At 63.4% G+C, this 55646-nt stretch carries 56 protein-coding genes and 1 pseudogene (2 of these 57 running past the window's edge); 33 read left to right on the forward strand and 24 right to left on the reverse strand.

Features of this window, described 5'->3' with window-relative positions; all coding sequences use genetic code 11:
• The 4 genes from NCR34_RS20120 to NCR34_RS20135 all read left to right on the forward strand — a co-directional run.
• Window positions 1-915 carry the 3' portion of a DNA-3-methyladenine glycosylase family protein gene (locus tag NCR34_RS20120; RefSeq protein ID WP_248324359.1) on the forward strand. The gene continues 9 nt to the left of window position 1, outside the view, so the window shows 915 of its 924 coding nt (coding positions 10-924); its start codon lies off the left edge, out of view; the stop codon is at window positions 913-915.
• A gap of 153 nt (window positions 916-1068) precedes the next feature.
• Window positions 1069-1506, forward strand: coding sequence for a hypothetical protein (locus tag NCR34_RS20125; RefSeq protein WP_248324360.1), 438 nt, complete (start codon window positions 1069-1071; stop codon window positions 1504-1506).
• Window positions 1507-2042: 536 nt separating this feature from the next.
• Window positions 2043-2930: a hypothetical protein gene (locus NCR34_RS20130; RefSeq protein WP_248324361.1), complete on the forward strand. Its 888-nt coding sequence runs from the start codon at window positions 2043-2045 to the stop codon at window positions 2928-2930.
• Window positions 2931-3067: 137 nt separating this feature from the next.
• Window positions 3068-4423 (forward strand): TAXI family TRAP transporter solute-binding subunit, encoded by a 1356-nt coding sequence (locus tag NCR34_RS20135; protein ID WP_248324362.1) that lies wholly within the window; start codon window positions 3068-3070, stop codon window positions 4421-4423.
• A 36-nt stretch (window positions 4424-4459) separates the two neighbouring features.
• On the opposite strand, the gene NCR34_RS20140 is transcribed toward NCR34_RS20135, so the two are convergent.
• The 4 genes from NCR34_RS20140 to NCR34_RS20155 all read right to left on the reverse strand — a co-directional run bounded on the left by NCR34_RS20140 (window position 4460) and on the right by NCR34_RS20155 (window position 8877).
• Window positions 4460-5437, reverse strand: a complete 978-nt coding sequence (locus NCR34_RS20140; protein WP_248324363.1) for an aldo/keto reductase — start codon at window positions 5435-5437, stop codon at window positions 4460-4462.
• Window positions 5438-5640: 203 nt separating this feature from the next.
• Window positions 5641-6984: an MFS transporter gene (locus NCR34_RS20145; protein ID WP_175946086.1), complete on the reverse strand. Its 1344-nt coding sequence runs from the start codon at window positions 6982-6984 to the stop codon at window positions 5641-5643.
• Between the two features lie 157 nt (window positions 6985-7141).
• On the reverse strand, window positions 7142-8050 hold the full coding sequence (locus tag NCR34_RS20150; protein WP_248324364.1) for an SMP-30/gluconolactonase/LRE family protein: 909 nt from the start codon (window positions 8048-8050) through the stop codon (window positions 7142-7144).
• Window positions 8047-8877, reverse strand: coding sequence for an NAD-dependent epimerase/dehydratase family protein (locus NCR34_RS20155; RefSeq protein ID WP_248324365.1), 831 nt, complete (start codon window positions 8875-8877; stop codon window positions 8047-8049). The genes NCR34_RS20150 and NCR34_RS20155 overlap by 4 nt, the downstream gene beginning before the upstream one ends.
• Window positions 8878-9057: 180 nt before the next feature.
• Here NCR34_RS20155 and NCR34_RS20160 point away from each other — a divergent pair, with 180 nt between their 5' ends.
• Window positions 9058-10065 carry a LacI family DNA-binding transcriptional regulator gene (locus tag NCR34_RS20160; RefSeq protein ID WP_248324366.1) on the forward strand — a complete coding sequence of 336 codons (1008 nt, stop codon included), beginning with the start codon at window positions 9058-9060 and terminating at the stop codon, window positions 10063-10065.
• Between the two features lie 49 nt (window positions 10066-10114).
• Here NCR34_RS20160 and NCR34_RS20165 read toward each other — a convergent pair whose 3' ends face one another.
• A complete protein-coding gene (locus NCR34_RS20165; RefSeq protein WP_248324367.1) occupies window positions 10115-11404 on the reverse strand; it encodes an MFS transporter in 1290 nt (429 codons plus the stop codon).
• Between the two features lie 411 nt (window positions 11405-11815).
• Between NCR34_RS20165 and NCR34_RS20170 the strand changes: the two genes are divergently transcribed.
• The 3 genes from NCR34_RS20170 (at window position 11816) to NCR34_RS20180 (ending at window position 15740) form a co-directional block, all read left to right on the forward strand.
• Complete coding sequence (locus NCR34_RS20170; RefSeq protein WP_248324368.1) at window positions 11816-13747, forward strand: methyl-accepting chemotaxis protein; 1932 nt, start codon at window positions 11816-11818, stop codon at window positions 13745-13747.
• A gap of 580 nt (window positions 13748-14327) precedes the next feature.
• The gene (locus NCR34_RS20175) at window positions 14328-15428 is read left to right on the forward strand and encodes a glycosyltransferase family 2 protein (protein ID WP_248324369.1); all 1101 of its coding nucleotides are present in this window, start codon (window positions 14328-14330) and stop codon (window positions 15426-15428) included.
• 54 nt (window positions 15429-15482) lie between these two features.
• Window positions 15483-15740, forward strand: coding sequence for a hypothetical protein (locus NCR34_RS20180; protein ID WP_248324370.1), 258 nt, complete (start codon window positions 15483-15485; stop codon window positions 15738-15740).
• Between the two features lie 20 nt (window positions 15741-15760).
• Here NCR34_RS20180 and NCR34_RS20185 read toward each other — a convergent pair whose 3' ends face one another.
• From NCR34_RS20185 to NCR34_RS20195, 3 genes are all read right to left on the reverse strand, one after another.
• Window positions 15761-16105, reverse strand: a complete 345-nt coding sequence (locus NCR34_RS20185) for a response regulator (RefSeq protein ID WP_159832771.1) — start codon at window positions 16103-16105, stop codon at window positions 15761-15763.
• Between the two features lie 94 nt (window positions 16106-16199).
• Complete coding sequence (locus NCR34_RS20190) at window positions 16200-16757, reverse strand: M48 family metalloprotease (RefSeq protein ID WP_248324371.1); 558 nt, start codon at window positions 16755-16757, stop codon at window positions 16200-16202.
• 9 nt (window positions 16758-16766) lie between these two features.
• Window positions 16767-17621, reverse strand: coding sequence for an oxidoreductase (locus NCR34_RS20195; protein WP_250501014.1), 855 nt, complete (start codon window positions 17619-17621; stop codon window positions 16767-16769).
• A gap of 296 nt (window positions 17622-17917) precedes the next feature.
• Here NCR34_RS20195 and NCR34_RS20200 point away from each other — a divergent pair, with 296 nt between their 5' ends.
• Both NCR34_RS20200 and NCR34_RS20205 read left to right on the forward strand, forming a co-directional pair.
• Window positions 17918-18121 carry a cold-shock protein gene (locus tag NCR34_RS20200; RefSeq protein ID WP_008347993.1) on the forward strand — a complete coding sequence of 68 codons (204 nt, stop codon included), beginning with the start codon at window positions 17918-17920 and terminating at the stop codon, window positions 18119-18121.
• Window positions 18122-18479: 358 nt separating this feature from the next.
• Window positions 18480-18830 (forward strand): hypothetical protein, encoded by a 351-nt coding sequence (locus tag NCR34_RS20205; protein WP_248324373.1) that lies wholly within the window; start codon window positions 18480-18482, stop codon window positions 18828-18830.
• 130 nt (window positions 18831-18960) lie between these two features.
• Here the strand turns inward: NCR34_RS20205 and NCR34_RS20210 are convergent, their stop codons facing one another.
• Window positions 18961-19728, reverse strand: a complete 768-nt coding sequence (locus tag NCR34_RS20210) for a sulfite exporter TauE/SafE family protein (RefSeq protein ID WP_248324374.1) — start codon at window positions 19726-19728, stop codon at window positions 18961-18963.
• 81 nt (window positions 19729-19809) lie between these two features.
• Here NCR34_RS20210 and NCR34_RS20215 point away from each other — a divergent pair, with 81 nt between their 5' ends.
• The gene (locus NCR34_RS20215) at window positions 19810-20694 is read left to right on the forward strand and encodes a LysR substrate-binding domain-containing protein (RefSeq protein ID WP_248324375.1); all 885 of its coding nucleotides are present in this window, start codon (window positions 19810-19812) and stop codon (window positions 20692-20694) included.
• Here NCR34_RS20215 and ppk2 read toward each other — a convergent pair.
• Both ppk2 and NCR34_RS20225 read right to left on the reverse strand, forming a co-directional pair.
• A complete protein-coding gene (ppk2, locus tag NCR34_RS20220) occupies window positions 20691-21734 on the reverse strand; it encodes a polyphosphate kinase 2 (protein WP_248324376.1) in 1044 nt (347 codons plus the stop codon). The genes NCR34_RS20215 and ppk2 overlap by 4 nt on opposite strands.
• Before the next feature lie 133 nt (window positions 21735-21867).
• Window positions 21868-22089, reverse strand: a complete 222-nt coding sequence (locus NCR34_RS20225) for an HP1242/YdcH family protein (protein WP_248324377.1) — start codon at window positions 22087-22089, stop codon at window positions 21868-21870.
• Between the two features lie 239 nt (window positions 22090-22328).
• Between NCR34_RS20225 and NCR34_RS20230 the strand changes: the two genes are divergently transcribed.
• The 6 genes and pseudogenes from NCR34_RS20230 to NCR34_RS20255 all read left to right on the forward strand — a co-directional run bounded on the left by NCR34_RS20230 (window position 22329) and on the right by NCR34_RS20255 (window position 28583).
• On the forward strand, window positions 22329-22631 hold the full coding sequence (locus tag NCR34_RS20230) for a hypothetical protein (RefSeq protein WP_248324378.1): 303 nt from the start codon (window positions 22329-22331) through the stop codon (window positions 22629-22631).
• A gap of 116 nt (window positions 22632-22747) precedes the next feature.
• Window positions 22748-23641, forward strand: a complete 894-nt coding sequence (locus tag NCR34_RS20235) for a LysR family transcriptional regulator (protein ID WP_248324379.1) — start codon at window positions 22748-22750, stop codon at window positions 23639-23641.
• A gap of 250 nt (window positions 23642-23891) precedes the next feature.
• Window positions 23892-25188: pseudogene (locus NCR34_RS20240) on the forward strand (MFS transporter).
• A 39-nt stretch (window positions 25189-25227) separates the two neighbouring features.
• A complete protein-coding gene (locus tag NCR34_RS20245) occupies window positions 25228-26265 on the forward strand; it encodes an amidohydrolase family protein (protein ID WP_248324380.1) in 1038 nt (345 codons plus the stop codon).
• Window positions 26265-26933, forward strand: a complete 669-nt coding sequence (locus NCR34_RS20250) for an RraA family protein (RefSeq protein WP_248324802.1) — start codon at window positions 26265-26267, stop codon at window positions 26931-26933. The genes NCR34_RS20245 and NCR34_RS20250 overlap by 1 nt, the downstream gene beginning before the upstream one ends.
• A 276-nt stretch (window positions 26934-27209) precedes the next feature.
• The gene (locus NCR34_RS20255; RefSeq protein WP_248324381.1) at window positions 27210-28583 is read left to right on the forward strand and encodes a sigma-54 dependent transcriptional regulator; all 1374 of its coding nucleotides are present in this window, start codon (window positions 27210-27212) and stop codon (window positions 28581-28583) included.
• 22 nt (window positions 28584-28605) lie between these two features.
• On the opposite strand, the gene NCR34_RS20260 is transcribed toward NCR34_RS20255, so the two are convergent.
• Window positions 28606-29703: an alpha/beta fold hydrolase gene (locus tag NCR34_RS20260; RefSeq protein WP_502800115.1), complete on the reverse strand. Its 1098-nt coding sequence runs from the start codon at window positions 29701-29703 to the stop codon at window positions 28606-28608.
• A 192-nt stretch (window positions 29704-29895) separates the two neighbouring features.
• Here NCR34_RS20260 and NCR34_RS20265 point away from each other — a divergent pair, with 192 nt between their 5' ends.
• Both NCR34_RS20265 and NCR34_RS20270 read left to right on the forward strand, forming a co-directional pair.
• The gene (locus tag NCR34_RS20265; RefSeq protein ID WP_248324383.1) at window positions 29896-30777 is read left to right on the forward strand and encodes an isocitrate lyase/PEP mutase family protein; all 882 of its coding nucleotides are present in this window, start codon (window positions 29896-29898) and stop codon (window positions 30775-30777) included.
• Between the two features lie 166 nt (window positions 30778-30943).
• The gene (locus NCR34_RS20270; RefSeq protein WP_248324384.1) at window positions 30944-31237 is read left to right on the forward strand and encodes a DUF1330 domain-containing protein; all 294 of its coding nucleotides are present in this window, start codon (window positions 30944-30946) and stop codon (window positions 31235-31237) included.
• A gap of 53 nt (window positions 31238-31290) precedes the next feature.
• On the opposite strand, the gene treA is transcribed toward NCR34_RS20270, so the two are convergent.
• Together treA and NCR34_RS20280 are read right to left on the reverse strand one after the other, a co-directional pair.
• Window positions 31291-32931, reverse strand: a complete 1641-nt coding sequence (treA, locus tag NCR34_RS20275) for an alpha,alpha-trehalase TreA (protein ID WP_250501015.1) — start codon at window positions 32929-32931, stop codon at window positions 31291-31293.
• Window positions 32932-33069: 138 nt separating this feature from the next.
• On the reverse strand, window positions 33070-34212 hold the full coding sequence (locus NCR34_RS20280; protein ID WP_248324386.1) for an aldose epimerase family protein: 1143 nt from the start codon (window positions 34210-34212) through the stop codon (window positions 33070-33072).
• A gap of 139 nt (window positions 34213-34351) precedes the next feature.
• On the opposite strand from NCR34_RS20280, the gene NCR34_RS20285 reads away from it, so the two are divergent.
• From NCR34_RS20285 to NCR34_RS20305, 5 genes are all read left to right on the forward strand, one after another.
• Complete coding sequence (locus NCR34_RS20285) at window positions 34352-34525, forward strand: hypothetical protein (protein WP_248324387.1); 174 nt, start codon at window positions 34352-34354, stop codon at window positions 34523-34525.
• A gap of 148 nt (window positions 34526-34673) precedes the next feature.
• Entirely contained in the window at window positions 34674-37310 is a 2637-nt protein-coding gene (locus tag NCR34_RS20290; RefSeq protein WP_248324388.1) for a hybrid sensor histidine kinase/response regulator, read from the forward strand.
• A 40-nt stretch (window positions 37311-37350) separates the two neighbouring features.
• Window positions 37351-37563 (forward strand): YjzC family protein, encoded by a 213-nt coding sequence (locus tag NCR34_RS20295; RefSeq protein WP_248324389.1) that lies wholly within the window; start codon window positions 37351-37353, stop codon window positions 37561-37563.
• 62 nt (window positions 37564-37625) lie between these two features.
• Window positions 37626-37883, forward strand: a complete 258-nt coding sequence (locus tag NCR34_RS20300) for a hypothetical protein (RefSeq protein ID WP_206470568.1) — start codon at window positions 37626-37628, stop codon at window positions 37881-37883.
• Window positions 37884-37940: 57 nt separating this feature from the next.
• On the forward strand, window positions 37941-38405 hold the full coding sequence (locus tag NCR34_RS20305) for a YaiI/YqxD family protein (RefSeq protein WP_248324390.1): 465 nt from the start codon (window positions 37941-37943) through the stop codon (window positions 38403-38405).
• Window positions 38406-38408: 3 nt separating this feature from the next.
• Here NCR34_RS20305 and NCR34_RS20310 read toward each other — a convergent pair whose 3' ends face one another.
• Window positions 38409-38720: a hypothetical protein gene (locus NCR34_RS20310; RefSeq protein WP_206470570.1), complete on the reverse strand. Its 312-nt coding sequence runs from the start codon at window positions 38718-38720 to the stop codon at window positions 38409-38411.
• 110 nt (window positions 38721-38830) lie between these two features.
• Between NCR34_RS20310 and NCR34_RS20315 the strand changes: the two genes are divergently transcribed.
• The 8 genes from NCR34_RS20315 (at window position 38831) to NCR34_RS20345 (ending at window position 44506) form a co-directional block, all read left to right on the forward strand.
• Window positions 38831-39097: a DUF6566 family protein gene (locus tag NCR34_RS20315; RefSeq protein WP_248324391.1), complete on the forward strand. Its 267-nt coding sequence runs from the start codon at window positions 38831-38833 to the stop codon at window positions 39095-39097.
• Between the two features lie 58 nt (window positions 39098-39155).
• Window positions 39156-39284, forward strand: coding sequence for a hypothetical protein (locus tag NCR34_RS28050; protein ID WP_255751465.1), 129 nt, complete (start codon window positions 39156-39158; stop codon window positions 39282-39284).
• Window positions 39285-39376: 92 nt separating this feature from the next.
• Window positions 39377-39700, forward strand: coding sequence for a hypothetical protein (locus NCR34_RS20320; protein WP_250501016.1), 324 nt, complete (start codon window positions 39377-39379; stop codon window positions 39698-39700).
• A gap of 66 nt (window positions 39701-39766) precedes the next feature.
• Entirely contained in the window at window positions 39767-40348 is a 582-nt protein-coding gene (locus NCR34_RS20325) for a peroxidase-related enzyme (RefSeq protein ID WP_248324393.1), read from the forward strand.
• A 113-nt stretch (window positions 40349-40461) separates the two neighbouring features.
• Window positions 40462-41211 carry an SDR family NAD(P)-dependent oxidoreductase gene (locus NCR34_RS20330; RefSeq protein ID WP_206470572.1) on the forward strand — a complete coding sequence of 250 codons (750 nt, stop codon included), beginning with the start codon at window positions 40462-40464 and terminating at the stop codon, window positions 41209-41211.
• Window positions 41212-41295: 84 nt separating this feature from the next.
• A complete protein-coding gene (locus tag NCR34_RS20335; protein WP_175946014.1) occupies window positions 41296-42624 on the forward strand; it encodes an MFS transporter in 1329 nt (442 codons plus the stop codon).
• 32 nt (window positions 42625-42656) lie between these two features.
• A complete protein-coding gene (locus tag NCR34_RS20340) occupies window positions 42657-43493 on the forward strand; it encodes a transketolase (protein WP_250501017.1) in 837 nt (278 codons plus the stop codon).
• 14 nt (window positions 43494-43507) lie between these two features.
• On the forward strand, window positions 43508-44506 hold the full coding sequence (locus NCR34_RS20345) for a transketolase family protein (RefSeq protein WP_248324395.1): 999 nt from the start codon (window positions 43508-43510) through the stop codon (window positions 44504-44506).
• Here the strand turns inward: NCR34_RS20345 and NCR34_RS20350 are convergent.
• From NCR34_RS20350 to NCR34_RS20390, 9 genes are all read right to left on the reverse strand, one after another.
• Window positions 44503-45084, reverse strand: coding sequence for a DUF2894 domain-containing protein (locus NCR34_RS20350; RefSeq protein WP_371747501.1), 582 nt, complete (start codon window positions 45082-45084; stop codon window positions 44503-44505). The two genes, NCR34_RS20345 and NCR34_RS20350, sit on opposite strands and share 4 nt — an antisense overlap.
• Window positions 45077-45724, reverse strand: a complete 648-nt coding sequence (locus NCR34_RS20355) for an OmpA family protein (RefSeq protein WP_175946010.1) — start codon at window positions 45722-45724, stop codon at window positions 45077-45079. Before NCR34_RS20355 ends, NCR34_RS20350 begins: the two co-directional genes overlap by 8 nt.
• Window positions 45721-48153, reverse strand: coding sequence for a DUF802 domain-containing protein (locus tag NCR34_RS20360; protein WP_250501018.1), 2433 nt, complete (start codon window positions 48151-48153; stop codon window positions 45721-45723). Before NCR34_RS20360 ends, NCR34_RS20355 begins: the two co-directional genes overlap by 4 nt.
• 5 nt (window positions 48154-48158) lie before the next feature.
• Entirely contained in the window at window positions 48159-48863 is a 705-nt protein-coding gene (locus NCR34_RS20365) for a DUF3348 domain-containing protein (RefSeq protein ID WP_250501037.1), read from the reverse strand.
• Window positions 48864-48971: 108 nt separating this feature from the next.
• Window positions 48972-49970: an L-arabinose ABC transporter permease AraH gene (gene araH / locus NCR34_RS20370; RefSeq protein WP_175946006.1), complete on the reverse strand. Its 999-nt coding sequence runs from the start codon at window positions 49968-49970 to the stop codon at window positions 48972-48974.
• A 52-nt stretch (window positions 49971-50022) separates the two neighbouring features.
• Entirely contained in the window at window positions 50023-51558 is a 1536-nt protein-coding gene (gene araG / locus NCR34_RS20375) for an L-arabinose ABC transporter ATP-binding protein AraG (RefSeq protein WP_244140265.1), read from the reverse strand.
• Between the two features lie 6 nt (window positions 51559-51564).
• Window positions 51565-52569 (reverse strand): arabinose ABC transporter substrate-binding protein, encoded by a 1005-nt coding sequence (locus NCR34_RS20380; RefSeq protein ID WP_206470578.1) that lies wholly within the window; start codon window positions 52567-52569, stop codon window positions 51565-51567.
• Between the two features lie 45 nt (window positions 52570-52614).
• Window positions 52615-53553: a Gfo/Idh/MocA family protein gene (locus NCR34_RS20385; protein WP_248324397.1), complete on the reverse strand. Its 939-nt coding sequence runs from the start codon at window positions 53551-53553 to the stop codon at window positions 52615-52617.
• Window positions 53554-53567: 14 nt separating this feature from the next.
• Complete coding sequence (locus NCR34_RS20390) at window positions 53568-55301, reverse strand: IlvD/Edd family dehydratase (protein ID WP_248324398.1); 1734 nt, start codon at window positions 55299-55301, stop codon at window positions 53568-53570.
• 119 nt (window positions 55302-55420) lie between these two features.
• Here NCR34_RS20390 and NCR34_RS20395 point away from each other — a divergent pair, with 119 nt between their 5' ends.
• Window positions 55421-55646: the 5' end (the start) of a LysR substrate-binding domain-containing protein gene (locus tag NCR34_RS20395; protein ID WP_175945997.1), read on the forward strand. The gene runs 731 nt beyond the window's last position; 226 of the gene's 957 nt are visible here — the first part of the coding sequence; it begins with the start codon at window positions 55421-55423; its stop codon lies off the right edge, out of view.

A 55646-nucleotide genomic window follows, 5' to 3' on the forward strand; every position in this document is an offset into this window, starting at 1 on the left:
ACCCAAAGCGCCGCTGCCACTGTCATCGAACTACCTATCATCCGGCCTTTCGACTGGACTCGCTTGTGCGCCTTCATCGGCGGACGAGCATCGGCAGGCGTGGAGACGGTCGAGGGCGGCGTGTATCGTCGCGCGATCGAATGGCGCGGCGACGATGGAATCGTCGAGGTGAGGCCGCATGAGCGTAAGCATCGTCTGGTGGTAACGGTCCAGGGCGATGTTCATCGGCACGCCGACGAACTCGCGGAGCCGCTGTCGCGCATGTTCGACGTCGCCGCTGATCCGCGCGCTATCGGTCGGTCGCTCGCGCGCGATCCGCTGCTCGCGCCGCTCGTCGAAGCCGCGCCCGGCTTGCGTGTTCCGGGCGCCTGGTCGGGCTTCGAGCTCGTCGTACGAACCATCGTCGGCCAGCAGGTGAGCGTGAAAGGCGCATCGACGATCATGGCGCGGATTGTTCAGCGCGCCGGGCGGCGTATCGACGGTCATGCGCATGAAGGCACGGCCTGGCGGTTCCCGACGCCGGCGGAACTCGCGGCCGCCGAGCTCGGCCAGATCGGCATGCCGGGCAAACGCGTCGAGACCGTGCAGCGGTTTGCGCAAGCCGTGGCGACGGGCGCACTACCCATCGACACGCCGGGAATCGATCGCGAGCAACTGAAACGCGATCTGCTCGCGATGCCCGGCATCGGACCGTGGACGGTCGGCTATGTTGCCATGCGGGCGCTACGCGATCCCGACGCGTGGCCCGATGCCGACCTCGTGCTCATGCAGGCGATCGCGCGGCACGAGCCGTCGCTCACGACATCGGTTCAACAAAGAGCCTTCACCGATCGCTGGCGCCCGTGGCGTGCCTACGCCGCGATGCATCTATGGAACGGCGTTGCCATGCAAGCCGGGCGCGCCAAGGGCGGGTGATTTTGCGTGAAGTCTTTTGAATGCCGCATGCCGGACGCTTGCATACCGCATGCAACTCACCGTAGAGCGACGACAGCCACGTTCGGCCGCTCGTCGGCGAACCGGAACGCTATGCAGGCGTATAGTCTGCTTGACGCGCGACAGGAGAAGCCCATGAACGACGAAACGTGGCAGTACCAGGTGCGCATTCGCCTCAGCCCGTACTACGCGCAACTGGTGCGCAAAGAACCAGAAGACGCTGCGCTGTCGGCGCTGAATGCGCTGCTGAATAAGCACGACGCGGTGTTGAAGTGCCAATTCGACGCCTTCGCCGATTACGTCGCAGAAGCCGAACGCGAAGGCACGCAGCACTATCCGCTCTATCGATGGACGCGCGAAACGATCGAGAATCCCGCTAAAAAAGCGAAGTATCTCGAAGCCTTTACACTCTACGTGCATGGCGACGAGATATACGACAAAGCGCTAGCCGATTCGCTGGAGGCCGATCTCTTGCGGCTCAAAGCAGAATTCAGCGACGCCATCATCGACGTTACCAAACTGGATACGAATCCGGCCCACAATCCGCAGCCGCCGTCCTACGGCAAAGATTGACGAAACCTGCGGTTGATGCGCCGAGCATGTTGAGGGTTGCCGTATGTGCTAACCGACATCCATGAACGCTGGGCGCATGCCGCCGCCACGCCACGAGAAGCACCATTTCGAACGGCCGCGCGTCGAACTGGTGTCTCCTGCGTTGTCCCTCGTACGCGGCGCCATAAACAGTTAGGACGACGCGCTGACACTCCCCCGCGCATATGTGCGCAGATGCCGACCTACTCTCCTGCAGATAAATTCGCCAGGCGCTGATGTCATCGGGAGCGTCACGTCAACGCCCGCATCTGCGAGAGAACCCCCTACGCTGCATTCTGTATGCGTTCCTCGTGCGATAGCCGCGCGCATTAAACGGGTTGTCGCAGGACTTGCCGTAAGCCACCCTGCGCCAGCATGCAAACGGCCTCCGCATTGACCGTAGCAACGGATGACATCGCATGAAACAAGTTTGCGCGGGACATTGCCCGGGCGTTTTCCTATAGTCACCACGTCGCCACACGCAACGTCAAGTGGCCGACTCATCGAGGAGAACTACCGTGAACGAAAAATTCAATCTCGCTGGCTCACTCTCTTCGAAGGCGGGCTTGCGCCGGCTGCTGATCGCCGTCGCGACGACAGCGCTCGCGCTCTCGAGCGGTTCGGCGTTCGCGGGCTGGGCGCGCGGCGGCACGGCATATACCGGCCGCGGCGCCTATAGCGGGGCGCACGTGGGCGCGTGCGGCGGTGGAAGCTGTTCCCATGCGGGCGGCGTCATGAACCCGTGGGGCAACGTCGCGACGAATTCCGGCACGGTGACGCGCACGGCCCCCGGCCAGTTCTCGAACTCGGGCACGGCCTACGGCCCCTATGGACGGTCCATGCAACACGCTGGCGACACCACGTGCGCGGGCGGTTCATGCTCGCATACCGGCAACGTGACCGGCCCGAACGGCAAAACCGCAACGACCGCGGATACGGTGACGCGTAGCGCGCCGGGCCAGTACTCGTCTTCGGGCGCGATAACGGGACCGAACGGGAACACATCCACGCACAGCGCATCGACGACTTGCGCCGGCTACACATGCAACCGCTCGGGCACGATCGACACATCGAACGGCGGCACGGTCACTCATGCGGGCAGCGCGACGAGCGTCGCGCAGGGCGTCGTTGTCACGTCGAGCACCGTCACCGCCACCACGGGCACGCACAGCGCGACGGTCGTGTCAGGCGGCACCGTCACCGGCGGCACGACGGTCGTCGCGGTGCCGCCGCCCTCGTCCACGGTGGTGGTCGCTCCGCCTCCTTCGCCCGCGACGGTCGTTGTCGCTGCGCCCCCGCCGCCGCCCCAGCCGGTCGCGGTGTATGCCGCGCCCGCGCCGCGTCCCGCCGTCTGGGTTCCGGGCCACTGGGTCGGGACCGTGTGGATTCCGGCGCACTGGGCCTGAACGCAAAATGCAATCGCAAGCAAGCCACTGCCGTCGCGGGCGCGCCTGGCGGTACACTGCGAGTCAACGCAGCTTTCGAACGGACTCGACATGCGTGAAGGCTTCCGCGGTATGCAAAATGCAAAGGCGGTCCGCCGATGACGCGGCCTCGCATGCCACGCTCGCACTTCGCGCGCGATCATGCGAGGCGAGTCCTCCACGACCTCACCTGGTCAGTCGGGCCGCTGGTCCTCGCATCCGCTCTCGCCATTGCGCTAGTCGTGTGGCTCGTCAATCCCGCGCCACCGCGATCCATCACCATCACGGCGGGGCCGCCCGATAGTTCGCTGTATCAGATCGCCGGGGAGTACGCGAAGCTGTTGGCACGTAACGGCGTCGCGCTGAAGGTGCTGCCGTCCGACGGCTCGGTGCAGAACGTCGAACGCCTGCTCGATCCGAAGGCTCACGTCGATCTCGGACTCGTGCAAGGGGGCATCGCCACGCCGGAACAAGCGTCGTCGCTGATGTCGCTCGGAAGCGTGGCTTACGTGCCCTTGGTCGTGTTCTATCGCGGCAAGGGCCTGACGCTGCTCTCGCAACTCGAAGGCAAGCGTGTGGCTATCGGACGCGAAGGCAGCGGCACGCGGACGTTGTCGCTGAAATTGCTCGAAGCGAACGGCATCACGCCCGGTGGCAGCACGCAATTGCTATCGACCGATGGACTTCAGGCTGCCACGCAGCTCGTCAGCAAAGAGGCCGACGCAGTGTTTCTGAGCGGCGATTCCGCGACGCGCACGTTGATGCTGCGCCTCTTCAAAGTGCCCGGCATCTCGTTGATGGACTTCAACGAAGCGGACGCCTATACCCGCCTCTTTCCCTATCTCAACCAGATCGAATTGCCGCCCGGCGTCCTCGATCTCGGCCGGCGCATTCCGCCGCAAGCCGTGCATCTGATCAGCCCAACCGTCGAACTGGTGGCTCGCACGAGCCTGCATCCGGCGCTGTCCGACTTGTTGATCGAAGCGGCGCAGGAAGTGCACGGCAAGGCGGGACTATTGCAGCGCGCGGGTCAGTTTCCGAGCCCGGTCGCGCACGAGTTTCCGATCAGTGAGGACGCGAGCCGCTATTACCGCTCCGGCAAGAGCTTCCTCTATCGCGCGCTGCCGTTCTGGCTGGCGAACGTGGCCGATCGCGCGCTCGTGTTGCTGCTGCCCGTGGCCGTGTTGATTTTTCCAGCGCTTCGGATCGTGCCGGCGTTGTATCGGTGGCGCGTGCGATCGCGCATCTATCGCTATTACGGCGCACTCATCGCAGTGGAACGCGGCGCGATGCATCTTTCGAGCGATGACGAACGGCGCGCGCTGCTTGTGGAACTGGACGACATCGAAGCTTCACTCGATACGCTGAAGTTGCCGCTCGCCTATACGGATGCGCTCTATGTGCTTCGCGAGCACATCGGCTTCGTGCGCTCGCGGTTGAGTACTGCGGGCAGACGAGACAAGCAGACCGTCTGACGCTGGCCGCGCATCGCCTGAGCCGCGATCAACGCATCACTTGAAGCCCGCCACCGCGTGCGGCACATACGGTGCTTCCAATTGCGCGATCTCTTCGGGCGTCAAGTTCAGCGACAACGCTGCGACCGCATCGCTCACATGATGAGGCTTCGAGGCGCCGATGATCGGCGCGGTCACCGGCGCTTTCTGCGCTACCCAGGCCAGCGCGACCTGAGCGCGCGGAACATTGCGTGCCTTAGCGACGGCTGCCACTGCCTCGACCACCGCGCGATCTGCATCATGCGTTTGATAAAGCGTGCTGCCGAACGTATCCGTTTGCTGACGCTCTGAGGTCGCATCCCAATCGCGCGTGAGACGTCCTCGTGCAAGCGGACTCCACGGCAGCACACCGATGCCCTGATCCGCGCATAGCGGCAACATCTCGCGTTCCTCCTCGCGATAGAGAAGGTTCAAATGATTCTGCATGGTCTTGAACTCAGTCCAGCCATTGGCACGCGACGTATAGAGTGCTTTGCTGAACTGCCACGCATACATGGACGATGCGCCGATATAGCGCGCCTTGCCCGCCTTCACGACATCGTGCAATGCTTCGAGCGTCTCTTCGATCGGCGTCGTGTAGTCCCAGCGATGGATCTGATAGAGATCCACGTAATCGGTCCCGAGCCGTCGCAAGCTGTTGTCGATCTCGTTCATGATCGCCTTGCGCGACAGCCCCGCGCCATTGGGGCCCGGCCGCATGCGATTGAATACCTTGGTCGCAATCACGATGTCATCGCGCGTCGTCATTTCGCGCAACGCGCGTCCGACGATTTCTTCCGACGTCCCGTCCGAATAGGTATTCGCAGTGTCGAAGAAATTAATGCCTGCATCGAGCGCTTGCTGGATGATGGGACGGCTTTTCTCTTCATCCAGCGTCCAGGGATGCGTGCCGCGTTCGGGGATACCGAACGTCATGCAGCCAAGGCACAGGCGCGATACTTCCAGACCGGTTGTACCGAGTTTCACATAGTCCATTGAGACATTCTCCTTGCAGTCGAATGAGTTTCGAAAGATGGCGTCATCGCGTGTGAGGCCAAGACAATGACATTAGCGCAGGTTGCAATGCGCTGCTGGCCGCGACCTTGTCGTCCACGCAAAGGAGTGAGTCATTCGCACAAGGAAAAGTGCCCGCGCGGTGGCGGGCACTCGGAACTACGCAGATTAGAAACGGTATTGAATCAGGACCTCACCGGCTCCCCTTCTTCCATGTCCTGCGGGCCCGATATGGTTTCGAGCGCCGTATCGTGATGCAGCAGCAACACCGCCGCCACACCGATCAGCCCCGCTCCCGACAGACACAGCAGGCCCGCGCCGAAGCCGCCCGTGCTGTCCTTGATCCAGCCCATCACATACGGACCGAAAAAGCCCGCCAGATTGCCGAGTGAATTGATGGCCGCGATGCCGCCCGCAGCCGCCGCGCCGGAAAGAAACGCGGCAGGCAAGGTCCAGATGACCGGCAGGCAGCCGAAGATGCCGAAGCCCGCGATCGACAACGCAATCATCTTCAGCACCGGGTTATCGAGTCCGGCCGACGCTGCAATGCCTCCTGCGGCGACCAGGAGCGCGATCGCGACGTGCCAGCGTCTTTCGAGCTTGCGGTCCGAATGACGTCCCCACAGCACCATGCTGATGACGCCGACTGCATACGGCAGCGATGTCACGAAGCCGGTCTGTACGTTGCTCAAACCGAATGCCTTGACGATTTGCGGCAGGAAGAAGCTCAAACCATAGTTGGTTGCATTGGCGCCGAAATAGATCAACGCAATGGCCAGCACGCGACGGTTGAAGAGCGCCTCTTTGACGCTGAACGAATGCACTGCCTCGCGATGCGCGCGCTCGTGCGCCTGCCGGTCCACGAGCCACTGACGCTCGTCGTCGGCGAGCCAGTGCGCATCCGCAGGCTTGTCCGTCAAATAGAAGTACACGACGAACGCGAGCAGCAGCGCGGGCAAGGCCTCGATCAGATAGAGCCACTGCCAGCCCGCCATGCCATGGAGACCGTCCAGTTGCAGAAGCGCCCCGGAAATCGGTCCGCCGATCACCGTGGAGAGCGGAATCGCAGCCATGAAGTATCCCACCACGCGTCCGCGATACTTCGCCGGGAACCACAGCGTGAGCAAGAAGATGATGCCGGGGAAGAAGCCAGCCTCGGCGACGCCCAGCAGAATGCGCAAGCCATAAAACACGTACGCATTGGACAAGCCGGTCGCTTGCGCGATGTGCGGGATATACGCCATCGCCGCCGCCAGAATGCCCCATGTGAACATGATGCGGGCGATCCACCGCCGCGCGCCGAAGCGTTCGAGCAAGAGATTGGACGGGACTTCGAAAAAGAAGTAAGCGATGAAGAAGATGCCCGCGCCGAAGCCGAAGGCGCTCGCCGAGAAGCCGAGCGCCTTGTTCATCTGCAATGCAGCGAAGCCGACGTTGACGCGATCCAGATAGGCAACGAAGTAACACACGATCAGGAACGGAACGAGCCGTACCATCACGTGCTTCATGGTGCGAGTTTCAAGGTCCATCAAGTTCTCCTCCGAATGGGCAAGCGGATGGTCGTTGATTTAGGTTACGACTTGCCAGCCTACTCTTTACGGAGGAAGTACAGAACTGGTGTTTAGCCTGTGCTGCGGTAAGCGACCACACGCTTCGCGGGGGTCGATTGCCGCGTTTTCATGGCATTTATGCGACCGGTAACATACCGGCGTACTCCGGTTCCGGTAATCCTTGCACACCGGGGCGCAAAGCGAAGAGGCAACCGTCGTCGTCGGTCGCGTTGACGGATGGGCGAATCGACGTGACGTAGAGGGTCCCGAGATCGCCGCCGCCGAATGCGCACATCGCCGGCTTGACCGCGGGCAATGCGATCGAACGGTCCAGCTTGCCCTCTGGCGTGAAGCGCAGCAGGCGGCCCGCATCGTTGGCGCACGTCCAGTAACAGCCGTCTGCGTCGAGAGCGGCGCCGTCGGGACGCCCCGCGTGGTGATGCAGATCGGCGAACACCCGGCGATTGCGCGGCGTGCCGGTGGCGACGTCGTACTCGAATGCCCAGATCAGGCGCCGCGTCGGGTGGGAGTCGGACAGGTACATCGTGGCGCCGTCCGGCGAGAACGCGAGGCCGTTCTGCGTGACGAGACCATCGACGACCGGCTCGGACAACACGCCGTCAGCGCCATAGCGATAGAGCGCGCCCGCCGGACTGGCGAGCGACATGTCCTGCACCATCGTGCCCGCCCAGAAACGCCCTTGCCGGTCGCAACGCCCATCGTTGAAACGCATGCCAGGCGCGGCGAAACGGGGCGCGGCAAGGCGCGCAACCCGAGCTTCGCCTGCATGCTCCAGCGCCACCGCGTGCAGCCCGCTTTCCATGCCGGCGACGATCGCGCCCGCGGCATTGAATGCAAAACACGCGATCTGCTCGGGAAGCGTCCAGTCGGCGCGCCGCCCGCTGTCGACGTGCAGCCGCACGATGCGCCGGTCCGGGATGTCTACAAAATACAACGCGCTGTCTTTTGCATGCCAGACCGGACACTCCCCGACCGTCGCGCGCCCAGCCGCCTCCAGCCGCTCGACGCGCGGCGCAGCGCTCATTGGCTGCGCTCCATCGGCTCGCCGAGAACGAACGCGCCGCCCTGAAACTGCTGCGCGGGATCGTCACGCTCGGCTGTCGGCGCGGTGACCGGGAAGCGGTCATTGAACTCGGCCGAACTGTCTTGCGGATTGAACCCGAGGAAAGCCGCCTTCGTGTTGTCCCACCACTTCAGCGGATTGTTGGATGCGCCATACACGATGGTGTGTCCGACGCGATTGGTGAATAGCGAACAACGCACCAGTTCGATGAAATCCCGATAACTGAGGTACGTGACCAGCATGCGCGGATTCTTGGGTTCCTCGAACGAAGAGCCGATGCGCAGGCACACCGTCTCGATGCCGAAGCGGTCGAAGTAATAACGCGACAGCGACTCGCCGAAGCACTTCGTCACGCCATAGAGGCTGTCGGGGCGCTGCGGCGCGTCGGCGTCGAGCACTTCCGTCACCGGATGGAAGCCGATCGCGTGATTCGAGCTTGCGAATACGACGCGCTTTACGCCATGACGGCGCGCGGCTTCATAGATGTTATACGTGCCGCGAATGTTCGCCTCGATCAGGTCGTCGAAAGGCGCTTCGACCGATATGCCGCCGAGATGCACGATCGCATCCACGCCTTCCACGAGGCGCATGACCGCGTCGCGGTCCGCGAGATCGACCGAGCTGACTTCTTCATGCGCTGCGGCATCGTCGAGCGGGGCGATATCGGATGCGCGCACGACGTCGGCCCACTGTGCAAGCGCGCCCCGCATCTGACGGCCGAGATTGCCGGCAGCACCGGTCAGCAGCAGACGCCTGAAGGGTTTCCCCGTTGCGTTGGTGTTGTTCATCGAAACTCCTCTACTAAGATTGAATGCAATGCGGTAAAACGTTTTTCGGCCCCGTTGCGCCGGGCAAGCGCCCGTCCGCGCTCAGCCGGCGTGTTGCATGCGGTATTCAAAACACCATTCTACGTTCGAGTTTTCTGCGACAATCCGGAAACTTGGAAAACGCACGAAAACGTTACCCACATGAAGAAGACCTCTCCGACCATTCGCGATGTTGCCGCCGCAGCGGGCGTGTCGGTCGCGACGGTATCCAAATACATGAACGGCGCGCAGCGCTTCTCCGCGCCCGTGGAAGCGCGGCTCAGAGCCGCGATCGACTCGCTCGGCTACCGGTCCAACCCGCTCGCGCGCTCGATGATCACCGGCCGCACGCGCACCATCGGTCTCACCATCCTCGACATCAGCAATCCGCATTTCACGAACGTCGTCAAAGGCGCGAATCGCATTGCGCTGAGACACGACTACACGCTGCTGCTCGTCGATATCGACGAAAGCCAGGCGCGCGAGCGTCCGCTCATCGAGGCGTTGTCGCAGCGCGTGGACGGCCTGATCGTCAGCTCGCGCCTCTCCGACGAAGACGCGCGCTGGATGCTCGATCTCGACAAGCCGGTCGTGCTCCTGCGCAATGCCGAGGCCTTGCCCATTCCGAGCGTCGGCATCGACAACCGCCTCGCCTCGCATATGCTCGCGCGGCATCTGCTCAATCTCGGGCATCGGCATATTGCATACCTCGGCTTCGGCCAGGCGCGCATCAACGATGAACGGATTCGCGGCGTGCGCGAGTGTCTTCAAGAGGCAGGACTCGAACTCGATGTCCACGACGCCCACGCTCCGACCTCGCTTGCCGGCGAACACGCCTGCTCGCGCGTCATGCTCGGGCCGAAACGCCCCCAAGCGGTCATCTGCTACAACGACCTGATCGCGCTCGGCTTCATGAAGGAAGCCGCGACGCTCGGCATTCGCGTGCCTCAGGACGTCTCGGTCACGGGCATCGATAACGTGCCGTACGGCGCATACGCCGCGCCCGGACTTACCACCGTCGATATCCAGAGCGAGAAGATGGGCGAACTCGCGATGCAGAAGCTGATCGACGCGCTCGCCGGCCATCCGGACCCCGGCAACTCCATGTTCGAGCCGCGCTTGATCGTGCGCGAATCGACGGCTCCGGCCGCGGCCACGACGACCGAGTGACACGCGACGCATCGTGGCGATGTCGTTCACGATGCGTCGCACGATGCGCTCAGGCGTCGAGTCTGGCGGGCGCCATCTTCGGCGTCAGTACATGCATGACGGCGAACGCGACGAGGTAAGCCAGCGCGCCGATCGCAAAGAGCGCCCAGTACTGACCGGTGCGCTGCAATACCTGACCGATCACTTCCGAGAACAACACGCCGCCGATCGACCCTGCCATGCCGCCGATACCGACCACGGCCCCCACCGCGCGACGCGGGAACAAGTCCGAAGCCGTCGTGAAGAGATTCGCCGACCATCCCTGATGCGCCGCCGCCGCGAGTCCGACGATCGCCACCGCGAGCCACAGATCGTGCACCTGCGAAACGAATGCAATCGGCAGTACACAGCATGCACAAATCAACATGGCGGTTTTGCGTGCTGCATTCACGCTCCAGCCCGCGCGCAGCAGCGCCGATGAGATCCAGCCGCCGCCGATACTGCCCACCGTGGTGATCGCATAGATGATGACGAGCGGCAGGCCGATGTGCTGCATGTCCATGCCGCGCGATTCGTTGAGCCACTTCGGCAGCCAGAACAGGTAGAACCACCACACCGGGTCCGTCAGGAACTTGCCGATGAGGAACGCCCACGTTTCGCGCTTGCGGATCAGCACCTTGAAGCCGGGCGCGCCCGCCTTCGCATGGCCTGCGTCCGCCGCTTCCGCTTCGTCCTTTTCGTGCGAAAGGTCGTCGTCGTGCGTGCGGCTATCCGGCTGGCGATACATGAAGAACCAGACCACGAGCCATACGAGGCCGATGGCGCCGACGATCACGAATGCCGCGCGCCAGCCCATCGCCACCGCGAGCGCCGGAATGATGGCGGGCGCGAACACCGCGCCGATATTCGCGCCTGAATTAAAAATGCCAGTGGCGAGCGCGCGCTCGTGGCGCGGAAACCATTCGGCCGTCGTCTTGATCGCTGCCGGGAAGTTGCCGCCCTCGCCGATGCCGAGCAGCGCGCGAACCATCGCGAATCCCATCACCGAACCGACCGCCGCATGCAGCATCGCGGCCAGACTCCAGACGAACATCGCCAGCGCGTACGACAGGCGAGTGCCCAGCCAGTCGACGATACGCCCGAAGCACAACAGCCCGACCGCGTAGAACGCCGAGAACGCGATGACGATGCGTCCGTACTGTATCTGCGTCCAGCCGATGTCATGCTGAAGCAGAGGCGCGAGCAGACCCAGGATCTGCCGGTCCATGTAGTTGATCACGGTCGCGAAGAAGAGCAATGCGCACACGATCCACCGATACCTGCTGGCAGTGCGTGCGACGCCGACGACGGCTGTTTGCATGAATGTCTCCGGTACGCGGCGGCGCTCGTCGTGCCGCGTGTCAGTTCGTGAAGGCGACGGGCGCCGTTTGCATGCGTCGGCGAGACTGCCGCGCTGCGCTTTCTTGGAAAACGTTTTTCGAAGGATATAGCGATCGCACGGGTAACGCCTACCCCGGGACTTACCCTAACCAGTCCCGTACGCGGTCGGACGTGGGGCCGCTACGACAAGTCTCTGTTAATCGTTTTTCTCGCGGACGCGGCTCACTGGTGTTTTGCGCGCCGCATGCCGCATGCAAGATGCCGGCGGAAGAGCGCGGACGGCGATGGAAGAAAAAACCCGATTCGCTAAAGAAACGTCCAGTTTTTGCCGATAAACACCGGACACCTTCCCAAGATCTAGGCACCTATGCTCTTCCAACGTCTCGCCCGCATGAACGCCGGGACCCAGTTCGCCGTCCTCGCGTGCACGCTCGCCGCTATCGTCGTCGCCTGTTTCACGCTTGCCGTCACGCGTTCCGCGGGCGAGCAAGTCGACGCCCACGCGCTCGCCCGCGTGGAAAGCGACAATCGCTCGATCGTGACGATGATCCGCCTGTACGACGCGGCAGTGAGCGCGGAAGTCACGCGCTTCATGACCATCTTTTCGCATCGTCTGCCTAACGAATTCACGCTCGACGACACGCATACGGTCGAGGTCGCCGGCACAGCGACGCCGCTCCTGAGCGCGGGCGACAAGCCCTTGAACGGCGACTTCTCCCTGCCTGATGCATTTCTGGATGAAAGCGGCGCAATCGCGACGATCTTCGCCCGCACGGGAGACGACTTCGTCCGCGTGACCACGTCGCTCAAGAAGCAGGACGGATCGCGCGCCGTGGGCACGATGCTCGACCGCAAGGGCCCCGCTTACGGCCCGGTGCTGGCCGGGAAAAGCTATATCGGCATGGCTACGCTCTTCGGCAAGCAATACATCACCGAATACAAGCCCGTGAAGGATGCGACAGGCCGCGTGATCGGCGCGCTTTTCGTGGGCGTCGACGTGACGGCAGAAATGACCGCGCTCCAGAACGACATCCGCAAGTTGACGGTTGGCGAGAGCGGCTATCACTTCGTCGTCGATGCGTCGAACGGGCCGAACCGCGGCAAGCTGCTCGTGCATCCCGGCAACGAAGGACAAGTCGCGGATGAGCGCGTCGCACCGTTCGCGCACATGCTCGAAACCCGCGAAGGCCAGCTCGCGTTCGATGCCGCCGACATCCCCGGCGCCGACGCGCATGTTCACGGCGGCGCCAAGGAGATCGTCTTCACGACGGTGCCGGAATGGAACTGGATGATCGGCGGCATCGCTTATCGCGATGAATTGCTCTCCGGCATTCGCGCAAGCCGCAATCGCTTCCTGTTGCTGGGCCTCGTCGTGATCGCCGCGCTCGTCGCCGCGCTGCTCTATGCCGTCTCCAGGCTCGTTGGCGCGCCTATCGACGAAGTGACGCGCGCTTCCGAACGCATCGCCGCGGGCGATCTCACCGTGCGCATCGACACGGCGCGCCAGGACGACATCGGGCGTCTGATGCGCGCGATCGACGGCGTATCGCAAGGGCTCGCGGGCATCGTCGCGCAAGTGCGCAGCGCATCCGCCGATATGACGGACGGCACCGCGCGCATCGCGTCCGGCAGCAGCGACATCGCATCGCGCATCGCGACGCAGGCATCGAGCGTCGAGGAGACCGCGGCGAGCATGGAACAGATCACATCGACCGTTCAGCAGAACGCAGCGAACACCGAGCAGGCGGGCACGCTGGTGGCATCCGCATCCGACGCGGCACGCGCGGGCGGCGAGGCCGTGGCGCGCGTCGTCGAGACGATGAGCGAGATCGATGCATCCTCGCGACGCATCGCCGACATCACCGCGACGATCGAAAGCATCGCATTCCAGACGAACATTCTTGCGCTCAACGCAGCCGTCGAGGCGGCGCGTGCGGGCGAACACGGCAAGGGCTTCGCGGTCGTCGCATCGGAAGTGCGCGCGCTGGCTCAACGCAGTGCGGGCGCGGTCAAGGAAATCGAAGCGTTGATCTCGGAGTCCGCGACCAAGGTTTCGCACGGCTTCAGGATTGCGGAGGAAGCGAGCGGCACCATGCGCGGCATCGTCGATCAGGTGGCGCGCGTGAATGCGATCGTCGGCGAGATCGGTGTCGCCTCGCGCGAGCAGGCTAGCGGTATCGAGCAGGTGAACACGGCCGTGATGCAGATCGGCGAGGCGACGCAGCAGAACGCGTCGCTCGTCGGCGAAGCGGAACATTCGACCGCCGAGCTGCGCGAGCACGCCGAGCGGCTGGCACACGCAGTCAGCATGTTTCGCGTGTGACGAACGCGTGACTTCGAACCACTGTAAGCAAGCGGCTCACGTCGCTTGTTTAACGCCTTCGCAGGCCAGTGTTTAGAGCGTCCCCGCGCCTCCGTCTTCTGCCCCCCCGCCTTGGCACTGTCCTTGCTCCCTCGTCCTCGAGCCATACCCGGCGCGAACTTGACCTGCGGGAGGCAACCTAGTATTTAAACGACGACCGCGCATCCTTCTTTTAGAACGGCTAGGATGCTAGGAGCCAGTGAATCGACGCATCGGCGTGATCTCGGGCTCATTCGGGGAACCCACCGCAGCGAAGGTGCTCTATTGCGTGGCGCGGTTGACATGATGTGCATCACATCGGGGCATGCGCTTCGATGCAAAGGCATCCACCCGGTCGACCACTGCCTCGACATGCGGCCGGGCCCGCCAACATGTATAACTAGACATCGCAACCAGCAACGTGCCGCTTGTCAGCGGCATGCCACGCCAATGTCTGCGATGCGACCGACCACAAGATTCGTCCGGGGAGCGCGACGTTTCGCGCCACGGCGTCGCCCTTTCGGCGGCGCTTCCTTCAACCCGATTTAGACGGAGCGTCCCTATGTCTTTCGAGCGTGACCCTGGGTCAGACACAAGTCCGCTGCTCACCATCGTGGTTGCAGCCTATAACGTCGAGGGGTACATCGAAGAAGCGCTCGAGTCGCTACTGAGCCAGCCACACATCGACGCGATGCGCATCATCGTCGTCGACGACGGGTCTCATGACGAGACCAACTCCGCAGTCCAACTGATGATCGAGCGCGACGGCGGCGCGCATATCGAGCTCATCCGGCAGCAGAACGCCGGCGTCAGCGCCGCCCGCAATCTGGGTCTCGCCGCGGTGAAGACGCCCTACGTCGGATTCCTGGACGGCGACGACATCTACCTCAAAGGATTCACCGAGGCCATCATTCCGCGCCTCGCGGAAGGTAAGTACGACATGGTCGAGTACAACGTGAGCATCATCGACGACGAGGGGCGCCAGCTGGACGAACTCGTCCTGGTGAGCGACACGGAAGGCGGCGATCATGCGGTGGATCGCGATGCGCGACTGCATTTCGCCGATACCTTCCACACGTTCGTCTGGGCGCGCGTGTATCGCACGGACCTGTTCAAGACCACTCAGTTTCCCGTCGGCCGCCATTACGAAGACATGGCGCTCATGCCGTCCTTGTACCTGCTCGCGAATCGCATTTACCGCATTGCAGAGCCGCTGATCGGCTATCGCAGACGGTTCGGCAGCATCACGCAGAAAGCCACGCTGCACGATATGCGCGATCTGCAGGTGAACGGCGTCGAGGCGCTCGCGCGCTGCGACGGCGGCGAGATGGACGATTTCTGGCTCGCCGTGTTCGACAAGGTCTTCCAGCGCGCCTGCCACGTCTGCGCGCGAGTCGATCGCGCATCGTTTCGCGAGGCGTCGGAAATCCTGTCCGCCATGGCGGCCGATCATCGAAGCACGCGCGCAAGGCTTGCCGAACGCAACGGACGCACAGTGGTCGAACTCAAGCCTTTCGACCTCAACGTGCGCACGGACCGATCGATTCACTTCCTCAAGTCGCTCGTGAAGAAAGTCCTGAGGCGCAGCCTCGATCGTCATCAGCGGGAGCGGCGGCCGCTTCGCAGAGAACGGCTGCGCATCACCGAACGTTCACGCGTTTGAGGTCGCGCGAGGCAGCGCGGGCGAGCTTCCCGCGTTTCGCAGTAAACTGCACGCATGGAAAAGTGCCCCTATTGCGAAAGAATCCGCGACGAATGGGACTGTCACGGACAAACATGCCGCACCGCCATCGCCCGCGCGCTGCGCAGGCAACGCATGGGCTTGCCCATGGTTCCCAAGGTCATACGCAACGAGATTCCGGCGGGCGCATCGACGGGCGAAGTCATTGCCGAGTTGTCGCGGCAACGCCTGCGCGCGCGCCGCGCGAACGAAGAACGCCGCGAGCGCAAGAAGGCCGACGATCTGGACGTCTGAACGTCAGTGTGTTCGCGCGTTCAGCAGGCGTCGAGCACCGCGCGAAAACCGTCGGCGGTGAAAGGCTTCAGGAAATAGCCGTCGAAATGCTCGTGCAGTTCGTTCCTGTGGCGATCGTCGCCGGTGACCGCCACGACGCACGCAAGCTGGCTCGGTCCCGCCGCGCGCAATCGCCGGCACAGGTCGCGGCCGTCCACATCCGGCAAGCCGATGTCGATGAAGATGGTGTCGTAGCGGTTTTCCGCCGCGAGCAGCATCGCCTGATGACCGTCGTAGGCCACATGCGCGACGTGTCCGAGAGACACGGCGAGGTCTCTGAATGCATCGCAAAGACGGGCGTCATCTTCTACAAACAGGACATACATGATCGGTCATCCGGAAGGCGTGGGTTCGCGTCGCGCTTGAGGCCGAGGCGTCAGGCAATGAACGCACGCAAGAACCGAGCCATTTTCTCGGCCTCTATTCAGGCCGTGAGAGTGGAAGCTGATGCTGCAGGGCGTGAAGCCGAGTGGCGTCGATATAGCCGCGGGTGACCATCACATTCAGCGCGTCGAGCGTCGCTTGCGAGCCGCAAAGGCGCGTGGCCTTGGCATCCGCATCTCGTTCCAATCTCGCCGCGCGCGCGTCGGCACGTGCGCGCCTTGCTTTGCGTGACGCTAACACGATCAGCGCGAAGCCTGCACCGGGAACGGACACGCGCCAAAGCTCACCGTCCGGCAACGCCGCGAACAGGACGCATGGCACCGCGAAGATCAAGCTCACGCCGAACAGGGTCGCCACGAAGTCCGCGAGCAACGCGGCGCGTTGCGTCGCGTGCGCGACTTCGTGCGCGAGAACGAGGCGAAGCGCGGGCTCGGGCAACCCGAGCGTGCGTGAATCGATTTCGATGCGATCAAACAAGGCGTCATAGCACGGCCCGCACGACGTCTCCACGAACCGGACGCCGGGCGTCGCGATGCCCAGCGCCTGCGCATACTGCGCGACGAGCCGCGATGCCAGTTGCTGCGCCCGGTCCATGTCGCAATGTCATTCCACTGGGTTGTCGCTCCACGCGCTGCGCGCCTGCCAAGCGTCGAGGTCACGCGCGAGCCGCGTGAGTTTGGTGCGCACGAGCTCCATGCCGGCATTGCCGAGCACCAGATGCGCGGGCGGCTCGGCGGATTGCACCGCTTCGATGATGACTTGCGCGGCGCGGACCGGGTCGCCCGGCTGCTTGCCGCTCGTCTGCGCGATGCCCGCGCGACGACGGCCTGCGACATCGGCGTAATCGTCGATCGGCTTGCGCGTCTGACGCAACGAGCGCCCCGCCCAGTCCGTGCGGAACGGTCCCGGTTCCACTGCCGTGACCTTGATGCCGAGCCCTTCCGTTTCGCGTGCCAGCGCCTCGCCGAGCCCCTCCAGCGCGAACTTCGTCGCGGCGTAATAGCCGCTGCCCGGATTGCCGACGAGACCGCCCACCGACGTGATGTTGACGATATGCCCCGCGCGGCGCACGCGCATGCGTGGCAGGACCGCGCGGATCATCGCCGCCGCGCCGAAGAAGTTCGCTTCGAACATGGCGCGCACTTCGTCGTCCTCGCCTTCTTCCACCGCAGCGAGATAACCGAAGCCGGCGTTGTTCACGAGCACGTCGATATGGCCGAACGATTCATGCGCCGCAGCGACGGCGGCCGCAATGTGGTCCGCGCGGGTCACGTCCAGTTGCACGGGAAGCGCGCGGCCCTGCGCGCGTTCGATCAGATCCTCGACGCTCTTCGGATCGCGCGCGGCGACCACCGCCCGCCATCCGCGATCGATAACGGCCGTGGCAAGCTCGCGGCCGAAGCCCGTCGAGCACCCTGTGATGAACCACACGGGTGAATCGCTGCTTGATGCCGACATTAGCTTCTCCGTGAAAGATAGCGGTATGTCAGTCATTCTGAGCGCAATGCCGTGAACGTGCTCGCGACGCTGCCGCTGTACGGCGTAATGGACACATCTCATGCTTCTCGAACTAAAAGCGGCAAATTAAACCGACGTCTGAGAGAGGCCAAGTAATTTTGTTTATTGTGACGTGCGTAAGTCCACATGCTTAGCAGAAACGCGTATTGGACCAAAAACACGAGTCATGGTAAAAATGTATTCGCTCGACATCACGGGCGCATCTTCAACGAAATTCGTCTCTTAGGGTTGGAAAAATGGCAACAGGTACCGTCAAGTGGTTCAACGATGCAAAGGGTTTTGGTTTCATTACGCCGGATGACGGCGGTGAGGACCTGTTTGCACATTTCTCCGAAATCCAGTCCAAGGGTTTCAAGTCGCTTCAGGAAAACCAGAAGGTGAGCTTCGAAGTCAAGCAAGGCCCGAAGGGCAAGCAAGCTTCGACGATCCAGCCGCTGTAAATCAGTTATAGCAGGCTGCCTCGGCGCACAACGGCCCTTCGGGGCCGTTTGTTATTTTTGCACTGTAGCTTTGCTCTGTAGCTTCTTTCTCTTGGCGATGACGCCGCTTCAACAGCATCGCGGCAAGGGCAATAAGTCAGTAGAATTCACGCATCACATTCAAAGCTGCGAGAAAAAGCAGCGACATTCCTGGATCTTCATTGGCGTGAATCCGCGAAGCAGCCTAGAAAAGCGCCGTGTCTGGCCACGGTACACCGTTCATGCGTTGCTCATCATGCTCTGGTGTGTGTTCGCTAGCGCACACGCGCAATCGTTTGCCCTGAATGCGCGCGCGGCCCGTTTCGTTAGCGCGGTCGTGATGGACGACTTTCATACGGCTCAATCAGGCGGCGGTTATCTGTTCTCCTATGACGCTCACGAGACCGATGCCACGCTCAAGATGAAACTCGCGCACTGGTTTTCCGGCGCCGATCCCGACGCAATCCGTATGGCTCCCGCAGAGAAGCGAACGCTCTTCGGCTTTTATTGGGCAGCGAGCATGATGTCCGAGAAGTCGGCGTGTTTCGACTCCATCGCGCAGGCCGCTTGCAGCGAAGAGCTCGGCGCGTGGATGGCGCGCGAAGCGGCCGACGACCCCCGCTTCGTCCGCGCGTATGAATCGGCGGCGAAGGCGCTTGGCTTGCCGCCTTATGCAAGTCCGCTTCAATGAGCGGCGCGCCCGGCTGATCTGTCTGCGGCGTTTGATCGGCACGGTCGCGCGCCCACGCGATCTTCGCGGCCACGCTCGCGAGCACGGACAGCACGCCAATCGTTTCTAACAGAGCGGCGATCATGATGTTTCATCGATGCGACAGCATCGGCCCATACGTTCGCACGAAGAAGGCGATGGTGATGCCTGCGCTCAGCAGCAGCGTCACGGCCCGAATGGCGCCAGGCGGCGCGCGACGCCCCAGCTGCGCGCCGCTGTATCCGCCCGCGATGGCCGCGACGAGCATCGCAACGGTCTCCGGCCAGCGCACCGCGTGCGCCAGTGCGAACGTCACCACCGCGACCGAGTTCGCTGCGCTGACGAGCAACGTGCGCGGCGCGTTCAGGCTCTTGAGATCGCGCGCGTCGAGCAAGCCCCAGACGGCCATCATCATGATGCCGACCGCGCCGCCAAAATAGCCGCCATAGATGCCGAGCGCCAACTGAATCGCGAGAACCGATGGCGCGCCGATGCGCCACCTTCGCCGCAACGCTTCGCCAAGCGTGCGGCCGAATGCGAGCGCGAGACTCGCGCATAGCATGAGCCACGGCAACAAGAACGAGAACGTGGATGACGACGTGCGGAGCAGCAAGGCCGCGCCGATCAGCCCGCCGATCACGGTGATGACAAGCATCGCGCGAAGCGACACCGGGCCGACCGGGCTCAAGCCGTCGCGGTACGCCCACGCGCTGACCACGCCGCCGGGAAAGAGCGCCACGGTCGACGAAGCGTTCGCCTGAACCGGGGGCAAGCCCGCTGCAATGAGCGCGGGCAGGCTCACGAACGAGCCGCCGCCCGCCAGCGCATTCATCGCGCCCGCGAGGAAACCCGCGCCTGTCACAACGATAAGAGGTTCCATGCGGCAGATCGTAGCGGGCGGCCTGCGCGCTTACGATCTGGCAATTCCAATGCGAGGCTTCGGCGCGACCGAAGGCACGGCATGCGCTTCGACCTTACCGACATGCGGCTTTTTCTGACCGTGCTGGAGCGCGGCAGCATCACGGCCGGCGCGCAGGCCATGCATCTTGCGCTGGCATCGGCGAGTGAACGCATTGCCGGCATGGAAGCGGCGCTCGGCGCGCCGCTTCTCGAACGCAATCGCCGGGGCGTGCAGGCGACCGCCGCGGGCGAAGCGTTCGTGCGGCATGCCCGCGTGATTCTGGCTCAGGTCGAACAGATGCGGGGCGAGCTGCGTCATTACGCAACCGGTCTCAAAGGCCGCATCAAACTGCTGTCGAATACGGCTGCCCTCGCCGCCTTCCTGCCCATGCAACTCGCGCGCTTTCTCGCGGCGCATCCCGATCTCTCCATCGACCTCGATGAACGGCCGAGCGTCGATATCGTGCAGGCACTCGCCGAAGGCCGCGCGGACCTGGGCATCGTGGCCGATATCACCGACCTCGCCAGCTTGCAGACGCATGTGATCGCGCAGGATCAACTCGTTGTGGTCGCGCACTGCTCGCATCGCGTGGCGCAGCAATCCGCCGCGGCATTTGCGGATATCGTGAGCGAAGCGTACGTCGGACTCGCGGATGCCGCGCTGGAGATGCATCTTGCCGAACGCGCGTCGCGGCTCGGCAAGCAACTGGACTACCGCATTCACATGCGCAGCCTCGACAACGTCGGCATGCTGGTCGAAGCGGACATCGGCATCGCGATTCTTTCGGATGTATCGGCGCAGGCGTTGCGGCGGCCCGGTCTCGCGATCGTGCCGCTATCGGAGCCTTGGGCCACGCGCCGCCTGCTGCTCTGCGCGCGCGCTTTCGATGCGCTGACGCCTCATGCGAGTCTGCTCGCGCATCAACTGATCGAGGCTGCGGCCTAGAACGCCCGCCCGACGATCAGCGGATCGACCGGACCGATGGTCCTGATATCGCGATTCGCATACGGCAGCCGATGCAGCACATAGCGCATGGCGTTGAGGCGCGCGCGCTTCTTGCAATCAGAGCGCACGACGGTCCACGGCGTATCGGCTGTGTCGGTATGCGCGAACATGGCTTCCTTCGCGGCGGTGTAGTCGTCCCACTTGTCGAGCGAAGCGAGGTCCACGGGACTGAGCTTCCATTGCTTGAGCGGATGCACTTCGCGCTCCTTGAAACGGCGGCGTTGTTCCGCGCGGCTCACGGAGAACCAGAACTTGATGATATGCACGCCGCTTTGCGTGAGGTGCCGCTCGAATGCCGGCACCTGCTGCATGAAGGCGTCGTACTCCTGATTCGTGCAGAAGCCCATCACGCGCTCGACGCCTGCGCGGTTGTACCACGAACGGTCGAACAGCACGATCTCGCCGGCAGTCGGAAGGTGTTCGACATAGCGCTGGAAATACCATTGCCCTCGTTCGCGTTCCGAAGGCTTCTCCAGCGCCACGACGCGCGCGCCGCGCGGATTCAGATGCTCCATGAAACGTTTGATGGCGCCGCCCTTGCCGGCCGCATCGCGCCCTTCGAACAGGATCACGACGCGTTGACCCGTCTCTTTCACCCACGCCTGCAGCTTCAGTAATTCGACCTGAAGCCGGTACTTCTGCTTCTCGTACGCCTGACGCGACATCAGATGCTTGTACGGATATTCCCCGTGACGCCAGCCCGCCGACAGTTCTTCGTCCTGACGCTGCCTGCGCGATGCCGGCGCTCCCACGAGCGATGTAGCCTCGAACAGATACGCGCGCAAGGTGGCCGCCTCGTCCGGAGACAGGCCGCCTATGATGGCTTTGAGCGTGTCGATGCGCGTTTCGGTGCTTTCGCTGTTCGAGGCGGCATACGCGAGCACGTCCGCCATGCCGCTCGTGATGAGTTCATTGGCCGCATCCACTGCGTCCTGCGTTTCCTGCTTGAGAATAGCCTCGGACGCTTCGGCAACGCTCACGTCGCCGTCCTGTTCGTGGGGTTCGCGTCGAGAAGTCGGGCCTGCGGGCGCCCCGGTTGGTCTTGCGTTTTTCAAAGTCCTTTTCTCCCTAATGCCGCAGCGTATGCGGCGGCGCGTGCGAGAAGCCGTCTCGTCAAGCCGCTTCGGCGGCCTTACGCAATACGACGTACAGCTTGTCTTTCAGCAGCAGCTTCTCTTTCTTCAAGGCTTCGACTGCAAAGGGATCGGCCGGCGTGACGCCGGTCTCCATGTTGCGGATTTCATGATCGAGCGCATTGTGCCGGTCGAAGAGCTTCGCAAAGTGCGCGTCTTCGGTCTTGAGGCGGGATATCAGGTCACGGTATTCGGGAAACATGCTGCGATTCTCCATGCGGTACGGACGAGAACGTCATTCAACACTACGTAGTACATCTTACCGATTGGCGCTGCTGTTTCGCCGCTCGCCGGCCGCTTCCATGCTGCGTAATATCGCCGCATCCCTAATGCGGCAGAGAAAGACCGCATGCGAGCCGTAGGCGAAAACCCTCCTGCCCGCCGACCGATCCGCCGCGCACAATAGTCGTTCGGGACCACGCGTTCCCGCAGGGAGACATCATGAAGACAACCCTTACCTCCGTCGTCGCGTTCGCGATCGGCGCTGGCGGCCTCGTTTTTGCCACCGCTTCGCAGGCAGACAATTCCGCTGCCCACAAGCTCGGACAGATCGGCGTCATCAATCAGACGCTTCAGCCGAAACCGGCGAAATCGGCGCCCGCGTATTCGAATTCCAATTCGACCTCCACCGGAAGCACTTACGGCAACACGGCGAACGGCGTCAACGGCCAGAATCCGTCGAATGCGGCCGCGAACACTGGCGCCGCCGCTCGCGCAGGCGCAGCTGCGGGCAGCGGCAAATAGTACAGACGGCTCCGCTTTGCGCGGAGCCGGTGCGCTTCGTTATCATGTTCCGCCGATCGGGCGGACGCCCCCGGTCGGCTCCGAACGCGAACGTGCCGGCGGCCAGGAGCGCATGAATGAACCTCCGGGGATTGCAGTGCTTTATCGTGCTCGCTGAAGAGCTCAACTTCAGCCGGGCGGCAGAACGCCTCCACATTGCGCAGCCCGCGCTATCACAACAGATCCGTTCGCTCGAAGAACGTCTCGGCAGCCAGTTGGTGGACCGCGGCAGCCGGCCCTTGCGTCTCACGGAAGCGGGCAGCTATTTCTATACGGAAGCACGGCAGATTCTCGAACGCTGCGAGCAGGCGACGCTCGGCGTGCGCGCGATCGACGCCGGCACGCTCGGCTGGCTTGCAATCGGCTTTACCCGTTCGGCCATGTATAGCGTGCTGCCGCCGGCGCTCAAGGCATTTCACGCAGCGTATCCGAAAGTCGAGCTGAAGCTCTTCGAAATGTTGACCGAAGAACAAGCCGATGCCTTCCGCGATGCGCGCATCCATATCGGCATCGGCAGACAGGCGCCGGACCGGCCCGGCTGCGCGACGCGCACGCTGTTGCAGGAACGCGTGATGGCTGTGCTCGCGTCCGATCATCCGCTCGCGAAACGCGACACGGTTCGCATCGACGAGCTCGCGCAGACGCCGCTCATCGTTTATCCGAAGCATCCCGCCGCGCATTTTCCGCGCTTCATCGCTTCGCTGTATCGCGATGCGGGCGCCACGCCCAACGTCGCGCATGAGGCCTACGAAATACAGACCGCCATTGCGCTCGTCGCCGCGGGACTCGGCGTCACGTATGTAGGCGAATCGGTGGCGCTGCACGGCCGCTCCGACGTCGTCTATCGGCATCTCGCGGGACCGGGCGCGGCGCAGGTCACGTCGCTCACGGCGACCTTTCGAAGCACTGACGCCTCGCCGCATGTGCAGGCGTTTCTTGCGTGCCTTCCTCTTGCCGACACGCCACGCTGACCCAACGCGGCAGCGCTTGCGGCCGCTATAAGCAAAAGCCTATGGAAGCATGCGGATTCCGTCTTGGACGGCGGACCTGTCGCGTCCCTATGATGACCGTTCGTGGCCGAAGCGCAGAAGCACTCGCTTCGGATCATCGAACAGTTATCAAACAGCCATCGAACGACGTCGGCCAAGAAGCCGGCGCATGGAGACGACGATGACACGCGCGCCTGCTTCCGAGATCGAGTCCGCGACCGCATCCGCGACGATGCACAAGGTGTACCGCCGCCTCATGCCCTTGCTCTTCGCGATGATGTTCTTCAACTATCTCGATCGCATCAACATCGGCTTCGCAGCGCTCGACATGAATCACGCGCTCAACTTCAGCCCCGCCGTATTCGGCTTCGCGGGCAGCGTGTTCTTCGTGGGCTACATGCTCCTCGAAGTGCCGAGCAATCTGCTCTTGCATCGCGTCGGCGCGCGAAGATGGATCGCGCGCATTCTCATCACGTGGGGCGCGGTCGCGGCGGCGACGGCCTTCGTCTTCAACGACACGAGCTTCTATACCGTGCGCTTTCTGCTCGGCGTCATGGAAGCGGGCTTTCTGCCGGGCGTGGCCGTCTATCTGACGAAGTGGTTTCCCGAGCGCTACCGGGCGCGCGCGGTGGGCGGCTATATCATCGCGGGCTCTTTCTCGGCGGTATTGGGCGGTCCCATCTCGACGGCGCTCATGACCTATGCCAACGGCCTGCTCGGCCTCGCGGGCTGGCAATGGATGTTCATCTGCGAAGGCGTGCCCGCCATCCTGCTCGGTTTCGTCACGCTGAAGGCGATGCAGGAGCGCCCTGCCGATGCCAACTGGCTCACGGCCGAAGAGAAGCAATGGCTCGAAAGCACGCTTCAGGCGGAACGCAAGCAGCGCGGCGGCGACGCGCATGTGTCGATGTGGCGCGTAGCCGGCGATATCCGCGTGTGGAGTCTTGCATGCCTCTTCGGGTGCGCGCTCGTCGGCATCTACGGGCTCTTTCTGTGGCTGCCGCAGATCGTCAAGGGACTCGGCCATCTCACGAACATCGAAGTGGGCTTTCTCTCGGCGGCGCCGCCGCTCTTAGGCGTGCTCGGCACCTTCATCATCAGCCGCAGCTCGGACCGCACGGGTGATTCGCAAGAAGCACCTCGCCTTCGTCTATGGCATGAGCGCGGTGGCGATCGCCGCGAGCGCCTACGCGCCCTCGCCCGTCATCGCCTATGTGCTGCTGTGCGTGACCGGTCTTTTCATCTATGCGGGCAATCCGCTCTTCTGGAGCCTCGCTGCCTCGTTTCGCACCGGCGCGGCCGGCGCCGCGACGATTGCGCTCATCAACACCATCGCGCAGTTCGGCGGGCTCGTGGGACCGTGGAGCATCGGGCTCGTGCGCAACGCGACGGGCAACTTCAAGCTCGCGCTCGTGACCATCGCCGCGTTCCTGGTCGTCGCGACGATCATCGCGCTCGTCATGCGCGTGCGTCCGTCCGACGATGCAGCGCTAGAAGAACGCACCGACGACGCGCGCCGCAGCGCCTGAGCATTCGTTTCGATTCCACGACACTTACACGAGCCATCCATGATTATCGACTGTCACGGTCACTACACCACTTCGCCGCCGGAACACGAGGCGTGGCGAACGCGCCAGATACAGGCGCTCGCCGACGGCACGCCGGTGCCGCCCCGCCCGCGTATCAGCGACGATCAGATCCGCGAGACCATCGGCAATGCGCAGCTCAGAGTGCAACAGGAGCGCGGCATCGACTTGACGATCTTCTCTCCGCGCGCCGCCGGCATGGGCCATCACCTGGGCGATGCAGAGGCCAACGCGGCATGGTCGAGCGAATGCAATGACCTGATTCATCGCGTCGTGTCGTTGTTTCCGCAGCATTTCGTCGGCGTGTGTCAGTTGCCGCAAGCACCGGGCGTCGATCCGAGGAACTGCATTCCCGAATTGCGGCGCTGTGTCGAAGAGCTGGGCTTTATCGGCTGCAATCTCAATCCGGACCCGTCGGGCGGTCACTGGTCCGGTCCGCCGATGACGGACCGTTATTGGTATCCGCTCTACGAAGCGCTCGTGGAACTGGACGTGCCCGCGATGATTCACGTGTCTTCGTCGTGCAACCCGAACTTCCATGCAACGGGCGCGCACTACATCAACGGCGATACGTCCGTCTTCATGCAGCTACTCACCGCAGACTTGTTCGCCGATTTCCCCACGCTCAAGCTCATCATTCCGCACGGCGGCGGCGCGGTGCCGTATCACTGGGGACGCTATCGCGGGCTCGCGCAGGACATGAAGCGCCCGCTTCTGTCCGACTACCTGCTCAACAACGTGTTCTTCGATACCTGCGTCTATCACCAGCCCGGCGCCGAACTGCTCGCGCGCGTGATACCCGCGAAGAACATTCTCTTCGCTTCCGAAACCATCGGCGCGGTGCAAGGCATCGATCCCGAGACGGGCCATCACTTCGACGATACGCGCCGCTATATCGACGGCATTCGCTGGCTCAGCGACGACGACAGACAACGCATCTTCGAAGGCAATGCGCGCGCCGTGTATCCGCGCCTCGCCGCCCGGCTCGAACAGCACACATCCATTCAAGGAGTCGCATGATGAATCGTCCCGGATGGCGGCACAATCCGTCCGCGCCGCAAGCGAGCGCCGAGTTGCTCGACGCGCTCGCGTCGCTTGCCGTATCGCTCCTGTCGGACAACATGGCGCGCGCGTCGGGGACAGTGGGCCTCGCGCCTTACCATCGGCCGCGCGTCATGGCGGGTACGGCGGTGACCGTGCGCACGCGTCCCGGCGACAACCTCGCGATTCATGCCGCTTTCGATTTCTGCCGCCCCGGCGACGTGCTCGTGATCGATGGCGGAGGCGACCTGCATCAGGCGCTCATGGGCGACATCATGGCGAGCTACGCGGAAAGTATCGGCGTGAGAGGTCTCGTGATCGACGGCGCGATACGCGATGTCGCTTCGCTGCGCGCCCGCGACTTTCCGGTGTACGCGCGCGGCGTCACGCATCGCGGGCCGTACAAGAACGGCCCCGGCGAGATCAATGTGTCTGTCACCGTCGGCGGCATGGTGGTGCATCCGGGCGATATCGTCGTCGGCAATGAAGACGGCGTGCTCGCCATCGCCCAAGCCGACGCGCAAGACGTGCTCGAAGGCGCTCGTGCGCAAGGGATCAAGGAAGCGCAGGCGTTGCGTTCCATCTGCGAGGGCGCGTTCGACCGGTCGTGGGTGAACGGCCAGATCGAGCGGGCGATGAAAGTCTAGCCGCGTGATTGCGCATACATATCGGAAGTCAATCAGTAAAAGCGCCCGGTTCGCGAAGCGCCGCCAGCCTTTGTGCGGCGCGCCTCACATCGCAATCGCACGATGGTTCGCAGAAGAGACTGACGTTCACCTTGCAAAATATGCTCAAGCTTTCTTAATCGTTTCACGCGAAGCCATTCAAATAATCAACATCAGGTTATCGTTTGCGCGGCTTTTTCCCTCGGTAGTGTCGAAGGCATACTGTGCCTACATACAAATAAATGCTGAGAGAAAGCTATGTACGGGGAATCGAGAACACTTTACTTCGCAGGACGGGCAGCGTCGGACGATCTGACCGAACGACTTCATGCGCGTGGCTGGGCCATCGAATACGTGACGCCTGCCAAGCCGCCTAAAGCCGCCAAGCACGACAAGCGCGCCGCGGCAGGCATCATCGATCTGACGAGCCGTGGCTATGCCGAGGACACGGCCGCGCTCGTCGGATTACTGTCGAGCCAGCGCATCGGCTGGGTCGCGACCGTCGATCCGGATCATACGGAAAATCCCGATATTTCCCGCCTGATTCGCGATTACTGCTTCGACTATGTGACGATGCCGTCGGCATCGGACCGCATCGTCGATGCGGTGGGCCATGCATACGGCATGGTCTCGCTGCACGACGCCGCCTCGAACGATGCGTACAAGACGGATGGCCAGGAAGTCGGCATGGTCGGCACCTGCGAAGCGATGCAGGGCTTGTATCGCTCCATCCGCAAGGTTGCCATGACGGATGCGCCGGTCTTCATCTCGGGCGAATCGGGCACCGGCAAGGAACTGACGGCGCTTGCCATTCACGCGCGTTCGGCGCGGCGCGACCAGCCGTTCGTTGCCATTAACTGCGGTGCGATTCCGCCGCATCTCTTGCAGTCCGAGCTCTTCGGCTACGAACGCGGCGCGTTCACCGGCGCGAACCAGCGCAAGATCGGCCGCGTCGAAGCGGCGGACGGCGGCACGCTCTTTCTGGATGAAATCGGCGACCTGCCGCTCGAAAGTCAGGCGAGCCTGCTGCGCTTCCTTCAGGAACGCAAGATCGAGCGCCTTGGCGGGCAGACGTCGACGGCGGTGGACGTGCGCATCATTTCGGCCACGCACGTCGACATGCAAACCGCGATGCTCGAAGGACGCTTCCGCGCGGACCTGTATCACCGTCTATGCGTCTTGCAGATCGACGAACCGCCGTTGCGCGTGCGCGGCAAGGACATCGAGCTGCTCGCCAACCATATGCTCGAACGCTTTCGGCGCGATGCGAGCCGCCGCCTGCGCGGATTCTCGCCCTGCGCCATTGCCGCGCTTCACAACTACGCCTGGCCCGGCAACGTGCGCGAGCTCATCAATCGCGTGAGGCGCGCCATCGTCATGAGCGAAGGGCGGCAGATTCTCGCGAGCGATCTCGAACTCGGCGACTATGTGGAAGCCGCGCCGACCACGCTTGCGCAGGCGCGCGAAGCGGCCGAGCGGCAGGCCATCGAGGTGGCGCTCTTGCGGCATCGCGGACGGCTCGGCGAAGCCGCCGACGAGCTCGGCATCTCGCGCGTCACGCTGTATCGCCTGCTTACGGCCTATGGGCTGCGCGCGAAAGAAGAGCGCACGTTGCAGGTATCGAGCGCGTAAAGCCGCACGGCGACGCGCATCTTCAGAAGGGCGGCGGGGCATCCTGCCGCAGGAAGCGGAGAATGCGGCTCACCACGGTTCGCGCCTGCTCCTGCTGCACCCAGTGCCCCGCGCCTTCGATGAAATGCGCCGCGCGGAAATTCGTGCAGGCGTACTGGCGCATGGCTTCGTAATCGCCCGGTCGCTGATAGCAGCCCCAGTCGCTGCTTCCCGCGATGAAACACGCGGGCACGTCGGTCGTGCGCCCTGCCCACAGGCGCAAGCGCGCGCTCTGCGCTGCGTCGTTGCTCGCGCGATACCAGTTCAATCCGCCCTGAAATCCCGTTCGCGCGAATTCGCTCGCATAAACATGCAGTTCGGCGTCGTCGAGCCACGCGCACGATGCGACTTCTTCCGCGGACGGCATGGCTTGCGCGACGGTTTGCGGCATGGTCTTGTCCGCGTCCATCACGTAATAAGCGGGCAGCATAGCGAGTTCTTCGACGACGGGCGCGACGAGCGGATGCGGCCGGTTGCCGGACCAGTCCGCGCTCTTGACATGCCAATACGCGCGCAGGAAATCGGCGAGTCCTTGCGGCGCGTGCCGCATATCGTCGTTGGCCTGCGGCTCCGTGAAGTAGCGTTGATAGTGCTTGCGCGGCGGATCGAGCGAGGCCAGTTCGTTCATAGCATCGGTCATCGTGGGCGAGGCCGGTTCGTCGAACGCGAAGCGAGGCGGTCCTGCAAACGGCGCGCTCATCATGACGACAGAGCGGAATACGTCGGGCCTCGTCAGCGCGCACCAGGCCGCCACGGGCGAGCCGAAATCGTGTCCCACGACAGCCGCAACGGACCGATGCCCCAGCGCGAAAACGAGGCCCAGAGTATCGAGGACGAGGTTCGGCATCGCGTAATCGGCGAGATCGGCGTCGAAGCGCGTGTCCGCCCCGCCGGTTCTGCCATAGCCTCGCTGGTCAGGCGCGATGACGTGATAGCCGGCATCCGCAATCGGCTTCATGACCTTGCGCCAGCTATAGGCCAGTTCGGGAAAGCCGTGCAGCAGCACGATGCACGGCGCCTCCGGCGTCTCATACCCCGCTTCCAGCATATACATCGACAGGCCGTTGCCGTTATCGACCATGCGCGCGCGCACGCCATCGGGCAAGGGCATATCCGGCAGCGTTTCGTTCATGCGCGGCTCCTTTCTGCGTGAGCCCACATGATGCCATTTCCCGCAAGCGCCGACGCGCTGCACGCTTTAACATGGCGAGTGATGAGGCGGCTATCCATGCTCGCCTCAACGCCTGACGTCTACTTCCGGGATTCTTCAGCCATGACAACCTCTACTTCCCGCCGCCGCGCCGCCTTTCGCGAACTCGTGAATGCCCGCCGTGGTCTGCTTCTGCCCGGCGCATTCAACGCGATGAGCGCGAGCCTTATCGCGGACCTCGGCTTCGAGGCGATCTACATCACGGGCGCGGGCGTCACCAACATGTCCCTCGGCATGCCGGACCTCGCATTTATGGGACTCGCGGAGATTGCGGAGCATACGAATCGGATTCGCGATGCGGTGGACTTGCCGCTCGTCGTCGATGCGGACACGGGCTTCGGCAACGCGCTCAACGTGCGCCATACGGTACGCACGCTGGAGCGCGCCGGCGCGGATGCCATTCAACTGGAAGATCAGGTCATGCCCAAGAAATGCGGCCATTTCGCGGGCAAGAGCGTGATCTCGACGAGCGAGATGCTCGGCAAGATTCGCGCCGCCGTGGATGCGCGCGAGGACGAAAATCTGCAGATCATCGCGCGCACGGACGCCTGCGCGGTGCATGGCTTCGATGCCGCGATCGAACGCGCGAACCAGTTCGTCGAGGCCGGCGCCGATATTCTCTTTATCGAAGCGATCGAAACGCAGGAGCAGATCGCATCCTTGACCCGGCTCGTCGCCGCGCCGCAGCTCATCAATATCGTGATCGGCGGCAAGACGCCTGTCACGAGCCGCGACGACTTGCAGAACCTCGGCTTCAGTCTCGTCCTGTATGCGAACGCCGCGTTGCAGAGCGCCGTGCGCGGCATGCAGACCGCGCTGACCGCGCTGAAGCAGCAAGGCAAGCTGGACGAAGATCCGGCTGTGGTCGCGCCGTTCTCCGAGCGTCAACGGCTCGTGAAGAAGCCTCTCTTCGACGAACTCGACCGCAAGTACGCAGCGGAGTAAGTCCTGGCGGATGTGCGCAGATAAAAGGATCGCGACGCCAGCACAAGGCATGAGCGAATCTTTGCTATGCTCGCCTACGCAAGAATGCATGCGTTGCAGACGGGTTGCAGACGCGTTGCATTCGCCTCATGGCGCTTGGCGCTCAACGAAAATCAGGAGATTGCAGATGGCAAAAGGCTATTGGGTCAGCGCATACCGCAAGATTGCGAAGCCCGATCAGGTTGCTGAGTATTCGAAGCTCGCAACGGTCGCGATTCAGGAAGGCGGCGGCCGCCTGCTGGTTCGCGGCGTGGCGTCGACGGTGCACGGCGCGGGCATTGCGGAACGCACGGTGCTCGTCGAATTCGACTCGCTCGATCAGGCGCTCGCCACGTTCAACGGCGAGAAGTATCAGGAAGCGCTGAGAGTGCTCGGCGATGCATGCGAACGCGACTTCCGCGTGGTCGAAGGCATCGCGTAAAACACGGTGAGCCGATGGCGGCGTGCTCGCGCCGCCATCGCATGCTCAAGCGTTCATTGACCCGGCGCGTAAAGATCCAGCAGGCGCAAGGTCACGCCATTGGTCCATCCGAAGCCGTCCTGAAGCGGATATTCGCCGCCTCCGCCACCGCCTGTCCCCGCCCCTTCCACGACATATTTCTCGACGAGCTTCTGCTGTGTCGCATAGACATGGTTCACGTCGGAAAGAAAGCGCGTGCCGATTTGCTGCGCGAGATCGCTGCGGCCATAGCGTCGCAAGCTCTCGACCGCTATCCAGTGCAGCGGCGCCCAGCCGTTCGGGGCATCCCACTGTTGAGTCGTATTGAAGGTCGTGGTCGTCAGGCCGCCCGGCTTCAGCAATAACGTTTCGACCGTGCGCGCCGTGGCGTGCGCGCGCTCGGGCCACGCCGCTCCGGCGAACAACGGGTAAAGCATCGCCGCCGACGGGTTGTTGCGCGGCTGGCAGAGCTGCCAGTCGTAGTCGCCGTAATAGCCGTTGTTATTCCACAGATACCGGTTGATACCGATGGCACGCTTCGCTGCCTTGCCGACGAACTCCGCGACACAACCGAAGTCGCGCGCCTCGCCGCAACCGCGCGCGATGGTCGTTTCCAGATGGAACATCAGGCTGTTCAGATCCACCGGAATGATGGACGTCGTGCGGATGGTGGCAAGCGTCTGATTGTCGCCGAACCATCGCGAACTGAAATCCCAGCCGCTTTCCGCTGCCGCGCGCAGATCGCGATACACCTCGTTCGCGGGACGGTTCGTCACGAGCCGGGCAGTCTGAACGTCTTCCAGATACGACTCGTCGCGCGGCGTGTCGCGTTCGTCCCAATAGCGATTGAGCACCGTACGATCGGGCAGCATCACGACATTGCGCACGGCCTCGCCTGGTTGCAGCGAATGCGCGCCCTTCATCCAGTAGTGATATTCGCGGCGCAGTTGCGGCAAATACTTCTGGTACACGCGTCCGCCTTCCTTATGCGCGGCAAGCTCCACCATGTACGAGAAGAACGGCGGCTGCGAACGGCTCACATAGTACGTGCGATTGCCGTTCGGGATATGGCCGATGGTATCGATCAGATACGCGAAGTTGTCGAGCATGTTATCGACGAGATCTTCGCGGCCTGCTTCCTGAAGGCCCAGCATCGTGAAATAGGTGTCCCAGTAGTAGCCTTCGCGAAAGCGTCCGCCCGGCACGACGTACGGCTTCGGCATCGGAATCAGCGTGCTGTATGGCGGCACGGTCGCGGAGTTGCGCGTGAGTTGCGGCCAGAGCCAATCGATATGCTCGCGCAAGGTCTGGTTAGGCGGCGGCGTGATGACCTGATCGGTCGGCGGCGTGAAATACTGCGCGACGAATGCGGAAAGACTGAAGCCGGGAACCATACGCTGTTGCGCGTAGAGCTGATTGATCTGCGCCGGGTCGATCTTGGGCGTCGCATCGACGAACGTCTTCTGGTCCGGATAAATCTTCTGCGTTTGCACTGCGATAAAGAGTTCGCCATAGAGTTCGCTAGGCGGTGGCGGCACGACATAGCTGCTCTGGGCATCGGCATAAGCGACGCTCGCCGCGCCGAGCAAGGCCCATGCGCCGAACAGGCGGCGCGCGTTCAACGAATGGTGCTGCGACGCGTCAAGCGTCGTGCGATATCGCGACAGTACGATCATGCTCACTCCTTCGAAGGGTGATGAACCGGACTGGTCTCGCTCGTGCCGCTTGTTTTAATCAGAAGCTGCAGCAGGGCGAAGCATCGCATGCACGGCACTGTCGTGGCAACCGGCGGCGCGGTCGAAGTAAAAGCGCGTCTAGCGCACGCCGAATTTCCACACGGTCACTTCGTGATACTCGTCGCCGGGCCTGAGTTCGGTGGACGGGAACGACGGATGGTTGGGCGAATCGGGAAAGTGTTCGGCCTCGAGCGCGAACGCGTCCGTCTGACGATACGCATTGCCCGATACCCCTACAGCGCTGCCGTCCAGCCCGTTGGCGGTGTAAAACTGCAAGCCCGGCTGCGTCGTATAGAGATCGAGCACGCGCCCGCTCACCGGGTCATACGCGCGCGCAGCGAACGAGGGCTCGCCTTCATGCGGGCTGCTCTTGTTCAGCTTGAAGTTGTTGTCATAGCCGCGTGCGTAGCGCAGTTGCGGGAAAGCCGAACGCAGACGCGCGCCGATCGGCGTCAACGCGCGCAGATCGAGCGGCGTGCCTTCCACGGACGCCACTTCGCCCGTTGGAATCGAATCCGCGCGCGTCGGCGTATAGCTCGCGGCCGCGATCATGATGAGTTGATTCTCGACGCTGCCGCTGTCCTCGCCCGCCAGATTGAAATAGCTATGGTTCGTGAGATTCACGACCGTCGGCTTATCTGTTTTGGCGCGATAGTCGATACGCACTTCGTTGTCGTCGGTGAGCGTGTAGGTCACGTCGACCGTGAGCGTGCCGGGAAAACCGTTCTCATTGTCCGGGCTCACGTAACGCAGTTGCACGCCCGCGCCGCTTGCGTTCTGGAACGTGCGCACGACCGTCCAGACCTTCTCATCGAAGCTATGCGGACCGCTGTGCAGGGTGTTCGGTGGATCGTTGATCGGCAACTGATACGTGTGTCCGTCGAGCGTGAAGCGCCCTTGCGCGATGCGGTTTGCATAGCGGCCGATCAGACTGCCGAAGTGGATGTCGCCGTTGTATCGCTCATAGTCGGCGAGCGATGCGAAGCCGAGCACGATGTCCGCGCGCCGCCCGCGTCGGTCCGGAACGTCGATTCGCGTCACGATGCCGCCATAGGTGATGCAGCTCATCGACACGCCGCGCGCATTCGACAGCGTGTACTGAACGACAGGCTGGCCTTGCTGCGTCGCGCCATACGGCGAAGATGTGATGGTCGCCGCGTTCGATATAAACGGCACCGCAGCGGCGCAGAGCGCGGCAACGCTTTGGGAAATCTTCTTCATTGGAATGGATGTCGGGATGGGAGGCAAATGTCCGACGAAGCATCGGCCATACCCGCATGAGTCAATAAACGATAGCGGGCACGTTCGATGCAACCCGTCGGGGATGCACTCACCATTTGAAGACCGAGGAAAACGCACCATGACACAAGAGACCGAACGTTCGACTCCGCCGAAGCAAACGCCCAACGACGCCACCGCCGCGGACCGCCGCCTGAGCGACGAGCAGAAGCGGAACCTGACGAACGAGCCGGCGCCGCCGACAGGCGCGGGCAAGCCGTTGCCCGAACCGAACGACGTCGGCGAGGATGGCTAAGTAATTCGCAGCGCGCAGATGCAGCGCAGCGCTCTGCGCCTGCCTCAGCACATTGGCATTCGTACAATGTTGAAGGCAACGCCACCACCGACCCTGCGCTGCGTCCGGCGATAAGACACGTCGCCGTTCAACCGAAGCAAGGACGCTCATGCACGATCCTGCTCACTTCCTGCCGTCGTTCGTGTGGCGCGCGGCGCGCGACGGGACCATCCAGTATGCGAATCCGTGGGCGTCCCGCTATCTCGGCTTATCGTCCGATGATTTGGCCGGACGGCACTGGAAAGCCTTCATTCATCCGGATGACGAACGCACGGTTCTCGACGCACTCAGGCAAATGCGCGACGGCGTGCTGCTTCGCAATGTCGATGTGCGTCTTCTGCGCTCGGACGGCGCGTTTCGCTGGCATACGCTTCACTTGCAGGCACGCCGCAACGAGGACGGCAAGATCGGGGATACGGTAGGCGTCGCGATCGACATTCACGAGTGCCGTCACGCCTGGGAACTGTACGAGGCAAGCGAGCGGCGTCTGCAAGCGGCCTTCGCGGGCGCGCGCATGGGCGCATGGGAATGGGACATGAAGGAGCGCGTCGTGCGCATGACGGCGCAGCTCGCCGACCTCTATGCGTTTCCGCCCGGCACCGATTCGGTGATGCTCTCGGAGATATGGGACCGCGTGGCCCCGGATTATCGCGAGCCGTTTCAACGCAAGCTCGCCGATGCTTTGCGTTATGGCGGCCCGTTCGAATTCGACTTCATGCTGGACTGCCACCGCAATGGCGACCCTGCCTCGCGACGCTGGCTGCGCATGCGCGGCAATCCGGAGTTCGACGCGCAAGGCGTGTTGACGCGCGTGCACGGCGTGAGCTTCGACATCAGTCAGCAACGCGCCGACATGGAGCGTCTGAGCCTCAGCGAGCGCCGTTATCGCGCGCTCGTGGAATCGACCGGGGCGCTCGTATGGTCCGCCGATGCGAACGGCGAGATCCGGCCTTCGGGCGGCGAATGGGAGATGTTCACCGGCGAGCGGCGCGACCGGCTGTCGCGTTGGGGCTGGCTCGATTTCATTCATCCGGACGACCGCGAGCGCACGCATCGCGCATGGCTGGAAGCGTTGCACGAGGGCGGCCCGCGCACGCTCACCTTCCGCATGTATCGCCGCGATGGCGCGTATCGCATGGTGCAGGCACACGCCGCCCCGCTGTACGACGAGCACGGCAAGCTGCAGGAATGGTTCGGCACGACAACGGATGTCACGGCGCAATACGAAGCGCAAGCGGCGATCGAAGCGCGCAGCCTGCGCCTCACGGTTGCGATGCAGGCGGCGAAGATTCACATCGTCTCGCTGGAACTGGCGAACTGGACCATGCTGTTCGAAACGAGCGTCGAGCATCGGCCGGATCAGGCAGAGACGCTCACCTACGAAGCGGCGCTCGCACGCATTCATCCCGACGATGCCCCCGCTCTCGACCGCTATGTCCGACGCCTCGCATCCGGCGACGATCCTCACGAGCAATTCGAGTTTCGCGTGCAGAACCTGCACGGCGAACAGTGGATGCAAGGCAGCGCGCTGCTTCAGCGCAGCAAGGACGGCAAGCCGCTGCGAATCATAGGCAGCCTGATCGACATCACCGACCGCAAGCAGATGGAGCTGGTCCTGCGTGAATCGGGCCGCCGCAAGGACGAATTTCTGGCCATGCTCGCGCATGAGTTGCGCAATCCGCTCGCGCCGCTGCGCACCGCCATCGCCCTGTTGCAAAAGGACGAGGACTTGTCGTCGCAGACGAACGACCTCGTCGAACTCATGAACAGGCAAGTCGAGCACATGACGCGCATCGTCGATGATCTGCTCGAAGTGTCGCGCATCACGCAGGGCCGCATCGCGTTGCAGCGCGAGCCGGTGCTGGTCGGGACCGCCGTTTATCATGCGGTCGAAGCGATCGCGAACATGGTCGAATCGCGCGGGCAGCACATACAGGTCGATGTCCCCGATGCAACCACGTGGGTATGCGGCGACGTCACGCGGCTCTCGCAAATACTCGTCAATGTGCTCAACAACGCGAGCAAGTACACGCCGGAAGGCGGCGATATCTCGGTGAGGGTGGACGCCGATCAGGACTGGGTATCCATCGTGATCGCCGATACGGGCACCGGAATTTCGGGCGACCTGTTGCCGAAGGTATTCGAGCTTTTCTCGCAAGGCGAACGCACACTGGACCGCTCCAATGGCGGCCTCGGCATCGGGCTGTCGCTCGTCAAGAAGCTCGTGGAAATGCATGACGGGACCATCACGGTTCAAAGCCCCGGGCCGGGGCTCGGCACCACCGTCAACGTGCGCTTGCCGCGTCTGCATCATCATGAGCGTCACTCGGCGCTCGCGCTGTCCGAAAGCAGCGCGCTGGAAACGCATGCCGCGCTGCGCATTCTTGTCGTAGACGATAACCGCGATGCCGCCGATTCTCTCGCGATGCTATGCGAATCCGAAGGACACGTTGCGCGCGTGGCGTATTCATCGGGAGAGGCGCTGTCCGCCACGCCGTTTCAGGCGGACGTGGCGTTGCTCGACATCGGCCTGCCCGATATCGACGGCTACGAACTCGCGCGACGCCTGCGGCGCAAAGGCGAGAGCGCGCCGCTTCTGATCGCCATCACAGGCTATGGACAGACCGACGACCGCTTGCGCGCGCAATCGGCGGGCTTCGACTATCACTTCGTGAAGCCGGTCAATGTGGAAAGCCTCCTCAAGCTGCTGTCGTCGCTCACCGTGACTCGCCGCCCGGAACGCTGATTGCTTGCTAGCACGGCATCGCAACCAGAAGGAGGCACGCATGGCCGAGCAACACAAACCCGGTGACAAAGTACAGACCTCGGGAATCTATCGCGTCGTGAAGGAAGGCGACGGCGGCTCCGCATTCGAGGTGACGTGCGTGGAAGGCGAGCACTTCCCGCCGACGAGAAGCGGCAAGGGCGCGCATTATGAACTCGTGCACGCCGCGACGCACTCGCACAAGCACGGCGAGCTCGGCAGCGCGGACAAGTGACGCTTTAGACGCTATGAAAACGGCGCGCGAGCGTCGTTTCTCACTCTTGCGAGGACAACGCGATGAACCCTGAACCCTCCGATCCGGTCGAGCGCGCGGACAAGCGCCGCGAGGCCATCGGCGAAGGCGAAGTCAAGGAAAAGCCGGACGGCACGATCGAACAGCGCGGACATGGCAGCATGGACCCGACGCTCGTTCCGAAAGGCAAGGACCATCCCGAACAGGGGCCTTATACGCCGGAAAACGATCATATCGACCCCGATGTCGATCCCGCTGCGAGCAGCGATCATCCGCGCAGCAAGCCGGATTCAGAAGCGTAAGCAGCGGCGCGGGCGCATGCAGCATAATGTGCGCTCGCCCATTTGCCCGACCGCATCATGCAGATTCTCGTCGATGCCGACGCTTGTCCCGCTGTCGTGAAAGACATGCTGTTTCGCGCGGGGCCGCGCGCAGCGATCAATGTGACGCTGGTGGCCAACCAGTTCCTTCGCACCCCGCCCTCGCCCTATATCAAGGCTGTTCAGGTGCCTTCGGGTTTCGATGTCGCCGACGCGCGCATCGTCGAGATGGCCGAAGCCGGCGATCTCGTGATTACCGCCGATATACCGCTTGCAGCAGCGGTGCTCGCCAAAGGCGCGCATGCCCTCGACCCGCGCGGCGAATGGTTCAGTCCGGACAATATCGAAGAACGCCTGACCATGCGCTCGATGATGGACCAATTGCGCAGCACCGGCGTCGCGACAGGCGGACCCTCACCTTATAGCCCGCGCGACGGCAAACATTTCGCCGCTCAACTGGACAAATTTCTCGCGCGTCAGCGCGCCGTCAAACCGACGCCGTGACATTCAAGCGCGCGGGCCTTCGTCTGTGCGGTCGGTCGTGCGGCGCTTGTCGGTTCCGTTATTGTTGAAATGATCGGGATACTCGGTGCCGACGAGCGCATCGTAACGGTCCGGCTGCGTCTTCACGATGGCCTGCAGCATCTTGATGAACGCGTTGCCGTCCGGAAGGTTGTCGACGATCACGCGCGCCGTCCTGAGCGAGATGGATTCAGTCAGCGGCGGCGCTGTTCCGTCGTCGAGCTTGAAACGAAACCGGTGAATCTCAGCCGACGAAGCTTGCGGCGGCACTTCGTGCGAGACGATCGTTGCTTTCATATTCTTGGTCTATCTTTCCTTAGCGTGAGAGGTCCAGCAAGAAGCAAACCACGTTGCGACGGCACGTGATCTGCTGAGTTGCCATTCAAGTCAATCAGCACGGAGGACACATGACGAGCGAGAGTTTTTCTTTCAAAGGCTACGACGTTACGGTGACCATTCAGCAGAACGATACGGGCGACTGGGTGCCGCAGATCGCAGCCCTGCGCGATGGCGCGCCTGCCGACTTGCCGGATGTCGAACCGACCGGCTCCAGCTGGGCGACGCGCGAGGAAGCCTTGCGCGCGGGCGTCGAGCGGGCTCATCGTCTGATCGAACGTTATGGCCTCGGCCACGACGATCAACATACCGATGGCGGCATGAAGCGCGAGTACTAGGCTGGAACGCGGTATGCGTGATCGTCAGTCCCTAACCACGTTGCAAAGGAGTGAAGCAATGCCATCGTCCAAGCTCGGAAATTCGAACCCGACCAATCCGCGTAACGACCAAGGGAAGGCGCAAGGCCAACAGCAGCAGAATCAGCAGAAGCAGCCGATGCATCAGGGCGGCCAACGCCAGCCGTGATCGCGTCGAGTGGTGCAAAAGGTCCGCTCGCGCTGGCGTCGTAAAGCAGCGCGAGCGGATCGCATCTAATGCGTTCGCAGGAGACATGACTCATGAAAGCGCGGGCATTGATCGCGGCAATGGCTCTCTCTGTGTCGGGCACCGTGCTGGCTGCCGGGAGCGGCAGCGGAAGCCCGGGCGCCGGACCTTCGGTGAACACGTCGGCCGCAGGCCGCAGCGGCGCTGACCAGGGCCCCGCGTCGGCCATGCGCCCGCCCACGCCGGGTGGCGGCACCGGCGGCGCAGGCGACGGCATGCGTTCGCCCGGACAAGGTTCCGCAGGCGGAATGCAGCCGATCCTGAAGAGCGGCAGCGGCAGCACGACGAACCAGCCCGGCGCGCCATCCACGACGAACGGCGGCGCTCAAGGTCAATAGACCGCCCTTACGTCTGCTGCGGCATACTTCTTCGACGAGCCCGCTCGAGGCTCCAACGGAGACGTCATGCCAACTATGCCCATCAGCCGTTTTCCCGTTCCCAACCCTGACGCGTGGCCCGACGACATTCGCGAGCGCATACGCGAAGTGCAGGACAAGGCGGGCTTCGTTCCCAATGTTTTTCTTGCGCTCGCGCACCGGCCCGACGAGTTCCGCGCGTTCTTTGCCTACCACGACGCGTTGATGCTCAAAGAAGGCGGCCTCACGAAAGGCGAGCGCGAAATGATCGTGGTGGCCACGAGCGGCGTCAACGAATGCCTCTACTGCGTCGTCGCGCACGGCGCAATTTTGCGCATCTATGAAAAGAACGCGCTGCTGGCTGACCAGATCGCGGTGAATCATCGCAAGGCCGACATCACGCCGCGTCAGAAGGCGATGCTCGACTTCGCGCTGAAGGTCTGCCGCGAAGCCGGCGCCGTGGACGATGCCGATTTCGCCGCGCTTCATGCACACGGCTTCAGCGACGAAGACGTGTGGGACATCGCGGCCATTACTGCGTTCTTCGGCTTGTCGAACCGCATGGCGAATGTCACGTCGATGCGGCCCAACGACGAGTTCTACCTCATGGGGCGCGTGCCGAAGGGATAACCCGAGCCGGCGATACCTGAAAATTTCTCAGCATTAGTTGAACCGAACCGCGTTGATCGCTGCGTCGAACGCGACGAAACTGCCTCCACACCGAACAAACCATGGAGACAGCAATGTTGCTCGACAATCGTGTAGTGATCGTGACTGGCGCGGCTTCGGCGCGTGGCATCGGCAAGGCGACGGCAAAGGCGCTCGCCGCGCAAGGCGCGCGCGTCGTCATTCTGGACCTGCGCGAAGCGGACGCGCAAAGCGCCGCGCGCGATATCGGCGAGGAACACCTGGGCCTCGCATGCGACGTCACGGACAAGGACGCATGCGTCGCCGCCGCCAACGCCACCATCGAAAAGTACGGCCGCATCGACGCGCTCATCAATAACGCCGGCATCACGCAACCCATCAAGACGCTCGAAATCAGCGCGGCGAATTTCGACGCCGTGATCGACGTCAATCTGCGCGGCACGCTCTACATGTCGCAAGCGGTCATCGGGCAGATGAAGAAGCAGCAGAGCGGCAGCATCGTGTGCATGTCGTCGGTATCGGCGCAGCGCGGCGGCGGCATCTTCGGCGGCCCGCATTACAGCGCAGCGAAGGCCGGCGTTCTCGGCCTCGCGCGTGCCATGGCGCGCGAGTTCGGCGCCGATCGCATCCGCGTGAATTCCATCACGCCGGGCCTCATTCAGACGGACATCACCGGCGACAAGCTCACGCCCGAGATGCGCGCGGACATCATCAAAGGCATTCCGCTCGGCCGTCTGGGCGATGCAGCCGACATCGCGAATGCGTGCCTCTTCCTCGCCAGCGATCTGTCGAGCTATCTCACGGGCGTCACGCTGGACGTCAACGGAGGCATGCTGATTCATTGATGTCGCGTGCGCCCGCCTCACGCGCAGGCGCATTCAGCGCACCCGGACTAACCGGGGCGTAACGAGTCATGGCAGGAGACAAACATGAAACCTCGCTTTACCGCGCCGCCGCTCGCGGCAGATATCTCGTCGTCGGCCGACACCGCCACCTTCGAAGCAAAGACGTATGCGAAGGTCGGACGCCGCCTCATTCCCTTTCTGATGCTGTGCTATCTCGGCGCTTATCTGGATCGCGTCAACGTCGGCTTTGCGAAGCTGCAAATGCTTAATGATTTGCGCTTTTCCGAAACCATCTATGGCATCGGCGCAGGCATTTTCTTTCTCGGCTATTTCCTTTTCGAAGTGCCGAGCAACGTGATACTGCACAAGGTGGGCGCGCGCAACTGGCTCGCTCGCATCATGCTGACGTGGGCCGTCATCTCCGCGAGCTTCGTGTTCGTGAAGTCGCCGACCATGTTCTATATCCTGCGCTTCCTGCTCGGCGTGGCCGAGGCAGGCTTTGCACCGGGCGTCATTCTTTATCTGACTTACTGGTTCCCCGCCGCGCGCCGCGCCAAAGCTCTGTCGTTGTTCTTCATGGCGATCCCGCTCGCGGGCATCATCGGCGGGCCGCTCTCCGGCTACATCATGCATGCGCTGCAAGGCGCTCACGGACTCGCGGGATGGAAGTGGCTCTTCATCCTCGAAGCGTTGCCGTCGCTCGTGCTCGGCGTCGTGATTCTGTTCTATCTCGACAATGGCATTGCCAGCGCGAAGTGGCTCACCGATGCCGAAAAGACGCTCCTCGCTCGCAATGTCGAGAAGGACAACGCGCAGAAGCTCGAGCACGTGTCGATCCGCTCGTTCATCGGCGACCGGCGTCTGTGGCTCATGGCCGCGATCTATTTCTGCGTCGTGCTCGGTCAGTACGGCCTCACGTTCTGGCTGCCGACTATCGTGCGTCGGGCCGGCGTGGCGGACCCGCTGTGGGTCGGCATCTTCACCGCGATTCCGTATCTGTGCGCCATCATCGCGCTGCCGCTGATCGGGGCGAGCGCCGACAAGCATCGCGAACGCCGTCTGCATCTCGCGATCCCCATGCTTGTTTCCGCCGCCGGGTTTGCGACCTTGCCGATGCTTGGCAGCGTTGGCGCGTCGATCGTCTGCGTGAGCGTCGCCGCTGCGGGCATTCTCGCTTCGTCGTCGCAGTTCTGGTCGCTGCCCACTGCCGTGCTCGGCGGAATGTCGGCGGCGGCCGGCATCGCGGCGGTCAACTGCTTCGCCAATCTCGCGGGCTTCTTCTCGCCCGCCATCGTCGGCTGGCTCAACGATCTCACGGGCAAGTCCACGGCGGGCCTGATCTTTATCTCGGCTGCGGTGGTCGTGGGTGCGGCGCTGGTTTTCCTCGTGCCCGCGAAGACGGTCAATCGCTAAGCATTACTACCTATCATCTCAAGGAGACGAACATGAGCAGTCCCGTTATCGAGGAGGTGACGCTCGCCGAGCGCGCCTATCGCATCCGCCGCAACGCCCTTTTGATGGGCGAAGTGCAGGGCCAGGGCTACATCGGTCAGGCATTGGATGTCGCCGATGTATTGGCCGTGAGTTACTTCGGCGCGATGAACTACCGCCCCGAAGATCCCGAATGGGAAGAGCGCGACCGCTTCCTGCTTTCGAACGGCCACTACGCGATTGCGCTGTATGCGGCGCTCTTCGAAGCCGGCATTCTGCCGCAAGAAGAACTCGAAACTTATGGCAGCGACGACAGCCGTCTGCCGATGTCCGGCATGGCGAGCTATACGCCGGGCATGGAAATGTCGGGCGGCTCGCTCGGCCAGGGTCTCACCATTGCCGTGGGCCGCTGTCTCGGACTCAAGCGCAAGAACTCGAAGTCTTTCGTCTATACGCTCTTCTCCGATGGCGAGCTCGACGAAGGCGCGATCTGGGAAGGCTTGATGTCCGCCGCGCACTGGAAGCTCGACAACCTGATCGCGATGATCGACGTGAACAATCAGCAAGCCGATGGTCCGTCGACGCAGATCATGGCCTTCGAGCCGCTCGTGCCGAAGCTCGAAGCGTTCGGCTTGTACGTGCAGCGCGTGAACGGCAATGATATCGACGCCGTAAAGGAAGCCTTCGACAACGCGCGCAATCTGAAGGAAGCGAAGCCGCGCATCATCGTATGCGATACGAAGATGGGCTGCGGCGTGCCGTTCCTCGAACAGCGCGAGAAGAATCACTTCATCCGAGTCGATGCGCACGAGTGGCAACTCGCGCTGGAAGCACTCGAATCGAGCCGGTAAGCAAGGAGAACAGCATGAGCACTATCGAAAAGAAGCCGCGTTTGAAGACATCCGCGATGATCGCCTCGATCGCGAGCGAGGGACAAGTCACGCGTTCCGCGCCGTTCGGTCATGCGCTCGCCGAACTGGCGCGCACGAAGTCGAACGTGATCGGCATGACGGCCGATCTCGGCAAGTACACCGACCTGCATATCTTCGGCAAGGAATTTCCGGAGCGCTACTACCAGATGGGCATGGCCGAACAGTTGTTGATGGGCGCGGCCGCCGGCTTCGCACATGAAGGCGCGCAGCCGTTCGTCACGACGTATGCCGTGTTTGCGACTCGCCGCGCGTATGACTTCATTCACCAGACGATCGCCGAAGACAACCTCGACGTGAAGATCGTCGCCGCGCTGCCGGGTCTCACGACGGGCTACGGCCCGAGCCATCAGGCAGCCGAAGACCTCGCGTTGATGCGCGCCATGCCGAACATGACCGTGATCGACCCGTGCGACGCGCTCGACATCGAGCAGATGGTGCCGGCCATCGCGGCGCACAAAGGGCCGGTCTATGCGCGCCTCTTGCGCGGCAACGTGCCCGCCGTGCTCGACGAATACGGCTATCGCTTCGAACTCGGCAAAGCGAAGATGCTGCGCGACGGTTCCGACGTACTCGTCATTTCATCCGGACTGCTGACGATGCGCGCGCTCGAAACCGCGAAGGCGCTGGAAGCGGATAACGTCGACGTGGCCGTGCTTCATGTGCCGACGATCAAGCCGCTCGACACCGACACGATCATTCGTGAAGCGCGGCGCTCGGGCCGGCTTGTCGTGGTCGCGGAAAATCACACGGTGATCGGCGGTCTGGGCGAAGCGGTGGCGTGCGCACTGCTGAGCGCCGGCGTGACGCCTGCATTCAGACAGATCGCGCTGCCCGATGCGTTCCTCGATGCGGGCGCCTTGCCTACCCTTCACGACCGCTACGGCATCTCCACGAACGTGATGGCGAGCACCATCAAGGGCTGGCTCGACTAGGGCGCGCTGCGGCCGCGCGCGGGCTTTCTCGCGCGCGGCGCTTCCTTTCCGGCAGGCGCGTTCGCGCCTGTCATCTCTTCCATCCACGAAAGCGTGTCGACGTACGCGAGGAAATGCTGCAAGTATTCCGGCGAAGCCTCGCGCATCAAAGCAAGCGAACGATGCACGAGGCTGCTCGAATTGAGCGGACCCGCGTTCTTCGGCACCTTCTGCTGCGACTCCCGCAACTGCCGCTCGGCGCTGACTTTCGACCAGACGCCCCGCAAATACTCCAGCAGTTCTTCGTGCGAAGGATGCGTGGCCGCGTGACGCGCCATGTCGTCGAGCAGCACGGCAAGGGGTCCTTTCGGCGCATGCGCTGCAACGGCTTGTCGGGCGGCTGCTTGCGCGACCGTATCCGCGTAGTCGTTCAGGAGCGGTGACAGGCGCGCGTCGATGATGCGTCTCGCCTCGCCTTCATGCGTCATGGCGCGCCGCGCCAGCGCCTCGATGAAGCGATAACGCACGGGATTGACGCGATGCTCGCCGCGCGCGCGCCATGCGTCGAGCATCGCGCGGGCATTCACGCCGTCATCCACGAGGCTTCACCAGCGAGTTCGTCGGACGCGGCACAGCGGATATCTCGACGCGGCGATTCTTCGCGCGGCCTTCGTCGTCGGCATTCGAACTGACGGGCTGCTCGGAACCGAAGGCCGCCGCGAATACCGATGACGGCGCGACGCCTGCATCGATCAAGGCGCGCGTCACGGTCAACGCGCGCTTGGCCGACAGCTCCCAGTTATCCGCGAACCGGCGATTGCCTTCGCGAACCTGCTGGTCATCGGCGAAACCACTCACCATCAGAACCTGATCGTGCGTGCCGAGATACGCGGACAGCGGCCCGGCGAGGCTCTTGAGCACATCACGTCCCTGCGGTTGCAGTTGATCCGAGTTGAGCGCGAACAACACGTTGCCGCTGATCCCGATGCGCCCGTTCACGAGCGTGACGCGCCCGGAAGCGAGCGGTCCGGCGAGCGCCTGTTCCAGCGTCTTGCGCCGCTGGGCTTCCTGTTGCCGTTCTTTCACGGCCTGTTCGAGCTTGGTCGAAAGCTGCAACTGCACGCCGATGACCGCGACGAGTATCAGCACAAACGCGCCGAGAAGCACCGACATCAAGTCCGCGAAAGCCGCCCAGATGGGCGCGGCGCTTTCGATGCCGCCGTCGAGTTCTTCGTTCATGCGCGCGCTCCGTCCAACTCACGCTGTCCGGCAATGCGTTGCAAGTCTTCGACGATCTGCTTCTGCGACATCACGCTCAGGTCGATGACTTCGCGCGCCTGCGCGACGTAATACGCAAGCTGCTCGTCGCTGCGCGAGAGCGTCTTGTCGAGCGCCGTTTCTACGCGCTGCAAATGCGTGACGAGCGTCTCGTTCGCCGCGCCGAAGGACTCGACGGCCGCGCCCAACGCTTCGCCGAGGCTCGCCACTTCGACAGCGCTGCCGGTGACTTGCGCGGCCACCGCGCTGATCTTCGCGCCTTCGCTTTCGATCTTGTCGCTGAATTGCGTGCCTGCGCGCGAGAGCAGATCCGCCGACGTGGAGATGAGCGCATCGACGGCCGTGCGTTGCTCGGTGGACGCGAGATTCACCGCATCGAGCAGCGTTTGCAGCGTGGCGAGCAGGCGGCTGCGCTCCTCCAGCATGGCGGTGTCGCGCACCATCGAATCGGAGAGCATCTGCCGCATTTCCGCGACGACTTCGGCCGCGGCCTTGGGCGCTTGCGATGCAGCCTGCATGAGCTTTTCGATTTCCGCGATGAGACCGTTCGCATGCGAGCGCGACGCGTCCGACATCTCGCTCGCCGTGCGCGCGAGCGTGTCGCAGATCTCCTGCTGACGGCGCTCGACGAACGTGCTCGTCTGCTGCCATTCGTCGCGCAAGGTCGCGGATACCGCGCCGAGGGCTTCGGTCCACGCGTTCAGGCGAGCATCGTTGTTCGATGCGAGCGCTGCGGCGAGCTTCGCATGGGCTTCATCGACTGACTTCAGTAGCGATGCGGAATGCACTTCGAAGCGTTCGGTTGCCTCGTTCAATGCGCCTCGATGCTGCGCGGCGAGTTGTTCGCCCGCCTGCTGTTGCGCGGCGAGCGCGCTGCGCCAGGCGTCCGACATGCCAGCCGATGTGCTGTCGAGGCGCGAGGAAATTCCTTGGAGCAAGTCGCTCGCGCGTGCCTCGAAACGGCTCGCGAAGCCATCGAGCGAAACGCCTGTCTGCGTGGCGAGCGCCGCGCTCGTCTGCTCGTGCTTCACGACCGACTCCTTCAATGCGGCGGCAATCTTCTCGACGCAAGCATGCAATTCGGTCGTCACGCCATTGATGTGCGTCGCCATGCCGGCGGCCAGATTCTGCGAGCGCTCGTCCACTGCTCGCGCGAAACGATCCAGCGAAGCACCCGTCTGCGCGACGAGCGCCGCGCTCGCCTCTTCGTGTTTGAGAAGCGTTGCGTCGAGTCCGTCCGCTGTCTGCTTCATGCGCGACGACACGTCCGCGACCAGCGTCGAAGATCGTTGTTCGAAGCCTTGCGCGAAGCGTTCCAGCGACGCATTCATCTTGTCGACGAGCGCCTCGTTGGACGCCTGATGCCCCTGCAGCGAGCGATCCCAGATACCGGCGATCTTCTGCGCGGACGTCTCGAAGCCGTTCGACAAGCCATCGAGTTGTCGCCCGACAGCTTCTTCGATACTGCCGTGCAACGCCTTCGTTTCGCGTGCGATGCCGTCCATCGTCGCCTGCATCACGGGCTGCAATGCGGCGCTCGCCGCGCGCGCGCTGTCGGCCACGCTTTGCTTCAACGACAGTTCCACCGAGGTCGCAAGACGCCGGTACGCCGTCTCCGTATTCGCATGAAACGCGGCCTGATTCGCCAACTGCCGCTCGTTCGCGGCGACGCTCTGCTGTTCGATGGCGCTCATCATCGCGTGAAGACGATCGACGAGCTTCGGCATGATCTCGGTCTGACGTTGAAGCAATCGGAACGTCTCTTCGCGCTGATGCGTCTGCGTGAAGGGCCGCAGCGTCGTCGCGGTCTTCATGTCGAGCAGTTGCGTGACGTGCAGGCGTTCGCGACGGCATAGCGTGGAAAGCAGCCCGAGCATCGCGGAGGTCGCGACGCCGGCTATCGACGTGCCGAACGCGAAGCCGAGGCCCGTCACCGGCGCGGCGAGCGATGCGCGGATAGCCGCGAGATCGGTCGAGCTTTCGAGCGCGGCGCCTGTGCCACGCAGCGTCGCGACCATGCCGAGCAGCGTGCCCAACATGCCGAGCAAGACGAGCAAGCCCGCGAGATACGGCGCGAGCGCGGGACCGGGCAACACAGTGCGTTCGCCTTCGACGCGCGAACGCACCGCATTGCGCAGACTCGCAGGCACGTGTTCGAGCCACGATGCAAGGCTCGGCGGCGTCGCGTTCAATGCGCCGACTGCGGTGGCCAGCTCGCGCGTCGTTCGCTCATAGCGCTGCAACTCCGACGCGCCCACGAGATAGCACGCGCCGATCACGAGCGTGACGACGAGCGCGAGCGCATTCGAGCCGATATAACCAATGGCTATACCGCAGACGGCCAGGAGGCCCACGAGAAAGACAGCTACATTCAGAAGGTAACGGGGCATAGCGTTCAGTGAGCGGTTTGACATGCCGCGAGCAAACCATCGACCGGTTGGAAACGAACGTGCAGTTCGGCGCGCAGGACGCTTTGCATGTCCCGTTCGAAGACGCCGAGCCATGCGGATGCGTCGTCCGAAGACGCCTGATGCGCGCTGCGCATGCGCTGAAAATGCTTGCCGAGGAGCGCCGGCGCTTGCGCCAGCAACGCGCGTTCGCGCGCGGCGAGCGCCTGTTCCATCACGGCATCGACGACGGCAAGACGCGCCATGCGCGTCGACTTCGCCGCGAGCGTCGCGCGCACGCGAGCGCGCAGCGCGCCGATCTCGGCTTCCATCGCCTGTTGCAGCGACAGATACCGTTGTCGGTAGACGGCGTACTCCACGGCCAGATCAGGAGGCGGCGCCTGCACCGGCGCGCGTCGCCGGTGAACGCCCGGAGCGTTGCCCTTGTCCCCGACGATGGCGCTCGTTAGCGACGCACGCACGCGCGCGCAGGCTTGTTCTTCGCCGTCCGATGCGGATCGCGCGCCGGGAATGGCCGGCGGATCGCCGCTAAGTGCGGTGGACAACGCGATCGCCTCGGTCCAGCCGAGCCACTGGCTCAGACGGTCCGACAGCGAGGAACCGGGTGCGTGAACATCGAGATCGGCGAAACGCGCGAGCAGGCGCACGAGCGCCGGCCCGCTGATCGCCGTGCGCGTGGGGGCTTGCACGATAACACCGCAGGCAAAAACCCGTTAGTTTACACGGTGACGGGCGTCTGCCTAGTTTCGAGGCGTTTTTGTCATTCTTTGCGGCTTTTCGACGCCCGCAGCCCGTATCGTTCAGACCGCGCGCTTGCTGCGCCTGAACTGGTCGAACAGCACGGCGAGCAGCAGAATGCCGCCACGGATGAGGTATTGATAGAACGTCGGGACGTTGAGCAGGCTCATTGCGTCCTGCACCGCGCCCATGATGAGCACGCCGACGAGCACGCCCGAGATGGTCGCCACGCCGCCCGTCAGCGACACGCCGCCCAGCACGCACGCCGAAATCACGCCGAGTTCGAGCCCGACCGACGTCTTCGGGTCGCCGAGACTCATGCGCGAGGCGAGCATGACGCCCGCGAAGCCGGTCACGAGCCCTTGCAGCACGAACACGGTGATCTTGATGCGCGTGACCGGCAGGCCCGCGAGCACGGCCGCCTCGCTATTGCCGCCGACGGCCAGCACGTTCTTGCCGAACACCGTCTTCTTCAGCAGGAAGCCGAACACGACGAAGCCGATGATGTTGCTCCAGATCGGATACGAGATGCCGAGGAACGAACCGCCGCCGAGATCGAAGAACCGCTCTTCGGAGATCATCACGGCGTCGCCGTTGGACGTGAGAAACGCGAGACCGCGCACCGCTTCCATCATCGCGAGCGTCGCGATCAGCGAATTGATTTTGAAGCGCGCGATCAGCACGCCGTTCACGAGTCCCACCGCGCCGCCCGCGAGAATGCCCGCCGCGACGCCGAGCATGACGCTATGCGTCGCGGTGATGACGGTCGATGCCATCACACCCGCGAACGCGACGATGGATGCCACCGAGAGATCGACTTCGCCGAGCGCGAGCACGAACATCATCGTGACCGCGATGGAACCGATCAGCGTCACCGAGAGCAGCAGCCCCTGAATATTGCGGGGCGTGAGAAAGCCCGGCACCGTGACGGAGAGCACCGCGAACAGCACCAGGAACACCACGACGATGCCCGACTTGTTGATGAGGTCCCACATGCGCGCCTGCGAGGGCGCAATGGGCGCTTGAGCATCGCTCGTGGAGGAAGTGCCTGGAGTTTGCATGGCTTGGCTCTAATTCGTTTCGTCTTTCCGGGGCCGCCGCTGGGGTCAGCAGTCAGCGGGGCAATGCGAGCTTGATCAGTTCGTCCGGTGTCGCCTGCGACTTCGGCAGCGCGCCGGCAATGCGTCCTTCTTTCATCACGATGATGCGATCCGACACGCCGATCACTTCGGCCAGATCGCTCGATACGAGAATCACCGTGCGTCCCGCTTCGGCGAGCTCATACAGAAGGTTATAGATCTCCGCACGCGCGCCGACATCGATGCCGCGCGTGGGCTCGTCCATCAGGAACACGTCGATGCGTTCCGCGAGCCAGCGCGAGAGAATCACCTTCTGCTGATTACCGCCCGACAGCGTGCCGATAGCGGTTTCGCCGCTGCGCGTCTTGATTGCGAGCTTCGCGATGTATTCCTGCGCGAGCGCGCGCTCGCGGCGCGCATCCAGCAGAAAACGCGCGGGGCTGAAATGACGGCGCGCGCTGATGTTGAGGTTGTCCGCGACGGACGCGATAGCGACGATGCCTTCCTGCTTGCGGTCTTCGGGGCACAGCGCGATGCCCGCGCGCACGGCATCGCGCGGACTCGAAAACGCGACGCGCTTGCCCTTCAGTTCGACATGGCCTTCGCTCGCTTTCGTCGCGCCGTAAAGCAGTTTCATCAGTTCGGAACGCCCTGCGCCCACGAGACCGAAGAAGCCGAGAATCTCGCCGCGCCGCGCGCTGAACGACACGGGCTCTGAGAGGCCCGGCCCGAGCAGCCCCTTTGCCTCGATCATCACGTCGCCGGCTTCGCGCGAGCGATAACCATAGACGTCCGCGATCGAGCGGCCGACCATGCACGCGATCAGCCTGTCGCGCGAAAGGCCCGCGACGGATTCGAAAGTCTCGATGCGCCGGCCGTCGCGGAACACGGTCACGCGGTCGCACAGTTCATAGACTTCGTCCATGCGATGCGTGACGTAGATGATCGCGCGTCCGTCGGCGCGCAGCGCGTCGATGATGCGGAACAGTTGCTTCGTCTCGCGCGCGGAGAGCGAGCTCGTCGGCTCGTCGAACGCGATCACGCGCGCGTCGCGCATCAACGCCTTGCCGATCTCGATCATCTGCCGCTGGCCGATGGAGAGGTTCTTCACCGGCGTGCGTGGATCGATCCGTTCGCCGAGACGTTCCAGTTCGGCCATCGCGCGCTTGACGAGCGCGCGTTCGTCGAGCACGCCCGCACGGTTCGGCAATTGCCCGAGCATCAGGTTCTCGGCCACCGTCAGTTCCGGCACGAGGTGCAGTTCCTGATAGATGATCGCGATGCCCGCGGCGATCGCCTCGCGCGTCGTCGTGAAGCGGTGTTCCGCGCCATTGAGCTTCAGCGTTCCCGCTTGCGGCTTGTTGACGCCCGAAAGCACCTTGAGCAAGGTGGATTTGCCCGCGCCGTTCTCGCCCATCAAGCCGTGCACTTCGCCCGCGCGCACCGACAGCGACACGCCGTCGAGCGCGCGCACGCCCGGGAAACTCACGGTAATGCCGTCGAGTTCCAGGTATGCGCCGCGCTCGCCGTGCGCCGGGGCGAGGGTTACGTCGTCCGTCGTCGTATCCATGCGTGCTTAGATGCCGAGTTCGGTACGCACGGACTTCCAGTTCTCACGCGTCATCAGCTTGCCCGTGGTTTGCGTGTCGGCGGGCGGCTGCTTGCCGCTGCGAATCCAGTCGACGAGATTCTGCGCGCTTTGCTTGCCGTGGTTCGTGGAGCTCACCGCGATGGTGCCGAAGAAGCCCGTCTGTTCCTTCTTCTGGAACTCGGCGAACGCTTCGCCCGCGCCGTTGATGCCCACGCCGATCACATCCGCCGAAGGAATATGCAGCTGTTCCGTGGCGCGCACGCCGCCCAGCACGGACTCTTCGTTCAGCGCGAAGATCACCCACTTCTTGATGTTCGGATGCTGCGCGAGCACCGGCGATGCCGCGTTGAAGCCGCCTTCATCGTCCGTGGTTTTCTGCGGCGCGTCGAAGATGTTTTCCTTCTTGAAGCCGTTCGCGACGAGCGACTGCGTGGCGCCATCGGTGCGCAGCTTCGCCGTCGGAAGTTCGTAGTCCGTAATACGCAGCGCTCCGACTTCTTCCGGCTTCCAGCCGCGGCGCTTCATTTCGCCGGCAATGGCGTCGCCGACCTGATTGCCGATCTTGAACGCCGACATGCCAAGGTGCGGCACGTTCGAAAGCGGCTTGCCCGACGAATCGACGAGTTGGTCATCGACCGAAACGAACTTCATGTTGTAGCGCTTCGCGCGCGCGGCGATGGCCGGTCCCAGGCGCACGTCAGGCGCGCAGATCACGAAGCCCTGCGCGCCTTGCGCGCCGAGGTTGTCGATGGCGGCGAGCACTTTCTCGCCATCCGGCGTGCCGATGTTCACCGACGTGAAGTTCTCTTTCTGTCCGAGTGCGGTCGATGCCTTCTGCTCGTTGATGAACCATGCCTGCTCCGGCATCTTCACGAGGAAGCCGATCTTGAGCGGCTCGTCGGCTTGCGCCGCGCCGTGAAGCGCGAAAGGCGCGACGCACATCGCGGCCATGATGGCGCGCAAGGTCAGGCGGCGAATTTGTTGGTTCATGACGTGTCTCCTTGGTCTGGCTTTTGTTGGTGAATGTCGTTTGATTTAGCGGCCGAATGGCTCGGTTTCTACGTGTTTGCCTAACAAAAATGCGTCCGCGACGAGCCTGAGCGGACGCACGTCCACATCGCTCTCGCCCCGCTCGATCAGTTCGCGGAATCGCTCATACAGCGCCGGATACTCGCGCTCCGGTCCGAGCGAAACGGCTTCGCCCGCGATCGACAGGCGCTTGCCGCCCTCGCGGATCGACAGGCGGCCGCCGTCCGTATCGACGTCGATGTCCCACTCCTCGACCGGGCCATGACGCCAGTCGAACGACGCGCGCACCGGCGCACCGTTCGTATCGATGCAATCGAGCTCGGCGGCGATGGGCGTTGCGGTATCGTGCGGAATGGTGAGCGTCGCCGCGCGCAATGCGATCTCGCGCGGAAGGATGCGCGTGACGATGGAAAGCGCGTTGATGCCCGGATCGAACACGCCGAGGCCGCCCGGTTCCCAGATCCATTGCTGGCCCGGATGCCAGCGTCGCACGTCTTCTTTCCAGCGTATTTCGACCGCGCGCACCGCGCCCGCTTCTTTCGATGCAAGCCACGCACGCGCCGGTTCGACCGCGCTCGCGGCGCGCGAATGCCAGCTTGCGAAGAGCGTGCGGCCATGCGTTTGCGCGATGTCGCGCAATGCCTCGACTTCGCTCACGCTCGCGCCCGGCGGCTTCTCGAGCATTACATGCTTGCCCGCTTCGAGCGCGGCGCGTGCCTGCGCAAAGCGCACTTGCGGCGGCGCGCAGAGCGACACCGCATCGAGCGACGGCTCGGCGGCGAGCAACGCGTCGAGGTCCGCGTAGTTGCGCACGCCGTCGACGCTCGCGTTGCGGCTCGCGCATGCGACGAGTTCGAAGCCGGGCTGCGCGGCAATGGCGGGAAGATGCTGGTCGCGCGCGATCTTGCCGATCCCCGCGACGGCGAGTTTGTATGCCGATGTCATGCGTATCCTCGTGGTCAATGCGAGTGGCGTGGCACCGCTGCTCCGCGCTTGCCGACGAGGAAGTCCAGGTCGCAACCTTCGTCTGCCTGAAGAACGTGATCGACGTAGAGGCGCTGATAACCGCCATCGCCATGCACGCGCGGCGGCACGTGACCGCTCATGCGGCTCGCCAGCTCTTCGTCGCTGATGTCGAGATGCAGCGTGCCCGCATCGCAGTCGAGCTCGATCCAGTCGCCGTCGCGCACGGCGGCTAGCGGACCACCCGCCGCCGCTTCCGGCGCGACGTGCAGCACCACGGTGCCGTATGCGGTGCCGCTCATGCGTGCATCGGAAATACGGACCATGTCCTTCACGCCCTGACGCAACAGCTTAGGCGGCAAGCCCATGTTGCCGACTTCGGCCATGCCGGGGTAACCCTTCGGCCCGCAGTTCTTCATCACGAGCACGCAGTCCTTGTCGACATCGAGCGATTCGTCGACGATGCGCTCTTTATAGTGTTCGAGGTTCTCGAACACGACCGCGCGTCCCCGATGCTTGAGCAGCTCGGGCGTCGCTGCCGACGGTTTGAGCACCGCGCCGCGCGGTGCGAGGTTGCCGCGCAACACGCGAATGCCGCCGTCCGCGATCAGCGGGTTGCTCAGTTCGCGGATCACTTCATCGTTCGTATTGGGCGCGTTCTTCACGTTCTCCCAAAGCGATTTGCCGTTCACCGTCAATGCGTCAGGATGCGGCAACAGGTTCGCTTCGCCGAGGCGTCTCAGTACGGCGGGCAACCCGCCCGCGTAATAGAACTCTTCCATCAGGAAGCGGCCCGAGGGCATCAAGTCGACGATGGTCGGCGTGTCGCGACCGATGCGCGTCCAGTCTTCCAGTTCGAGCGGCACGCCGATACGGCCTGCAATCGCCTTCAGGTGAATGACCGCGTTCGTCGAGCCGCCGATAGCTGCGTTCGTGCGGATCGCGTTCTCGAATGCTTCGCGGGTCAGAATCTTCGACAACGTGAGGCCTTCGAGCGCCATCTCCACGATGCGAATGCCCGACATGTGCGCGAGCACGTAGCGGCGCGCATCGACGGCCGGGATCGCCGCGTTGTGCGGAAGCGAGGTGCCGAGCGCCTCGGCCATGCAGGCCATCGTGGAAGCGGTGCCCATCGTGTTGCAGGTGCCCGCCGAACGCGACATGCCGCCTTCCGCCGAAAGGAACTGATGCAGGTCGATCTCGCCTGCCTTCAGCGATTCATGCAGTTGCCATACGGCCGTGCCCGAGCCGATGTCCTTGCCGTTGAGCTTGCCGTTCAACATCGGCCCGCCCGTGACGACGATAGCCGGCACGTCGCAACTCGCCGCGCCCATCAAGAGCGCGGGCGTGGTCTTGTCGCAGCCGGTCAGCAGCACGACCGCATCGATCGGATTGCCGCGAATGGCTTCTTCCACGTCCATCGCCGCGAGATTGCGCGTAAGCATCGCGGTCGGGCGAAGATTCGATTCGCCATTGGAAAACACGGGGAATTCCACGGGAAAGCCGCCCGCCTCGTACACGCCGCGCTTCACGTGTTCGGCGATCTTGCGGAAGTGGGCATTGCACGGCGTGAGCTCGGACCATGTATTGCAGATGCCGATGACCGGCCTGCCGTCGAACTCGTGATCGGGAATCCCTTGATTCTTCATCCAGCTTCGGTACATGAAGCCGTTCTTGTCGGCGGTGCCGAACCATTCTTGGGAGCGCAGCTTGGGCTTCGATGCCGACATGTGTTTCGTCCTGGTTCATAACGCGATTGCCGCGAAGTCTATGAGGGCGCGTGATAATCTACTAATGAATTGTTCGACGCCACCGATACCCGAAACGGCATTCGTAGAAACCCCTAAAAATGTTGCTGAATTCGACCCCTTGGTACATCCGCAGCCGGCTCAAGACGCGGCAGTTGATGCTCGTCGTCGCCCTCGTGGAGGAAGGCAACATTCATCGCGCGGCGGCCGTGCTTCATATGACGCAACCAGCCGCGTCGAAGCTCTTGCGCGAACTGGAAGAAACGCTCGGCGTGACGCTATTCGAGCGTGAACCGCGCGGCATGCGCGCCACGCTGTACGGCGAAG

The organism is Caballeronia sp. GAWG1-5s-s (genome assembly GCF_023631445.1).
Classification (GTDB): Bacteria; Pseudomonadota; Gammaproteobacteria; order Burkholderiales; family Burkholderiaceae; genus Caballeronia.

What these genes read in the sequence shown, in the direction of transcription:
- NCR34_RS20150 (WP_248324364.1), bottom strand. Translation starts at nt 8,050, where the DNA reads ATGAGCGCTGCGCCGCGCGTCGAGCGGCTGGAGGCGGCTGGGCGCGCG.
- NCR34_RS20380 (WP_206470578.1), bottom strand. Translation starts at nt 52,569, where the DNA reads ATGAACCAACAAATTCGCCGCCTGACCTTGCGCGCCATCATGGCCGCG.
- NCR34_RS20280 (WP_248324386.1), bottom strand. Translation starts at nt 34,212, where the DNA reads ATGAAGAAGATTTCCCAAAGCGTTGCCGCGCTCTGCGCCGCTGCGGTG.
- NCR34_RS20195 (WP_250501014.1), bottom strand. Translation starts at nt 17,621, where the DNA reads ATGTCGGCATCAAGCAGCGATTCACCCGTGTGGTTCATCACAGGGTGC.
- NCR34_RS20305 (WP_248324390.1), top strand. Translation starts at nt 37,941, where the DNA reads ATGCAGATTCTCGTCGATGCCGACGCTTGTCCCGCTGTCGTGAAAGAC.
- NCR34_RS20145 (WP_175946086.1), bottom strand. Translation starts at nt 6,984, where the DNA reads ATGGACCTTGAAACTCGCACCATGAAGCACGTGATGGTACGGCTCGTT.
- NCR34_RS20315 (WP_248324391.1), top strand. Translation starts at nt 38,831, where the DNA reads ATGACGAGCGAGAGTTTTTCTTTCAAAGGCTACGACGTTACGGTGACC.
- NCR34_RS20190 (WP_248324371.1), bottom strand. Translation starts at nt 16,757, where the DNA reads ATGGACCGGGCGCAGCAACTGGCATCGCGGCTCGTCGCGCAGTATGCG.
- NCR34_RS20160 (WP_248324366.1), top strand. Translation starts at nt 9,058, where the DNA reads ATGAAGAAGACCTCTCCGACCATTCGCGATGTTGCCGCCGCAGCGGGC.
- NCR34_RS20255 (WP_248324381.1), top strand. Translation starts at nt 27,210, where the DNA reads ATGTACGGGGAATCGAGAACACTTTACTTCGCAGGACGGGCAGCGTCG.
- NCR34_RS20165 (WP_248324367.1), bottom strand. Translation starts at nt 11,404, where the DNA reads ATGCAAACAGCCGTCGTCGGCGTCGCACGCACTGCCAGCAGGTATCGG.
- NCR34_RS20250 (WP_248324802.1), top strand. Translation starts at nt 26,265, where the DNA reads ATGAATCGTCCCGGATGGCGGCACAATCCGTCCGCGCCGCAAGCGAGC.
- NCR34_RS20355 (WP_175946010.1), bottom strand. Translation starts at nt 45,724, where the DNA reads ATGAACGAAGAACTCGACGGCGGCATCGAAAGCGCCGCGCCCATCTGG.
- NCR34_RS28050 (WP_255751465.1), top strand. Translation starts at nt 39,156, where the DNA reads ATGCCATCGTCCAAGCTCGGAAATTCGAACCCGACCAATCCGCGTAAC.
- NCR34_RS20140 (WP_248324363.1), bottom strand. Translation starts at nt 5,437, where the DNA reads ATGGACTATGTGAAACTCGGTACAACCGGTCTGGAAGTATCGCGCCTG.
- NCR34_RS20300 (WP_206470568.1), top strand. Translation starts at nt 37,626, where the DNA reads ATGAACCCTGAACCCTCCGATCCGGTCGAGCGCGCGGACAAGCGCCGC.
- NCR34_RS20180 (WP_248324370.1), top strand. Translation starts at nt 15,483, where the DNA reads ATGGAAAAGTGCCCCTATTGCGAAAGAATCCGCGACGAATGGGACTGT.
- NCR34_RS20245 (WP_248324380.1), top strand. Translation starts at nt 25,228, where the DNA reads ATGATTATCGACTGTCACGGTCACTACACCACTTCGCCGCCGGAACAC.
- treA (WP_250501015.1), bottom strand. Translation starts at nt 32,931, where the DNA reads ATGATCGTACTGTCGCGATATCGCACGACGCTTGACGCGTCGCAGCAC.
- NCR34_RS20335 (WP_175946014.1), top strand. Translation starts at nt 41,296, where the DNA reads ATGAAACCTCGCTTTACCGCGCCGCCGCTCGCGGCAGATATCTCGTCG.
- NCR34_RS20325 (WP_248324393.1), top strand. Translation starts at nt 39,767, where the DNA reads ATGCCAACTATGCCCATCAGCCGTTTTCCCGTTCCCAACCCTGACGCG.
- NCR34_RS20290 (WP_248324388.1), top strand. Translation starts at nt 34,674, where the DNA reads ATGCACGATCCTGCTCACTTCCTGCCGTCGTTCGTGTGGCGCGCGGCG.
- NCR34_RS20205 (WP_248324373.1), top strand. Translation starts at nt 18,480, where the DNA reads ATGGACGACTTTCATACGGCTCAATCAGGCGGCGGTTATCTGTTCTCC.
- NCR34_RS20155 (WP_248324365.1), bottom strand. Translation starts at nt 8,877, where the DNA reads ATGAACAACACCAACGCAACGGGGAAACCCTTCAGGCGTCTGCTGCTG.
- NCR34_RS20200 (WP_008347993.1), top strand. Translation starts at nt 17,918, where the DNA reads ATGGCAACAGGTACCGTCAAGTGGTTCAACGATGCAAAGGGTTTTGGT.
- NCR34_RS20285 (WP_248324387.1), top strand. Translation starts at nt 34,352, where the DNA reads ATGACACAAGAGACCGAACGTTCGACTCCGCCGAAGCAAACGCCCAAC.
- NCR34_RS20320 (WP_250501016.1), top strand. Translation starts at nt 39,377, where the DNA reads ATGAAAGCGCGGGCATTGATCGCGGCAATGGCTCTCTCTGTGTCGGGC.
- araG (WP_244140265.1), bottom strand. Translation starts at nt 51,558, where the DNA reads ATGGATACGACGACGGACGACGTAACCCTCGCCCCGGCGCACGGCGAG.
- NCR34_RS20235 (WP_248324379.1), top strand. Translation starts at nt 22,748, where the DNA reads ATGAACCTCCGGGGATTGCAGTGCTTTATCGTGCTCGCTGAAGAGCTC.
- NCR34_RS20295 (WP_248324389.1), top strand. Translation starts at nt 37,351, where the DNA reads ATGGCCGAGCAACACAAACCCGGTGACAAAGTACAGACCTCGGGAATC.
- NCR34_RS20175 (WP_248324369.1), top strand. Translation starts at nt 14,328, where the DNA reads ATGTCTTTCGAGCGTGACCCTGGGTCAGACACAAGTCCGCTGCTCACC.
- NCR34_RS20390 (WP_248324398.1), bottom strand. Translation starts at nt 55,301, where the DNA reads ATGTCGGCATCGAAGCCCAAGCTGCGCTCCCAAGAATGGTTCGGCACC.
- NCR34_RS20345 (WP_248324395.1), top strand. Translation starts at nt 43,508, where the DNA reads ATGAGCACTATCGAAAAGAAGCCGCGTTTGAAGACATCCGCGATGATC.
- NCR34_RS20185 (WP_159832771.1), bottom strand. Translation starts at nt 16,105, where the DNA reads ATGTATGTCCTGTTTGTAGAAGATGACGCCCGTCTTTGCGATGCATTC.
- NCR34_RS20360 (WP_250501018.1), bottom strand. Translation starts at nt 48,153, where the DNA reads ATGCCCCGTTACCTTCTGAATGTAGCTGTCTTTCTCGTGGGCCTCCTG.
- NCR34_RS20215 (WP_248324375.1), top strand. Translation starts at nt 19,810, where the DNA reads ATGCGCTTCGACCTTACCGACATGCGGCTTTTTCTGACCGTGCTGGAG.
- NCR34_RS20330 (WP_206470572.1), top strand. Translation starts at nt 40,462, where the DNA reads ATGTTGCTCGACAATCGTGTAGTGATCGTGACTGGCGCGGCTTCGGCG.
- NCR34_RS20340 (WP_250501017.1), top strand. Translation starts at nt 42,657, where the DNA reads ATGAGCAGTCCCGTTATCGAGGAGGTGACGCTCGCCGAGCGCGCCTAT.
- NCR34_RS20135 (WP_248324362.1), top strand. Translation starts at nt 3,068, where the DNA reads ATGACGCGGCCTCGCATGCCACGCTCGCACTTCGCGCGCGATCATGCG.
- NCR34_RS20270 (WP_248324384.1), top strand. Translation starts at nt 30,944, where the DNA reads ATGGCAAAAGGCTATTGGGTCAGCGCATACCGCAAGATTGCGAAGCCC.
- NCR34_RS20125 (WP_248324360.1), top strand. Translation starts at nt 1,069, where the DNA reads ATGAACGACGAAACGTGGCAGTACCAGGTGCGCATTCGCCTCAGCCCG.
- NCR34_RS20210 (WP_248324374.1), bottom strand. Translation starts at nt 19,728, where the DNA reads ATGGAACCTCTTATCGTTGTGACAGGCGCGGGTTTCCTCGCGGGCGCG.
- NCR34_RS20385 (WP_248324397.1), bottom strand. Translation starts at nt 53,553, where the DNA reads ATGACATCGGCATACAAACTCGCCGTCGCGGGGATCGGCAAGATCGCG.
- NCR34_RS20310 (WP_206470570.1), bottom strand. Translation starts at nt 38,720, where the DNA reads ATGAAAGCAACGATCGTCTCGCACGAAGTGCCGCCGCAAGCTTCGTCG.
- NCR34_RS20230 (WP_248324378.1), top strand. Translation starts at nt 22,329, where the DNA reads ATGAAGACAACCCTTACCTCCGTCGTCGCGTTCGCGATCGGCGCTGGC.
- NCR34_RS20170 (WP_248324368.1), top strand. Translation starts at nt 11,816, where the DNA reads ATGAACGCCGGGACCCAGTTCGCCGTCCTCGCGTGCACGCTCGCCGCT.
- NCR34_RS20225 (WP_248324377.1), bottom strand. Translation starts at nt 22,089, where the DNA reads ATGTTTCCCGAATACCGTGACCTGATATCCCGCCTCAAGACCGAAGAC.
- NCR34_RS20260 (WP_502800115.1), bottom strand. Translation starts at nt 29,703, where the DNA reads ATGGTCGATAACGGCAACGGCCTGTCGATGTATATGCTGGAAGCGGGG.
- NCR34_RS20265 (WP_248324383.1), top strand. Translation starts at nt 29,896, where the DNA reads ATGACAACCTCTACTTCCCGCCGCCGCGCCGCCTTTCGCGAACTCGTG.
- araH (WP_175946006.1), bottom strand. Translation starts at nt 49,970, where the DNA reads ATGCAAACTCCAGGCACTTCCTCCACGAGCGATGCTCAAGCGCCCATT.